Genomic DNA, 54225 nt, shown 5'->3' on the forward strand with positions numbered 1-54225 from the left:
GCCACGGAGATCGTCGCCGTCTCGATCGGCCCGCAGCAGGCGCAGGAGACGCTGCGCACCGCGCTCGCCATGGGCGCCGACCGCGCGATCCTGATCAAGACCGACGAGACGGTGGAGCCGCTGGCCGTTGCCAAGCTGCTGAAGGGCGTCGCGGAGGCCGAGGAGCCCGGCCTCGTGATCCTCGGCAAGCAGGCGATCGACGACGACGCCAACCAGACCGGCCAGATGCTCGCGGCGCTGCTCGGCTGGCCGCAGGGCACTTTTGCCTTCAAGCTCGCCGCGGGCGAGACCGCGCTGACGGTGACGCGCGAGGTCGACGGCGGCCTGCAGACCGTCGAGCTGACGCTGCCGGCGATCGTCACGACGGACCTTCGCCTGAACGAGCCGCGCTACGCGACGCTGCCCAACATCATGAAGGCGAAGAAGAAGCCGATCGAGGAGAAGACGCCGGCCGACTACGGCGTCGACACGACGCCTCGGCTGACCGTGGTGAAGACCGTCGAGCCGCAGAAGCGCGGCGGCGGCATCGTCGTCGCCTCGGTCGACGAACTGATCGACCGCCTGAAGAACGAAGCCGGCGTGCTCTGAGCGCGGGAAGGAGAGACCGATGACCACGCTTCTGATCGCCGAGCACCATGACACCGGCCTGTCGGACGCGACGGCCAAGGCGCTGAGCGCAGCCACGCAGCTCGGGGGCGAGGTGCATGTGCTCGTCGCCGGCGAAGGCGCCCGGGCGGCTGCCGATGCGGCCGCACAGCTGAACGGCGTCGCCAAGGTGCTGCTCGCCGAGGCGCCGGCCTATGCACATCGGCTGGCCGAGCCGCTGGCTGACCTGATCGTCGGCCTTGCCGGCGCCTACGACGCGATCGTCGCCCCGGCGACGACGACCGGCAAGAACGTCCTGCCGCGCGTCGCCGCGCTTCTCGACGTGATGCAGGTCTCCGACGTCACCGCCGTCGTCGCGCCGGACAGCTTCGAGCGGCCGATTTACGCCGGCAACGCGATCCAGACGGTGCGGTCCTCGGATGCGAAGAAGCTGCTGACGGTGCGTGTCTCGGCCTTCGCCGCGGCGGCGGGCGGCGGCTTGGCCCCGGTCGAGCCCGTCGCGGCGAGTGCCGATCCCGGCGTTTCTCGCTTCGTCGAGGAGAGTCTGGCGGTCAGCGAGCGGCCGGAACTCGGCGGCGCCAAGATCGTCGTCTCGGGCGGGCGGGCGCTCGGCTCGAAGGAGAAGTTCGACGAGGTGGTCCTGCCGCTCGCCGACAAGCTCGGCGCCGCGGTCGGCGCGAGCCGGGCCGCAGTGGACGCCGGCTACGCGCCGAACGACTGGCAGGTCGGCCAGACCGGCAAGGTCGTCGCGCCCGAGCTCTACGTCGCGGCCGGCATCTCCGGGGCGATCCAGCACCTCGCCGGTATGAAGGACTCGCGCGTGATCGTGGCGATCAACAAGGACGCCGAGGCGCCGATCTTCCAGATCGCCGACTACGGCCTCGTCGGCGACATCTTCGAAATCTTGCCGGAACTGACCGGCAAGCTCTAGCTTCAGGTTGCGCGCCGCGCGCCGAGGCGCCGGCAGGGTGGAACAGTACAGTCGGGGAGCTTGTTCGTGGAGATCCGCAAGGTCGGCGTCGTCGGGGCCGGACAGATGGGCGCAGGCATCGCTCATGTCGCCGCGCTCGCCGGGTATGACGTCACGATGTTCGACGTCTCGGCCGAACGCGCCGAGGCCGGGATCGCCAAGGTCGCTGCCAATCTCGACCGGCAGCTCCAGTCGGGCAAGATCGAGGCAGAGGCGAAGGCCGCTGCGCTCGACAGGCTGACGGCGACCGCGGACGCCGCCGCCTACGGCGACCTCGACCTCGTCATCGAGGCGGCGACCGAGGACGAGGCGGTCAAGCGCAAGATCTTCGCGGGCATCTGCCCGGCGCTGAGGAGCGACGCGATCCTCGCCACCAACACCTCGTCCATCTCGATCACCCGTCTTGCGGCGGCCACCGACCGGCCCGAGCGATTCATCGGCATTCACTTCATGAACCCGGTGCCGGTGATGAAGCTCGTCGAGCTGGTGCGCGGCATCGCCACCGAGGACGAGACCTTCGAAGCGGCCAAGCGCTTCGTCTCGGCGGCCGGCAAGACCTTCATCGTCTCGGAGGACTTTCCGGCCTTCATCGTCAACCGGATCCTCCTGCCGATGATCAACGAGGCGATCTACACGCTCTATGAGGGCGTCGGGTCGGTCGAGAGCATCGACACGTCCATGCGGCTCGGCGCCAATCATCCGATGGGCCCGCTGCAGCTCGCCGACTTCATCGGCCTCGACACCTGCCTGTCGATCATGCAGGTGCTGCATGACGGGCTGGCGGACTCCAAGTACCGGCCGTGCCCGCTGCTGGTGAAGTATGTCGAGGCCGGATGGCTCGGCCGCAAGACCAAGCGCGGCTTCTACGACTATCGCGGCGAGACGCCGGTGCCGACGCGGTGAGCGCGGGCGCGACACCAGTCTTCCCGGCGGGTCAGCATGACGGCTTCCTCGATGCCGGCGACATTGCCGGACTGACCGCGTGGCGGCGGTCTCTCCACGCCCGCCCGGATCTGTCCGGTGCCGAAGGGGCGACGGCCGCCGCTGTCGTGGAGCGTCTGTCGGCCACGACGCCGGATCGCATTCTCACCGGTCTCGGCGGGCACGGCGTCGCGGCGGTCTACGACGGCGACGAACCCGGTCCGACGGTGATGATCCGCGCCGAACTCGACGGCCTGCCGATCGAGGAGACGGGCCGCGCCGCGCACCGCTCCGTGATCCCCGGCCACGGCCATCTCTGCGGCCACGACGGTCACATGGCGATCCTGGCCGGGCTCGGTCTCGGCTTCGGCCGGCAACGCCCGGTGCGCGGCCGGGCGATCCTCCTGTTCCAGCCGGCGGAGGAGACCGGGGCCGGCGCCGCGGCGGTGCTCGCCGATCCGCGCTTTGCCGAGCTTCGCCCGGACTTCGCCTTCGCGCTCCACAACAATCCAGGCTCGCCGCTCGGGGCCGTCGAGCTGAGGACGGGGCCGGTGAACTGTGCCTCGCGGGGCCTGCGCATCGTGCTCGAAGGCAAGACGGCACACGCTTCGCAGCCCGAGACCGGTGTCTCGCCGATGGCCGCGGTCGCCGCGCTGATGCCGGCGCTGACCGCGCTCGGCCGGGGCGGCGCCCTCGACGAGAGCTTTTCGCTCGTCACCGTCACCCATGCCGCAATGGGCGAACCCGCCTTCGGCATCGCGCCCGGACGGGCGGAGGTCTGGGCGACCCTGCGCACGATGGTCGACGATCGCATGGCCGCGATGGTCGCCGCGGCGGAAGGGCTCGTGCGCGACACGGCAGCGCGGACCGGGCTGACCGCACGGATGGATTATCACGACGTCTTTGCACATTGCGAGAATCATCCGGAGGCGGTGGCGCTGCTGCGCGCGGCGCTCGATGCCGAGGGGGTCTCGCATCGGGAGGGCCGACCGTTCCGCGCGTCGGAGGATTTCGGTCGCTTCGCCACCGTCGCCCGGTCGGCGATGTTCTATCTCGGCGCCGGCGAGCATTGCCCGGCCTTGCACAACCCGGACTACGACTTCCCGGACGCGTTGATCCCGATCGGCGCGGCGGTCTTCATGCGGGCGGCGCGCAACCTCCTCGGGTGAGGACCAGGTTGCCGTTTTTCCGGCCGCCTCCGATGATTACGAGATGACCAGGCGGACCTGAGCGCGTCCCTGTGCGCTTGTCGGATCCCCTCCTGGAGGATAGGTATGCGTGATCGACCCGCGCTTCTCCTTCGGCACGGGAAAGATCGGCGACCTCGCGGCCTTCTCCAGCGCTATCATCCTCGGCCTCGTCGCACTCGGCATTGGCTGGGAGTCGCTGACCCGCCTTTATTCGCCTCAGCCGATCGGCTTCATCGAGTCGATCTGGGTGGCCGTGATCGGGCTGCTCGTGAACATCGCGAGCGCCGTCCTCCTGCATCAGGGCGGCCACGATCACACGCATGGCCAGGGCCATGGCCATCCCCATACGCACGGGACCACCCGCACGAGTCCGTCCACGGCCACGCGCGGCACGCGCATGCCGGCGCCGAGACAGGTTCCGCGCTCCACGGCGACCGGAACCTGCGTGCCGCCTACCTGCACGTTCTGGCTGACGCGTTGACATCGGTGCTCGCGATCGTCGGGCTTCTCGCGGGCTGGGTCTACGGCTGGCTCTGGATGGATGCGGCGGTCGGGATCCTCGGGGCGGTGGTGATCGCCCGCTGGTCGATCGACCTTCTGCGCGACAGCGGCGCCGTGCTCCTCGACATCGTGCCGAGCGCCGCGATGACGCAGGCCATCCGACGCATCATCGAGACTGGCGGCGACGAGGTCTGCGACCTGCATCTGTGGCGGGTCGGCCCGGGACACATGGCAGCGGTCGTCTGAGTGGTCTCGCGCGCGAAGTTGGACAGCCAGACCTACAAGCAGCGTCTCGCGACGATCGCCGGCCTAAGTCACGTAAATGTCGAGGTGATTCCGGCGGCCTGACGTCGAGATCCCGGGTGAGTCCCACAGGGAACTTGCCGATCCCGCCATCCGCGCGGCAGCAGAGCCCAGACAGGCCGTCGGCGGATCAGGCGCCGTGCTCCGAGCTTTCGTTCGCCGCAGCCCCACCTTCGACGCCGCCTGGCGGTCAGGCGCCGGCCGGCTTGCCCTTCAGCACATCGACCAGCCCGATGGCATCCGGGCTTGCCCAGGCCGCCGGGCCGTTGATCGCGGCACGGGCGCAGCCCTGCGCGTCGACGAGCAGCGAGGTCGGCAGGCCGAGCGCGATGCCGGCGCTCTTCAGCCGGTTGAACGAGCCAAGCGACGGATCGAGGAGAAGCGGCAGGGCCGAGATGGCGTTGTCGGCATAGAACGCCTTCGGCTTGGTGCCATCGCCGAGGTCGATCGAGATCGGCACGACCTGGAAGCCGTCGCCGCCCTCCTGGCGCTCCAGCGCGTCGAGCGCCGGCATCTCCTCGCGGCAGGGCACGCACCAGGTCGCCCAGAGGTTGACGAGGAGCGCCTTACCCTTGAAGGCGGCGAGGCTCTTCGGCTTGCCGTCCTCGTCGGTGAAGGACAGGTCGGAGACGTCGAGCGGCGCGTCGAGCGGCCGCACCGCCGCGACCTCGCCGCTGGCGCGCGCGTCGAGCGCCTGCTTCAGCGCGTCGTCCGCCGGGCAGCCGGCGGAGCGGAGCGATTCGTTGCCAGACCGGCTTTCGATCACGTATACCCCGACCGCCCCCGCGACGAGACCGGCGAGCACCGCCAGCACCGCGATCGTCCTGAGGCTGAAGCGCGTATCCGCCTGCCGTTCCGCCATAGCTAGAGACCTTTCGAGCCGAGATGAGCCAGAAGACGAGCAACGAGATGTGGGGCGGACGCTTCGCCTCCGGTCCCGCCGCGATCATGGAGGAGATCAACGCCTCCATCGGGTTCGACAAGCGTCTGTATGCCGAAGACATCGACGGATCAAAGGCGCATGCCGAGATGCTGGCCGCGCAGGGCATCATTTCGGCGGACGATGCCGCCGCGATCGCCGCTGGGCTGGAGCAGGTGCGGGCCGAGATCGCCGAAGGGCGCTTCGAGTTCTCGCGCGCGCTCGAGGACATCCACATGAACGTCGAGTCCCGCCTCGCCGAGCTGATCGGCGATCCGGCCAAGCGGCTGCACACCGCGCGCTCGCGCAACGACCAGGTGGCGCTCGACTTCCGCCTGCACGTCAAGCGCGCCTTCGCCGCGCTGGCGGACGGGCTGACCGGCTTCATGCAGGCGCTGCTGGAGCGCGCCGAGGAGCATGCCGACACGATCATGCCGGGCTTCACGCATCTGCAGAGCGCCCAGCCCGTGACCTTCGGCCACCACTGCCTCGCCTATGTCGAGATGGCGGCGCGCGACCGCTCCCGCTGCCGCGACGCACTGGTGCGTCTCGATGAATCGCCGCTCGGCGCCGCGGCGCTCGCCGGAACGGGCTTTCCCATCGACCGGCACCGCACGGCCGCCGCGCTCGGCTTCCGCGAGCCGAGCCGCAATTCGCTCGACGCCGTTTCCGACCGCGACTTCGCGCTGGAATATCTCTCGGTGGCGGCGATCGCGGCGACGCACCTGTCCCGGCTTGCCGAGGAGCTGGTGATCTGGTCGACGCCGCAGTTCCGCTTCGTGCGGCTGTCGGATGCCTTCTCCACCGGCTCCTCGATCATGCCGCAGAAGCGCAATCCCGACGCGGCCGAGCTGATGCGTGCCAAGCCGGGCCGCATCAACGGTGCGCTGATCTCGCTGCTGACGGTGATGAAGGGCCTGCCGCTGACCTATTCGAAGGACATGCAGGAGGACAAGGAGCAGGTCTTCGACGCGATCGATTCGATGACGCTGTCGCTTGCGGCGGCGACCGGCATGGTGCGCGACGTGACCGTCAACGTCGAGGCGATGCGTGCGGCCGCCGGCAACGGCTTCTCCACCGCGACCGATCTCGCCGACTGGCTGGTGCGCACGCTGAACCTGCCGTTCCGCGAGGCGCATCACGTGACGGGGCGCGTCGTGGCGCTCGCCGAAAGCGCCGGGGTCGGGCTGGAGGACCTGCCGCTCGACGCGCTGCAGTCGGTGGAGCCGCGCATCACGCCGGCGGTCTACGGCGTCCTGTCGGTCGAGGCCTCGGTGCGCAGCCGCACCAGCTTCGGCGGAACGGCGCCCGACAACGTCCGGGCGCAGATCGGCTACTGGCGGGCGCGCCTCGAGGCGTGATTTCCAGAAGCAAAGCAGGTAGAAGAACCGTGAGGCGAGGGGCGTTCGCGTGAGAGGGGCAGGGGCATGATCGAAACAGGCGGCAGGCTACTGCTCGGTCTCGTCCTCTTGTCGGGGCTCGCCGGATGCGGGGTCAAGAACGATCCGGTTCCCCCTTCGCTGTCGAGCACGGCGACCGAGGAGCAGAAGGCGCATCCGGGCCGCAGGCTGTTCGGCACCTATGGCGGCGCGACGGCGCAGTCGGGATCGAGCGTGTCGCCCGCCAATTCCACGCGCAATCCGGACGCGCCGCAGCGGCCCTTCGTGCTGGACGGGCTCCTGAACTGAGCCGGCCCGAAGCGCACATCCCGAGAAAGGCCGCCAGCCGGCGAGGTCGATGAATCACTTCCAGTATCGCGACGGCGAGCTTTTCGCCGAGGATGTCGCCGTGCGGCGGATCGCCGAAAGCGTCGGGACCCCCTTCTACTGCTATTCGACCGCCACGCTGACGCGGCACTACCGCGTCTTCGCCGACGCCTTCGCCGATATCGACGCGCTGGTCTGCTATGCCATGAAGGCGAACTCCAACCAGGCCGTGCTGGCGACGCTGGCCGGGCTCGGCGCGGGCGCCGACGTGGTGTCGGGCGGCGAACTGACACGTGCGATCCGGGCGGGGATCGCGCCGGAGAAGATCATGTTCTCCGGCGTCGGCAAGACCGCGGAGGAGATCGATCTCGCCCTCGGCCACGACATCTTCTGCTTCAACATCGAGTCGGAGCCTGAGCTCGAGGCAGTGTCGGCCCGGGCGGTCGCACTCGGGCGGCAGGCGCACGTCTCGGTTCGGATCAACCCGGACGTCGATGCCAGGACGCACGCGAAGATCTCCACCGGCAAGAAGGCCGACAAGTTCGGCATCGCCTTCGAACGCACCGATGCGGTCTACGAGCGGGCGCAGCAGCTGCCGGGCCTGGTGGTGTCCGGCATCGACATGCATATCGGCAGCCAGATCACCGAGCTCGCGCCCTTCGACGAGGCCTTCGCGCGGCTGGCCGAACTCGTGCGCGCGCTGCGCGCCAAGGGCCACGCGATCAGCCATGTGGATGTCGGCGGCGGGCTCGGCGTGCCCTACCGGCATCGCGAGGCGCCGCCGCCCGAGCCCTTTGCCTATGCCGAGATCGTCAAGCGCCACGTGCGCGACCTCGACTGCAAGGTGGTCTTCGAGCCCGGCCGGCTGATCGCGGCAAATGCCGGCATCCTCGTCACGCGGGTCGTCTACGTGAAGGAGGCGCAGGCCAAGACCTTCGTCATCGTCGATGCGGCGATGAACGATCTCGTGCGCCCGACGCTCTACGGCGCCTGGCACGACATCGCGCCGGTGACCGAGCCGTCGCCGGACGCTGCGACGCTCGTCGCCGACGTCGTCGGTCCGGTCTGCGAGAGCGGCGATTTCCTGGCACAGGAGCGCGCGCTTGACCCCGTCGCTCCCGGCGATCTCCTCTTCGTGTCGACGGCCGGCGCCTACGGCGCGGTGCAGGCCGGGACGTACAACTCGCGGCCGCTCGTCCCGGAGGTCATGGTGAAGGGCGATGCCTTCGCCGTCGTCCGGCCCCGCCAGACGGTCGAGGACCTGATCGCACTCGACCGCCTGCCGCCCTGGCTCACCGCGGCGGGCTGACCGACTCGCGGCCGGCCGATGGAGAGCCGGCACTTCAAATGCGCGTCATGAGGCCTCGCCATCGCCCAAAAGCGGGGTAAGCTGCGCTGCAACCACAGGAAAGACGGTTCGCGCATGCCCATCGACGCCGACGACTCGAAGCTGCGCCATGGGCGGCGCATCGGTTGGGTGCGCGCCCGCGCCCGCGCAGCCCTCCTGATCGAAGCGCTCTGGCCGACGATCCTCGGTCTCGCCTGCGTCGCTTCGCTGTTCCTGACGCTGTCCTGGTTTGGTCTCGTCTCCCTCCTGCCGTTCGCCGGACGGCTCGTGCTCGGGGTCCTCGCCGCCGTCTGCGTGCTCTTCGTGCTCTGGCGGATGCGTGGCATCGTCTGGCCAAGCCATGGCGCGGTGGAGGCCCGCATCGAGGCAGCGAGCCGGCTCGAGCATCAGCCGCTCCGAGCCCAGTCCGACACCGTCACCGGTGCGGACCCGGTGGCGCAGGCACTGTGGCGCGAGCATCAGCGGCGGATGGCGGCGCGGCTGGCGCATCTGTCGGGCGGCGGGCCGAACACCCGCAGCGAGCGGCTCGACCCCCTGGCCCTGCGCGCCGGTCTGGCGCTCGCCCTCGTCGCCGCCTTCGCCTTTTCCTTCGGCTCGCATGGCGGGCGCATCGCCGACGCCTTCGACACCGCGGACGCCGCACCGATGGTGCCGGCGCGCGTCGATGCCTGGGTGACCCCCCCGAACTACACCGGGCGCGCGCCCGTCTTCCTCGACGCAGCCGGGCAAGCGCCGGTCGACGTGCCGGAAGGCAGCGTCCTGTCGGTGCGGATCTCCGACGGAAGCGCAGCATCGCTCGCCTTCGCGCCTGCCGACGGCAGCGCGAGCGTCGACGTGCTGCCGGTCGGCGCGGAGGAGGCGAAGGAGGCCGACACCGGCGTGCGTCCCGTCACCGAGGCGCCGCGCCAGGGCAACGCGCCGCTGCCGCGCGAATACCGCTACACCCTCGCCGCCAGCGGCACGGCGACCCTCGCCACCGGCCTCACCGGTGGAACCCGCTGGCGCTTCGACGTCGCGCCGGACAGCGACCCGACCATCGCCTATGATGGCGAGCCGGCGCAGGCGCGCAACGGCGCCCTCGAGCTCGCCTACACGGTTTCGGACGACTATGGCGTGCGCAAGGGGCGGGCCGAGATCAAGCCGGTTGCCAGCGGGACGACGGCAGAGGACGCCCGCCCGCTCGTGGAGCCCCCGGAGATCGGGCTCGCGATGCCACGCCGGACGAAGGGAGAGGCCAAGGCCAAGACTAGCGCCGACCTCAAGGACAGCCCCTATGCCGGAGCGAAGGTCGAGATGACGCTCGTCGCCGAGGACGACGCCGGCCAGGTCGGTCGCTCGGAGACCAAGACGCTGACGCTGCCCGAGAAGCGCTTCACCAATCCGCTGGCCCGCGCCGTGGTCGAGGAGCGCCGGATGCTGGCCCTCGACGCCAATGCCGCGCCGCGAGTGGTCGAGATGCTCGACGCGATCACAACGCGCGGCGCCGAGTTCATCCCCAACCCCTCCGACTACCTCGCCCTGCGGGCGGCGCGCTCGCGCATCGCACATGCGCCCGACGACGACACGCTGCGCTCGGCGGTCGACTTCCTGTGGCAGATCGCGCTCGGCATCGAGGACGGCGACCTGTCGCTTGCCGAGCGCCAGTTGCGCGATGCGCGCGAGCGCCTGTCGGAGGCGCTGGAAAAGGGGGCCAGCGACGAGGAGATCGACAAGCTGATGAAGGAGCTGCGGCAGGCCATGCAGGAGTATCTGCAGGCGATGGCCGAAGCGATGAAGACCATGCCGCCGATGTCGCAGGACCAGATGCAGATGGGCAACCTGCAGGAGATCCGGCCGCAGGACCTCGACCGCATGCTCGACCAGATCGAGAACCTCGCCAAGTCCGGCTCCAAGGATGCGGCCCAGCAGCTTCTCTCTCAGCTGCAGTCGATGATGGACAACATGCAGGCCATGCGGCAGCCGCCGCAGCAGGGCCAGCAGGGCCAGAATCCGATGCAGGAGCAGATGAACCAGCTCGGCGAGCTGCTCCGCAAGCAGCAGCAGCTGATGGACCAGACCTTCGAGTATGGGCGCCAGCAGATGCAGCGCCAGCAGGATGGCGGCGCCCGCGATCAGCAGCAGGGTCAGCAGGGGCAGCAGGGGCAGCAGGGGCAGCAGGGGCAGCCGCAGGACGGTCAGCAACCGGGGCAGGGTGACCAGCCGATGACGGCCGAGCAGCTGCAGAAGCTGCTCGATCAGCTGCAGGCCCAGCAGGGCCAGCTGCAGCAGGATCTCGACGGCCTGCAGAAGAAGATGCAGGAGAACGGCATGAAGCCCGGCGAGGGCTTCGGCGAGGCCGGACAGGCGATGGGCGAGGCCAAGGGCGCGCTCGGCCAGGGCGACGACGGCGAGGCCGTCGGCCAGCAGGGCCGGGCGATGGAAGCGCTGCGCCGCGGCGCCCGCGACATGATGCAGCAGATGCAGCAGGCGATGCAGCAAGGCCAGCCGGGGCAGCAGGGCCAGCCCGGACAGCCGGGCCAGATGGGCGAGGGCTACGGTCCGAACCAGCAGTCGGGGCGCGACCCCCTCGGCCGCCCGCGCGCCACCAACGGGCCGGACTTCGGCGGCGACGTGCGCGTGCCGGACGAGATCGACACCCAGCGGGCTCGTGAGATTCTCGACGCGATCCGCAACCGGCTCGGCGACGCCCTGTCGCCGCAGCTCGAGCGCGAGTATCTGGAGCGGCTGCTGCAAACGCCGTAAGAGGAGGCTCGAGGCGGCTCGCAGCGCGCGGCTCGCCCGGGGAGCATCCGCGATGGCCGACTGGCAGCCCGATCTCTATCTGCGCTTCGAGCGCGAGCGCACCCGTCCGGCGCGCGACCTTCTCGCCGCGGTCGATCTCGACGCGCCGCGGCACGTCGTCGATCTGGGTTGCGGACCGGGCAACTCCACCGAGCTCCTCGCCGCGCAGTGGCCGCAGGCGGAGATCCTCGGCATCGACACCTCTCCGGCCATGTTGCGTGCCGCAGCCGAGCGCCTGCCGCGGTCGCGCTTCGAGGCCGGGGACGCAGCGACCTGGACGCCGAGCGAGGCGCCGGAACTCATCTTCGCCAATGCCGTGCTGCAATGGGTACCGGATCATGCGGCGTTGATGCCGCGGCTGTTCTCGCTGCTGGCGCCCGGCGGCGTCCTCGCCATCCAGATGCCGGACAATCTCGACGAGCCGAGCCACCGGCTGATGCGCGAGGTGGCCGCCGAACCGCCCTTCGCAGGCATTCTCGGCGATGCCGCGGCGCTGCGCACGCGGCTTCTCGACCTTCAGGGCTACTACGACCTTCTGGCGCCCGGCGCGGCGGAGGTGGAGGTGTGGCGCACGGTCTATCACCATCCGATGACGACGCCGGCGGCGATCGTCGAATGGCTGAGCTCGACCGGGCTGAAGCCCTTCGTCGAGCCGCTGCCGGAGGCGGAGCGAACGGCGTTTCTGGAGCGCTATCAGGCCGCCCTGGACGCGGCGTATCCCCCGCGGGCCGACGGACGACGCCTTCTGGCGTTCCCGCGGAGCTTCATCGCGGCGCGCCGGCTGCGCTGAGCAGCGGTCGGGCAGCCAATCGTCAGGCGTAGAGCCGCAATGGCTCCTCGCCGGAGGCCTGCAGGGACCGGGCGACCGCGCTGCGGATCTCGGCGAGGGTGAAAGGCTTGTCGACGACGCCGACGATGATCGCCCGGAGCTCCTCGGCGCTTTCCTTCTGCTCGGCATAACCGGTCATCAGCAGGATGGTCAGATCAGGCCACGTCTCGGCGGTGCGATGCGCGAGCGCGATCCCGTCCATTGCCGGCATCCGGATGTCGGACAAGAGCAGGTCGTAGGCACCGTCCTCGGCAATCAGCTGGTCGAGCGCCATCTCGCCGTCCTCGGCGAGGTCGACCTCGTGTCCTTCGAGCCTGAGTGCACGTGCGACGAGCTGGCGGACGCCGGCGTCGTCTTCGGCGACCAGGATTCGCGCCATTGTCGTCTACCTCCAGTCCTGGGATCTTACGCGATACATCACGAGGCTTGAGCGAGGCTCACTCGACCACCCGGCCGACGAAGGGCAATTCGCGATAGGCGTGGCCGACATCCATGCCGTAGCCGACGACGAAGTGATCGGGGCAGGCAAAACCGACATAGTCGGCCTCGATCTCGGTCTTGCGCCGCATCGCCTTGTCGAGCAGCACCGCGATCTCGACGCGGGCGGCGCCGCGCTGCTGCATGAGGTCGCGGGCGTAGCGGGTCGTGCGGCCCGACTCCAGGATGTCGTCGATCAGGAGGACGTGGCGACCGGCGACGGACGTCTCGACGTCCCGCAGGACGCGCACCTCGCCCCCTTGCGTCCCCGCCCCGTAGCTCGCCAGCGAGATGAACTCGACCTCCGGGGCCAGACCCGCCCGATGCATGGCGCGGATGAGGTCGGCGGCGAAGACGAAGGAGCCTTTCAGGACGGACACGACGAGCATGTCGCCCGTCGCCCGCGCCCGGATCTCGGCGGCGAGGCGATCGACCTGCGCGGCGATCTCCGCCTCATCGAACAGGGTCTCGATCTGCCGGCCGCGCACGGTGATCATCGGAAGGCTCCGGCATAGGGCCGAGGGCGCGACGCTGCGGCCGGTCGGCGGGGAGTGGCTGCGGTCCTGTGTCTCGTCATCGCGTCCCGCTCGTCTTCAGGAACTGGTAAGGAAGCTTGGTTAACGGAGGGTGAAGGCCGAGGGCAGCACGCGACCTGGGCGCGGCCGTGTCCGCCCGCGGCGACGCGAAAACACCACGCCTCGGCCATAATGACGTGATTCGGCGGAAGCGAAAGCGCGAAAGAGGTGACGGCTTGATCCGTTTCGAGAATGTCGGTCTGCGCTACGACATGGGGCCGGAGGTGTTGCGCGATCTCTCCTTCGAGATCCGCCCCCAGTCCTTCCAGTTCCTCACCGGACCGTCCGGTGCCGGCAAGACCAGCCTTCTGCGCATGCTGTTCCTGGCGCTGAAGCCGACGCGCGGCCTGATCACCGTACTCGGCCGCGACGTGTCGACGCTGTCGCGCGGCGATCTTCCGGCGATCCGCCGGCGCATCGGCGTCGTGTTTCAGGACTTCCGCCTGCTCGACCACCTGACAACCTACGAGAACGTCTCGCTGCCGCTGCGGGTGCGCGGCAAGGAGGAGGCGAGCTATCGGCAGGACGTGGTCGACCTGATCAAGTGGGTCGGGCTCGGCGAACGGATGAAGGCGCTCCCGGTCGTCCTGTCCGGCGGCGAGAAGCAGCGTGCGGCGATCGCCCGGGCGCTGATCGACCAGCCCGACATCCTCCTCGCCGACGAGCCGACCGGCAACGTCGACCCGCCGCTCGCCCGTCGGCTGCTTCGCCTGTTCCTCGAGCTCAACCGCACCGGCACGGCGGTGGTCATCGCGACCCATGATTTCGGCCTGATGGATCAGGTCGAGGCGCGCCGGCTGGTGCTCGCGGACGGGAGGCTGCAGATCTATGACTGATGCCGCCGCGCCCCCCGCCGCCGGCCGCTTCGCCGCGCTGCGCCGCCGCCTCGCCCGCCGCGCCCGCGAGGAGCGCCAGACGCCGATCGTGCCACCCGGCAACGTCGCGGGCCGGGCGCTGATGACGGTCATCGGCATCATGACCTTCCTGGCCTCGCTGACGGTCGGCGCGGTGACGCTCGTCGCCGACACGGCCTCGGCCTGGCAGAGCCAGATCTCGCGCGAAATCACCGTGCAGGTGCGACCGGACGACGGCCTCGACATGGCCGCCGCGCTCGCCAAGGTACGTGCGACGGCGCTCGCCACGCCCGGCGTGCGCAGCGCCGAGATCATGGGGGACGAGGCGACGGAGCGGCTGCTCGAGCCCTGGCTCGGCGACGACCTCGACCTCAACGACCTGCCGGTTCCCCGCCTCGTGGTCATCGCCATCGACGAGGCGGCGCCGCCCGACTTCGCCGGCCTGCGCGACACCCTGCGCATCGCCGTACCGCAGGCGAGCCTCGACGATCACCGGGCGTGGGTGTCGCGGCTCGTGACGATGGCCCACGCGACGGTCGTCATCGGCATTGCCATCCTCACGCTGGTGCTGGTGGCGACGACCCTGACCGTGGTCTTTGCCACCCGCGGCGCGATGTCGGGCAACCGGCACATCATCGAGGTGCTGCACTTCGTCGGCGCCCGGTCGGGCTTCATCGCCGCCGAATTCGAGCGGCATTTCCTCAAGCTCGGCCTGCTCGGGGCCGTGGCGGGCGGCTCCACCGCGCTCGTCCTGTTCTATGCCATGGGCCGCTGGACGGCACTGAACGAGGCGACGCCGGAGGCCGACCAGATCAGCGCGCTGTTCGGTTCCTTCGCCATCGGCTGGACCGGATATGCCGGCGTCGTCCTCCTCGTCGCAACCGTGGGCGGTCTCACCGCATTGACCTCACGCCTGACGGTGACGCGACAGCTGGCGGCGATCGACATGATCTCGCCGGTCGAGCGGTAGGATCTCGTTAACCCTTTGATCTCAGACTCCTTCAACCGACTGCCAAAGAACGCCTCGCCGATGCCACTCTCGTCCCCTACAGTTCCACAGATGACGAGCGTGGCGTCCATCGGCGAGGGCGATTCGAGGCTGGTGCGGCGGCCCCGCCTGCGGGCGCTCGCGGCCCGGCACCCCTGGTCGACGCGCCTGGCTCTGGCCTGCGCCGTCGGCACGCTCCTCGGTGGCGGCTACCTCGCCGGCGGCTTCCTCGGCTTCGCGCAGGAGGTGGCGAGTTTCGCCGCCCGCCCGCACGACCAGCGGGCCGACGGCATCGTGGTTCTCACCGGCGGTGCGCAGCGGCTCGACCAGGCGATCGATCTCCTCAAGGACGGGCGGGCGCGGCGCCTCCTGATCAGCGGCGTCAACCCTGCGACCAGCGCCCACACCCTCTCCAAGCTGACCGAGACGGATCAGGCGCTGTTCGACTGCTGCGTCGACATCGACTATGCCGCGCTCAACACGGTCGGGAACGCAGAAATGACGGCACGCTGGGCACAGGCGCGAGGCTTCGGCAGCCTGATCCTCGTCACCAGCGACTACCACATGCCGCGTTCGCTGCTGGAGTTCGACCGGCTGCCGGCCTCGCCGGTGATCACGCCTTATCCCGTGGTCCGCGACGACCTTTGGGCGACGCGCAGCATGCCGAGCCTGGCCGGGTTCAGGGTGCTCCTGACCGAGTACGCCAAGCTTCTGGCGGCGCGGCTGCGCTATGCCGCCGGCATCGAGCCGACCGCGTCCGTCAACGACCGCATCGCCCATCTCGCCGCCAACTGAGCGCTGGCGCAATGCCTTCCGCCGCGTGGACGGGTTGTCCCTCCCGCCGCCCTGTGGCATCGGGAATCGCCCGCGCGCCGGGCGGTCACAAGTCTGAGGTCGCCGCCCGATGCTGCTCGCCCGCTCGATCGCCTTCACCGTCCTGTTCTATCTCAATCTGGCGGCCCGGCTGATCCTGTCCCTGCCGGTGTTTCTGCTCGGCTCCGAGCGAGCCTGCTGGGGGATCGTCAAGGGCTGGGGGCGCTCGAACATGTCGCTCCTGCGCATCGTCACCGGCACGCGCTCGGCGGTCACCGGAAGCGAGCACCTGCCGCATGGACCGGCCATCGTCGCCGCCAAGCATCAATCGTTCTGGGAGGTCTTCGCGCTCCTGCCGGCGATCGTCCGGCCGAGCTTCGTCCTGAAGAAGGAGCTGATGCACGTCCCGCTCTTCGGCCTCTATGCGCGGCGAATGGGGATGATTCCGGTCGACCGCAGGAAGCGGGGTGCCGCGATCGCCTCCATGGTCGCGGGGGCGCGGGCCGCCATCAGGGACGGGCGGCAGATCGTGATCTTCCCGGAGGGCACGCGGACCCGACCGGGCGCCGAGCCCGCCTATCGCTCCGGCATCTACCATCTCTATGCCGAACTCGGGCTGCCGGTGGTGCCCGTGGCGGTCAACTCCGGGCTGTTCTGGCCGAGCCGGGGCATCCGGCGCCCGCCGGGCACGATCCGGGCCGAGTTTCTGCCGCCGATCGAACCCGGGCTGGATCGCGCGACCTTCATCGCGCGGCTCGAGGCGGTGATCGAAGGCCGGACCGCCGAACTCGTGCGCGAGGCCTTCGCCGAGAACCCGCGTCTGCCGAAGACCCCGCAGGTGGAGCGGATCCTGGAGGAGGCGCCGCCGCCGCGATCAGCCGCTCCGCAGGGCGCTGCCCGCATGGCTTGAGCCGACGGGCGCCAGCCGGTCGACCACCTGCTCGAGCCAGGCGTCCTTCAGACCCAGCCCGTGGATTTCGGCGAGGGCGTTGGTGACGTACTCGCGGTTGGCGCCCGACCGGCCATGCGCGCGGGTGACGATCGTCGCCGCCGTCTCGACGCTCACGCGGCCGGCATATTGCGGGTGGCCCCGGTCGACGATGAAGGTCAGGGCCCGCGCCGCACGCCCGTCTGCCAGGCGGACGGGGAGTGTGGTCTCGCGATAGACATTGGTGACGAGCTCCCGGCTGCGCAGGTATTCGGTAACGCCCCGGCGCTTGTCGGACGCGACCCTGAAGGCCATGCCCACACAGGAGCCGCCGCGGTCGAGCCCGAAGACGAGGCCCGGCCGCTCCGGCGTGCCACGGTGAACGAAGGAGTGGACGCACAGCGCGCGATGGTAGCCGCCAAGCCGAGCCTTCACGCGTTCTTCATAGTCGAAATCCGGACGCCAGATCAGCGAGCCGTAGCCAAACACCCAAAACTCGTTCATCGCCTACGCCATCAGCCCGCTGCGCCGGGCGCTTAGAAAGGTTCCGCAGATGGCCGTGTCAAGGTCGCGCGACCGGCGGCGCACCCGCCGCGCCTATGTCGGCATCGTGGTCGTCGCGCTCCTCCTGTTCGCCGCCCTCTCCGCCGCCTGGCTCTATCTGGCGGGACGGCTGGAGAACGAGGTGGCGCGGCAGATCGATCGTGCGCGGGAGGAGGGGCTGTCGATCGGGTGCGCCAACCGCGACGTCTTCGGCTACCCGTTCCGGCTCGGGATCCGCTGCGACGCGGTGACGGTGGACGGCGCCAACGGCATGCTGCGCATCGCCGGCGGCGCGATCCGTACGGCGGCCCAGCTCTACCGGCCGAACCGCATCGTCGCGGAGATCGACGGGCCGCTGCTCGTCGACACGCCGCAGGCGCCGCCGGTGGACCTACGCTGGACGTTGACCCAGGCGAGCGCGACCTTCTGGCGCGAGGGCCTCGACCACTTCGCGCTCGTGTCGGACGCTCCGGTGCTGTCGCTCGCCCAGCCCGCGGCCGACCGTCAGCCGCTCGCCGAGGCGGCCCACACCGAGACGCATGTGCGCCGGCGCGAGGGCGACCTCGACGCCGCGTTCTCGGCGACGCAGGCAAGGCTGGTGATGCCCGGTGCACCGGACCTGCCGCCGGCCGACCTCTCCCTCGACCTCACCGTCGGCGGTGCGGCCGACTGGCTGTCCGGGCGGATGAACGGGACGGCGCGCGAGCGTCTTGCCGGCCGGCCGATCACGTTGCGCTCGGCGCGGGTCGATCTCGGCGCGTCGGAGGCAGACCTCTCCGGCACCGTGCAGTTCGATGCGGACGGCCGGATGTCGGGCACCCTGCATCTGTCGCTGCTCGGCGCCAACGAGATCGCGATGCTGGTGGGCCAGGCAGCCCCCGACCTCGCGAGCCTCGCCAACACGATCGCCGCGGTCCTGCCGCTCGCCGGCCGGCAGGAGAACGGCCACACGGTGATCGACATCACCGCCCGCAACGGCCAACTCGCCGCCGGCATCGTGCCGCTCGGAACGGTGCCTCGGCTGGACTGAAGGCCGGCGACGGCCGGTCGATCCTGCGGTGGAGGGACGTGGAGCGCTGCACGACGGCGGCGCGGAGTCTTGAACGGGCCGTGCTGCGGGGACGGTCGGGCGAGACAGCTTTTTCTATAAAGCAGCCAGACTATAAACGCGTCAGGCTGTCGCGTCGTGATCGTGTCGCAGATGATATCGTCCAGACGTCATCCTGTTTTCTCAGGAGGAGCGAACATGAAAAGACCGGGAACGAGACTGCTCGCCGCGATTGTGCTCTCGCTGGGCCTTGGCGGGCCGGTGCTGGCGGCGGATCAAACCATCCTCAACGTGTCCTATGATCCGACCCGCGAGTTCTACAAGGCGTTCAACCAGGCCTTCGCGAAGCATTGGAAAGAGGAAACCGGCGACAGCGTCACCATCCGCCAGTCGCACGGCGGCTCCGGGTCGCAGGCCCGCGCCGTGATCGAGGGGCTGGACGCGGACGTCGTGACCCTGGCGCTGCAGGCCGACATCGACGCCATCGCCAAAAGCGGCGCGATCAAGCCGGATTGGCGCAGCCGCCTGCCGAACGACGCCGCGCCCTACACGTCCACGATCGTGTTCCTGGTGCGCAAGGGCAATCCGAAGGGCATCCACGACTGGGGCGATCTGGTGAAGGACGGCGTCGAGGTGATCACGCCGAACCCGAAGACCTCCGGCGGCGCCCGCTGGAATTATCTCGCAGCCTGGGCCTGGGCGTCGCGGCAGAACGGTGGCGACGAGGCGAAGACGACAGCCTACATGGCCGAGCTCTTCCGCCACGTGCCGGTGCTGGATTCGGGGGCCCGCGGCGCCACCACCACCTTCGCCGAGCGCGGCATCGGCGACGTGCTTCTGGCTTGGGAGAACGAGGCGCTGCTGACGCAGCAGGAACTCGGCGACGACGAATTCGACATCGTCGCTCCCTCGCTGTCCATCGTGGCTGAACCGCCGGTGGCGGTGGTCGACCGGACCGTCGAGGCGAAGGGCACGCGGCAGGTGGCGGAGGCCTATCTGCAGTATCTCTACGCGCCGGAAGGGCAGAAGCTCGCGGCGAAGAACTTCTACCGCCCGACGAAGCCCGAGAACGCCGACCCCGAGGACCTCGCGCGCTTCGCCAAGCTCGACCTCGTGACCATCCGCGATCCGCTGTTCGGCGGCTGGGAGACGGCGCAGCCGAAGCACTTCGGCGACGGCGGCGTCTTCGATCAGATCTTCAAGCCATCGCATTGAGCAGCGCTGCGAACGGTGGCCGCGCGAGGCGATCGCGCGGTCCGCACCCACCGTCGGCGGGGGCTTCGGGCCAACGCGCCTGGTTCCACAAGCCGAGCGTCGTCCCGGGTTTCGGACTGACGTTCGGGTTCGCCGTCACCTATCTCGCGCTCGTGGTGCTCGTCCCGCTGGGCGTTCTCCTGCTGCGCGCCACAGGCGTCGGCTGGTCGGGCTTCGTGCAGACGGCACTCGACCCGCGTACGCTCGCCGCGCTGCGCCTGACCTTCGGCGCGTCCTTCGCGGCCGCCACGATCAACGCCGTGTTCGGCGTTCTCCTCGCCTGGATCCTCGTCCGGTACCGGTTTCCAGGCCGGCGCCTCTTGGACGCCGCGATCGACCTGCCCTTCGCGCTGCCGACGGCGGTCGCGGGCCTGACGCTGGCGGCGCTCTACAGCCGCAACGGCTGGATCGGCCAGCTCTTCGCGCCGCTCGGCATCCGCATCGCCTACACGCCGCTCGGAGTCGGCGTGGCGCTGCTGTTCGTCTCGCTGCCTTTCATGGTGCGCACCGTCCAGCCGGTGATCGAGGAGATCGACCGCGAGGTCGAGGAGGCCGCGGCCACGCTCGGCGCGACGCGTCTCCAGACGGTGGTGCGCGTCGTGCTGCCGTCGCTCGTCCCGGCGATGCTGACCGGCTATGCGCTGGCGTTCGCGCGGGCGATCGGCGAATACGGCTCGGTGATCTTCGTCGCCGGCAACCAGCCCTACGTGTCGGAGATCGTGCCGCTTCTGATCGTCTTCCGGCTCGAGGAGTTCAACTACCCGGCTGCGACGGCGATCGCGACGCTGATGCTTCTGATCTCGTTCGCGATGCTCCTGTTCGTCAATCTCGTCCAGGCCTGGAGCCGGCGGAGGTTCGGTTATGGCAGCTGAGACGGACACCACCGCCGTTGCCGACAGGGGCGCGGCCGCTCCCGCGGCGCGGCGACCCCGTCCGGTCACGACGGAGACGCCGCTGACGCGGGCGCTGCTCCTCGCGGTCGGCCTCGCGTATCTCGCGCTGTTTCTCTTCCTGCCCCTGGCGGCGGTCTTCACGGAGGCCCTGCGCGACGGCCTCGACGGCTATCTGGCATCGATTCTCGAACCGGATACGCTTGCCGCCATCCGCATGACCCTCCTCGTCGCGGCGCTCGCGGTCCCGTGCAACGTCGTCTTCGGGATCGCTGCGGCCTGGGCGGTCGCCAAGCACGAGTTCCGCGGCAGGAGTCTCTTCGTCACGCTGATCGACCTGCCGTTCTCCGTCTCGCCGGTGATCGCCGGGCTCGTCTACGTGCTCCTCTTCGGCTCGAGCGGCGTGCTCGGCGCCTGGCTCCAGAGCCATGGAATCACCGTCATCTTCGCGCTGCCCGGCATCGTGCTCGCGACCATCTTCGTGACCTTTCCCTTCGTGGCGCGCGAGCTGATCCCGCTGATGCAGGAGCAGGGCACTGGCGACGAGGAGGCCGCGGTCTCGCTGGGTGCCTCCGGCTGGCAGACGTTCCGCCGCGTGACGCTGCCGAACGTGAAGTGGGGTCTGCTCTACGGCGTGCTGCTCTGCAACGCCCGCGCGATGGGAGAGTTCGGGGCGGTCGCCGTCGTCTCGGGCCGCATCCGGGGCGAGACCAACACGATGCCGCTGCAGGTCGAGATCCTGTCCAACGAGTTCCCGCTGTCGGCCGCCTTCGCGGTCGCCTCGCTGCTCGCGCTGCTGGCGCTGCTGACGCTCGCGCTCAAGACCTTCCTCGAATGGCGCTACGGCGACGAGATGTCGTCTTCGCAGCCCGGACACTGACATCTCATGGAAATCTCCGTCCGCAACGTGCGCAAGGACTTCGATCGCTTTCCGGCGCTTCACGACGTCTCGCTCGACATCCGCTCGGGAGAGCTGATCGCACTCCTCGGCCCTTCCGGCTCCGGCAAGACGACGCTGCTGCGGCTGATTGCCGGTCTGGAGTTTCCGAGCGAGGGACAGATCTTCTTCGGCGCCGAGGACGCTTCGGCGCGCAGCGTGCGCGAGCGGAACGTCGGGTTCGTGTTCCAGCACTACGCCCTGTTCCGGCACATGACGGTCGCCGACAATATCGGCTTCGGGCTGACGGTGCGCCCGAAAGCGACGCGCCCGTCGCCAAAGGAGGTCCGGCGCAGGGTGCTCGAGCTCCTCGACCTCGTCCAGCTCCCGGGGCTGGAGAACCGCTTTCCGCGCCAGCTGTCGGGCGGCCAACGCCAGCGCGTCGCCCTCGCCCGCGCGCTCGCCATCGAACCGGCGGTGCTGCTGCTGGACGAACCCTTCGGCGCGCTCGACGCCAAGGTGCGCAAGGATCTTCGCCGCTGGCTTCGCGACCTGCATGACCAGACGGGTCACACCACGGTCTTCGTGACGCACGATCAGGAGGAGGCGCTGGAGCTCGCCGACCGTGTCGTGGTGATGAGCCAGGGACGGATCGAGCAGGTCGGGACTGCGGATGACGTCTATGACCGGCCGGCGAGTCCGTTCGTGTTCTCGTTCATCGGGCAGTCGAACGTCCTGCCGGTCGAGATCCGCGGCGGATCCGCGCTGTTCGGCGGCACGGTGCTGGGAGCGGCTGCGGAGCCGGACGGGCCACGGCGCATGTACGTGCGCCCGCACGACTTCGACATGTTGCCCGAGGGGGAGGGGGGCCTCGCCGGGCGGATCGTCGTGGCTCGCCGGACGGGCGGTTCGCGGTTCTGTACGGTCGACCTCGACGGCGTTCCGATCGAGATCGAACTGCCGCACGACGGCAGTGCCGTCCGCCCGGGCGATCGCATCGCCGTCAGGCCACGCCGCTGGACGCTGTTCGACAACGCCTGACGTGCGCCGCCGCCTTGCCTGCAGCCGGCTCATCGGAGCAGCACCCGCCGGAGACCGGGTCGCGGGCGGTGCGTCGCCTCGCGCCGGGCGCCCCGGCACTACTCCGACCTTACGGCCGACCGCCTCAGTTCTTGCCCTCGGCGCTTCCGAGTTCGCGTCCGAAATTCGGCTTGGCCGTGTCCTGACCAGCCTCGACGATGCCGCGGCGGATGGCGCGGGTGCGGGTGAAGAGGTCGAACAGCGCGTCGCCGTCGCCCCAGCGGATCGCCCGCTGCAGCGAGGCGAGATCCTCCGAGAAGCGGGCAAGCATTTCGAGCACGGCATCGCGATTGTTGAGGAACACGTCGCGCCACATCGTCGGGTCGGAGGCGGCGATGCGGGTGAAGTCGCGAAAGCCCGAGGCCGAGAACTTGATCACCTCGGACTGCGTGACAGTCTCCAGGTCGGCGGCGGTGCCGACGATGTTGTAGGCGATGAGGTGCGGCACGTGGCTGACGATGGCGAGCACGAGATCGTGGTGCTCGGCGGTCATCACCTCGACCATCGCGCCGCAGCCTTCCCAGAAGCGCTGCAGGCGGGCGACCGCCTCGGGATCGCTGCCCTCGACCGGCGTCAGGATGGTCCAGCGGTTCTGGAAGAGCTCGACGAAACCCGCGTCCGGGCCGGAGTTCTCGGTGCCCGCGATCGGGTGCGCCGGCACGAAGTGGACGTGCTCGGGCATGTGCGGCTGCATCTGGGCGATGACCGAACCCTTGGTCGAGCCGACGTCGGAGACGATGGTGCCGGCCTTGAGCGCCGGGGCGATGGCCTCGGCGACGGCGCCCGAGGCGCCGACCGGCACCGAGAGGATCACGAGATCGGCGTCCCGCACGGCGTCGTGCGGGTCCAGGTGATAGCTGTCGCCGAGCTTCAGCTCTTGCGCCCTTGCGAGCGTTTCGGCGCGGCGGGTCGAGACCGCGACGTGGCCGGCAAGCCCATGCCGACGGATGTTGTGGGCAATGGACGAGCCGATGAGGCCGATGCCGATCAGCGCGACGCGCTGGAACAGGGGCTCTACGGTCATGTCGGGCCGCCGAGGAAGGTGGCGAGCGCGGCGACGACGCCGCGGTTGGCCTCCTCGCTGCCGACCGTTATGCGCAGGGCGTTCGGGAATCCGTAGCCGGAGACGCGTCGCAGCACGTAGCCGCGTTCTGCGAGATACGTATCGGCGTCGGCAGCCGTCCTGCCGGCAGTGTCCGGGAAGTGGATCAGCACGAAGTTGCCGACGCTCGGCGTGACGCCCAAGCCAAGGGCTTCGAACTCGGCGGTCAGCCACTCGCGCCACTGGAGATTGTGCGCGACCGCCCGGTCGACATGCGCCCGGTCGCGGATCGCGGCGGCGCCGGCCGCAATGGCGATGGCGTTGAGGTTGAACGGCCCGCGCACCCGGTCGAGCGCCTGCACCACCGCCTCCGGCGCATACATCCAGCCGATGCGCAGCGCCGCGAGCCCGTGCACCTTGGAGAAGGTGCGGGTCATCACGACGTTCTCGGCCGAGCCGACGAGTTCGATGCCGGACTCGTAGTCGTTGCGCCGGACATATTCGGCATAGGCCGCGTCGAGCACCAGCAGCACGCGCTTCGGCAGGCCGGCCTGCAGCCGGCGCACCTCGTCGAAGGGGAGGTACGTGCCGGTCGGGTTGTTCGGGTTGGCGAGGAAGACGAGCCTCGTCTTCGCCGTCACGGCGGCGAGGATCGCGTCGACGTCGGCGCGTGCGTCGCGCTCCTTCACCACCACAGGAGTCGCGCCGCGCGCCTTGATCTGAATGTTGTAGACGAGAAAGCCGTGCTCGGTGTGGATCGCCTCATCGCCAGGCTGCAGGTAGACCGCGGTCACGAGGCCGAGCAGCTCGTCCGAGCCGTTGCCGCACAGGATGTTCTTCGGGTTCAGCGCGTAGGTCTCGGCGATCGCCTGCCTCAGCGCGTTGGCCTGGCCGTCCGGATAGAGCTCGAGGCTGGCGGTCGCGGCCTCGACGGCGGCGCGGACGTCGGGCGAGGGGCCGAGCGGCGTCTCGTTGGAGGAAAGCTTGTGCAGCTTCACGCCGGGCGCGGCCTTGTCGCGGCCGGGCACGTAGGCCTCGATGTCCATCACGCCGGGATTGGGGACGGGGCGCTCGGTCTCGCGCGACATGACGGAGGATCCTTGCCGAAGACAGGACGAACTGTGGAGTCGAGGGCCCGGGGGGTCAGGCCGGGATCTGCAACGGAGCCGCATAGCCGCCCACAGGGCGGATGTCGAGGGCGGCGGGGAAGGCGGCCTCCACCGCCGCACGCGCCCCGGTGCAGGCGACGAGCCGGCTGGTGATGCCGTCGCGTTCGGCGGAGGCCAGAACCTCGACAGCATCGCCGGTCGACGCGCTCCCATCGCGCGTCCGCACGACGAAGCAGGACACCTCGTTCGCGCCGGGATCGGCAAGCGGCGGCGAGAGCACCACCGCATCGAGCCCGGCCGCGCGGTTGTCGGCGCGGAAGAACGGCAGGCGGGCCATGATCTGAACCGTGTCGAGCGCGTCCCACCACGAAGCTTCGGCATCGCCGAGCGGCACCAGCCCGAGCCGGTCCTGCGCGCCGCCGCCGAGCGCGTCGACGACCGCCGACGCATCGGCGCAGACGCGCATCGGCACGCTGTAGCCGAAGTAGAAGCGCGCCGACTCCACCGCGGCGACGACGTCCGCGCCGGGCGCGACGACGACGTCGAAGGGCGCCTGCAGGGCGGTGAAGGTGGAGATGATCTCGCGCCACAGATGCTCGATCGCCGTCAGCGGCAGGTGGCCCTGATGGCGCTTCACCATCCGGCGCATCATGTCGGCCTCGCGCCCGGGGCGGAATGCGGCGCCGTTGCGTGCCGTGCCCTTCACCTCGATCAGTTCGTCGATCACGGTGGCGCGCTGCATCAACAGGCGATGCATCGATTCGTCGATCGCGTCGATCTGGGCCCGGAGTTCGGCAAGCCGCGCGGCGGCGTCCCTCGGTGCGGCTGTCATGTTCTCGGCCTTGTACGCATGATCGGAAGGCGGTGTTAGCGCCGGTGCCGCGAAGTTGCAAAAACGCGGCGGGTAACGGTCTTGCAAGGCGAGGCGGGATCATGTTCATCGCCGGGACGAATGCAACGGGAAGCTCCCTCGCGTCCGGCGGCCGCCGCTCCGGAGCGGGGAGATCGGCACGCTCATGACCATCAAAGCCGCCGGCCAGCTCCGCAAAGCCGAAACCGCCCGCAACGAGGCGGTCGAGCCCTCGGGGCCGGTCGCGCATTTCGGACCGGACGAGCCGCTGCGGCTCGATGCAGGTCGCGAGCTGTCGCCGTTCCAGATCGCCTACAACACCTACGGCACGCTGAATGCCGACAGGTCGAACGCGATCTATGTCTGCCATGCACTGACCGGTGACCACCACGTCGCCAGCACCAACCCGGTGACCGGGCGCGACGGCTGGTGGTCGTCCATCATCGGGCCGGGCAAGCCGATCGATACCGATCGCTACTTCGTCATCTGCTCCAACGTCATCGGCGGCTGCATGGGCTCGACCGGGCCGGCCTCGATCGACCCCGCGACGGGCGAGCCCTACGGCCTCGACCTGCCGGTCCTCACGATCCGCGACATGGTGCGGGCGCAGGCGATGCTCGTCGACCGGCTCGGGATCGACACGCTGTTCGCGGTGATCGGCGGCTCGATGGGCGGGATGCAGTGCCTGCAATGGGCGGTGAGCTACCCAGAGCGCGTCTTCGCGGCGCTGCCGATCGCCACCGGCGCCCGTCATTCGTCGCAGAACATCGCCTTCCACGAGGTCGGCCGGCAGGCGGTGATGGCCGATCCGGACTGGCGGGCCGGTCGCTACATCCTCGAGGGGACGCGCCCGCACAAGGGACTCGCGGTGGCCCGCATGGCCGCGCACATCACCTACCTGTCGGAGGCGGCGCTGCAGCGCAAGTTCGGCCGCAACCTGCAGGACCGGGAGGTGCTCGGCTTCGGCTTCGACGCGGACTTCCAGATCGAGAGCTACCTGCGGCACCAGGGCATGACCTTCGTCGACCGCTTCGACGCCAACAGCTACCTCTACATGACCCGGGCGATGGACTATTTCGACATCGCCGGCGACTTCGGCGGGCGGCTCGGCGACGCCTTCAAGAACACCCGCACCCGCTTCTGCCTCGTCTCCTTCTCGTCCGACTGGCTGTTCCCGACCGAGGAGAGCCGCGCCGTCGTCCACGCGCTCAACGCGGCCGCCGCCTCGGTGTCCTTCGTCGAGATCGAGACCGACCGCGGCCACGACGCCTTCCTGCTCGAGGAGCCGGAATTCTTCGGCGCGATCCGCGGCTTCCTCTCCTCGGCGGCCCGGGCGCGGGGGATCGGCTGATGGACGCGCCGCTCGCCACATCCGAGGCGGTCGTCACTGCCGCCCCGGCCTCGCGCATCGACTTCGAGGTCATCGCGAGCCTCGTTCGACCCGGCAGCCGCGTCCTCGACGTTGGCTGCGGCGACGGATCGCTGCTGCAGATCCTGCAGACGCGCCGGCAGGTGGACGGGCGCGGCATCGAGCTCAGCCAGGCCGGCGTCAACGAGTGCGTGGCCAAGGGCCTGTCGGTGATCCAGGGCGACGCCGACCGCGACCTCGTGCATTACCCCGACGACGCCTTCGACTACGTGATTCTGTCGCAAACCATCCAGGCGACGCGCAACCCGAAGCTCGTCCTGCAGGATCTCCTGCGCATCGGGCGGCGCGCGATCGTTTCCTTCCCGAATTTCGGCCACTGGTCGATCCGCCTGTCGCTCGGCCTCTACGGCCGCATGCCGGTGACGCGCAACCTGTCGCAGAGCTGGTACGAGACGCCCAACATCCACTTCTGCACCATCCGCGACTTCGACGGACTGGTGAAGGAGATCGGCGCGAAGGTGGAAACGGCGACGGCGCTCGACGCCACCGGCCAGCAGATGGGCATGCGCATGCCATGGGCCTTCTGGAACCTCTTCGGCGAGCAGGCGGTCTTCGTTCTCAGCCGTTCGTGAGTGGCCGGGGCCGCACCGCGCGGCTAAGCTCGACTTACGATCGAGGAGGGGAGTCGCGCATGCTGACGGTCTGGGGACGCAGAACCTCGTCCAACGTCCAGGTGGTGATGTGGGCGATCGGCGAGCTCGGGCTCGCCTATGAGCGCCACGACGTCGGCCACCGCTATGGCGGCAACGACACGCCCGAGTTCCTGGCGATGAACCCGAACGGGCTGGTGCCGGTGGTCAGGGACGGCGACGGCCCGCCGCTCTTTGAGTCCTGCGCGATCCTGCGCTACCTCGCCGGCCGCTACGGCGAGCCGCCCTTCTGGCCGACCGATCCCGCCGAGCGCGCCCCGATCGACATGTGGGCGGAGTGGGCCAAGCTCAACGTCCTCGCCAACTTCGCCGGGCCAATCTTCTGGCGCGTCGCACGCACCGCGCCGAAGGACCGGGACACGGCGGCGATCGCGACTGCGGTCGAGACGCTCGCCCGCTTCCTGCGCATGGCGGAGGACCGCTTGGCGCGCCACGCTTTTCTCGTCGGCGAAAGCCTGACGGAAGCCGACATCGTCTTCGGCTCGATGCTCTTTCGCTATCACGACCTGCCGATCGACAGGCCGGACCTGCCGGCGCTGAAGGCGTACTACGGGCGGCTGACCGCCCGGCCGGCCTACCGGGAGCACGTCATGGTCAACTACGACGAGCTGAAGGTCGGCTGACGCCGTCCGTCGCGCCGGCCGGCGCTTCGGCCGCCGGGCGTGACGGCCAATAGCGCCGCGGCGAGCAGCCGTGGATGCGGCGGAACGCATTGCCGAAGGCGCTCTCGGAGGCGTAGCCGAGACTGGCCGCGAGGTCGGCGAGGGACGTGCTCGCATCGCGCAGGGCGTGCCGCGCCCGCATCATCCGCCAGCGCGTGAGATACTCGAGCGGCGCCACGCCGACGCTGCGCCGGAACCGGAGGGCGAAGGCCGAGCGCGACATGCCGCTCGCGCGCGCCAAGGCCGCCACGGTCCAGGCCGTCGCCGGCGCGCGGTGCATCAGCCCCAGGGGCCGTGCCGATCTGCCGGTCGGCGAGCGCCCCGAGCCAGCCGGCCGCCTCAGCGCCCCCGCGATCGACGTGAGCGCGAAGCGCCTGCACCAGCAGGATGTCGCCGAGCCGGCGCGTCATCAGTCCGGAGCCGATCGCTCCGGCGGCCAGTTCACGGTCGAGAAGGGCGAGCGTCGCGCGCAGGACCGGCGCGGCGAGGTCGCCGGCGGGGACGTGGACGACCGTCGGCAGCGCGCCGAGCACGCTCGCATCCCGAATGTCGTCGTACTCGAAGATCCCGCCGAGGAGGATGGTGTCGTCGCCGTCATGGCGTGCGACGTCCGACCGTGCCCAGTCGAAGGCCGTCATCCCGTCGACCGCCGCCAGCTCCGGGTCGTTCGCCACCACGTAAGACGGGGCGTTGGTGAGGAGGATCGTGTCGCCGGCCGCAAGCTCCCGCTGGCCGTCGCCGTCGACGGCGAGGGTGCAGGCGCCCCGCAGCACCGCGACGAACTTCAGGCGCGAGCGGGCTGGAAACCGGAAGCTCCAGCGCCCGGCCGCCTCGAGCCGGGTGACACGCGCCGCCCTGATCGACAGGAGCGCGAAGACGTCCGACAGCGGATCATGCATCGGGTTTGGACGATCTCGACGAAAACATGGCGCTTCCAGCATGGCGCGTCCCCGCGTCCAGCGCAACAACCGCGGACGCAACACGGGAGGTCTAACCATGCAGGGTATCGGAGGAAAGGTGATCGCCATCACCGGCGCGAGCAGCGGCATCGGCCGCGCGACGGCGACGCTGCTGGCTGAGCACGGCGCGCGGCTGGTGCTCGGCGCACGGCGGGCCGAAGGCCTCGAGACGCTTGCGGACGACATCGCGGGGGCGGCCGAGCGGCCGCTCGTCGTCGCGATGGACGTCACGCGGCGGGAGGACGTCGCCCGGCTGGTGACGGGGGCCTGCGAGCGCTTCGGCCGGCTCGACGTCTTCGTCAGCAATGCCGGGATCGGCCCGATCTCGCCGCTCGACGACCTGCGCGTGGAGGACTGGGAGGCGATGATCGACGTCAACCTGAAGGGGCCGCTCTACGGGATCGCGGCAGCGCTGCCGGTCTTCCGCCGGCAGGCCAGTGGCCAGTTCGTCAACATCCTGTCCACCGCCGGGCTGACCATCCGTCCGACGATGGCCGTCTATGCCGGCACCAAGCAGGCGATGCGGGCCGTCGCGGAGGGACTGCGCCAGGAGGCCGGTCCGAACCTGCGCGTGACCAACGTCTCGCCAGGCTATGTCCGGACCGACTTTGCGCGCTCGATGACGGACCAGGCCCTGCGCGCCGACATCGAGGCGCGCATGGGCGACATCGCCATCGGTCCCGATGCCATCGCCCGGGCAGTGGCCTTCGCCATCGCCCAGCCGGCCGATGTCGATGTCGGCGACATCGTCGTCCGGCCGACCGCGCAGGGCTGAGACCGCTTCCAGCGGAGCGGCCGTGTCAGCCGCTCCGCAGCTCCGCCCCAAGCCAGCCGGCCAGCACCGCCTTGTCCCGCGCCTTGTCACTCTCGATGAAAGCGTGGGTGCGCTTGAGGGTGGCGAGAGCGGCAACGTCGTCGTGCGCGCCTTGATCAGTCGAGCCACATCGGCAGGATCGACGCGGCGAGCAGGGCAGCCAGTGCGCCGTTGACGAGCCGCCACTGCCAATCGCGGCGCAACAGCCGGGACAGCATCTGCCCGGCGAGGCACCAGAGGGACAGCGACAGAGCCGAGGCGCTGGCGAAGACGAGGCCGAGAATGAGGGCGAGACGTCCGGGCGTGTCGGCGAGCGTCGCGAACGAGGCCGCCGCGCCGAGCGTCATGGCCCAGCCCTTGGGATTGTTGAAGAGCAGCCACAGGCCGCCGACGAAGCTCGTCGGCTGGGCTGCCGCACCGCGCGCGTGCGGTGAACCGCTGCGCGCCAGCCGTACGGCCAGCCACAGAAGGTAGGCCGTTCCGATGGCCCTGATGGCGATCGCCAGCCCGGGGATCGCCAGCAGAAGTCCCGCCAGACCCGCCGCCGATGCCGCCGCAAGGATGCCGAGCCCGAGCGCGATGCCGGTCATCAAAGGCAGCGACCGGCGGTAGCCGAAATGCGCGCCCGAAGCGGTGGCAAGCGTTGTCGCACCTCCGGGCGAGAGGGTGGCGATGGCGGCGAAGAGGAGGAGCGGCAGAAGCGGCTGGATGGACAAGGGAGGCCTCTCGAGCGTCAAGCCATCGTCTCTACAAAGCCGACCCGGTTTAGCATAACGAATGTTGCTTCACCTCAGTATTAGCATTCATAATGAAGCCATGGCTCGGAACCTTGACCTCGATCTGCTCCGCACCTTCGTCGCGTCGGCCGACTGCGCCAGCATGACGCGAGCCGCCCAGCAGCGGAATCTGACGCAGGGGGCCGTCAGTCAGCAGATGAAGCGGCTGGAGGTGATCGTCGGTGCGCCGCTCGTCAACCGGGATCGGCGGGGACTGCAGTTGACGGCGTCCGGTGCGCAACTTCTGCCGCGGGCGCGCCGGATGATCGAGCTCAACGACGAGACGGTCGACGTGCTGTCTGGGCAGATGCTGGCGGGGCATCTCACTCTCGGCGTGCCGCCGGACCTCGTCGGGAGCCTCGTCGGCCCTTTGCTCCGGCGCTATGCCGAACTGCATCCATCGGTTCAGGTGTCGCTGCTGTCGGCCGCCTCGCCGGCGTTGAGCCGGATGGGCGAGCGCGGAGAGGTGGACCTCGCGCTCGTCGAGGAGCCGGCGAGCGCGGTGACTGGCGAGTGCCTGCGGGTGGAGCGGCTGCAATGGGCCGGAGCGAAGGGCGGTGGCGCCCATCGCCGGACGCCGCTGCCGGTGTCGCTGGTGGCCGAAAACTGCGCCTTCCGGCCCGTACTGGCGGATGCGCTCGATGCGGCGGGCCTGTCCTGGCGGAGCGTATTCGAGGGCGGCGGCATCGAAGCGACGACGGCAACGGTGCGCATGGATCTTGCCGTAGCCGCCTGGCTCGCCTCGACGCTTCCGCCCGACCTCGAGGTCCTTGGGGTCGAGGCGGGATTGCCGGCGCTCCCGAGCTTTGCCATCGTCATGCATCTGCCGCGCCGCCCAAGCCGGGCGGCGCAGGAGATGGCGCGGTTGCTGCGGGACGACAGCGCCCGCCGCCCCGACAGCGCCTGAGCGGGTCCGCAGACGCCGCCTTGGGCCGGCTCCGGCTGCGGCTCAGCCCTTCGGCCAGCCGGCCAGCACCACCTTGCCGCGCGCCTTGCCGCTCTCGATGAAGGCATGGGCGCGCTTGAGGTTGGCGGCGGTGATCGCGCCGAAGCCATCGGCCATCGTCGTGCGGATCGCGCCCTTGTCGACCATCTCGGACAGGTGGTTGAGGATCTGGTGCTGGGCGTCCATGTCCGCCGTCTCGAACAGCGAGCGGGTGAACATCAGCTCCCAGTGCAGCGACAGGCTCTTGGTCTTCAGGGCGTTGACGTCGAGGCCGGTCGGGTCGTCGATCAGGCCGAGCCGGCCCTGCGGCGCGATCAGCTCGACGATCTCCTGCTGGTGCGCCACCGTGTGGGTGGTGGCGAAGACGCAGGCCGGAGCGCCGACGCCCAAAGCGGCGTATTCGGCCGCGATCGGCCTGGAGTGGTCGATCACGTGATGGGCGCCGAGCTCCTTCGCCCACTCCATCGTCTCCGGCCGCGAGGCGGTCGCGACGACGGTGAGGTCGGTGAGCTTGCGAGCGAGCTGGATCGCGATCGACCCGACTCCGCCGGCGCCGCCGACGATCAGGAGGGCGTTGGCCGCGTCCGGCACCCTGCGCTTCACGTCGAGCCGGTCGAACATCATCTCCCAGGCGGTCAGCGACGTCAGCGGCAGCGCCGCAGCCGCCGCCATGTCGAGCGACTTCGGCTTGCGCCCGACGATCCGCTCGTCGACGAGGTGGAACTGTGCATTGGTGCCCGACCGGTTGATGGTGCCCGCATAGAACACCTCGTCGCCGGGCTTGAAGTAGGTCGCGTCCGGCCCGACGGCGGCGACCACGCCGGCCGCATCGTAGCCGAGCACCTTGACCTCGCCGGGCTCGGCGCCCTGGCGCTTGCGCACCTTGGTGTCGACGGGGTTCACCGAGACGGCCTGAACCTCGACCAGGATGTCGCGGCCCTTCGGCTCGGGCCTCGGCAACTCGACATCGAGGAGGGCTTCGTCGTGATCGATCGGCAGGGACTCTCTGTAGGCGACGGCGCGCATGGCGGCTTCTCCGTGTTGCGTTCTGGGGCGGAGATGCGCCATGGACGCGATACGTGCAAGAATGCACATCAACCGCACATAGTATCGAAACGGATACCACCATGGCCCGCGTCCGCCACAAGCGCCTCGACTGTTCTCCCGGCTGCGCGGTCGAGGGCGTGCTGCAGCTGGTGGACGGCAAGTGGAAGGGGGTGATCCTCTACCATCTGCTGGAACAGGACGTCCTGCGCTTCAACGCGTTCCGGCGGCTGATGCCGAACGTCACGGCGCGCATGCTGACCAACCAGCTGCGCGAGCTGGAGGCGGATGGGCTGGTGACCCGTACGGTCTACGCGCAGGTGCCGCCGAAGGTGGAGTACGGCCTGTCGGAGCGCGGCCGCAGCCTCGAGCCGGTGATCACCGCGCTGAAGCGCTGGGGCGACGCCCATCTGGAGCTGTCGCCGGGGGAGGACAGCCTCTCGGACGCGGCATGACCCTCGGCGGACGCCGCAACTGCGCGAGCCGGCGCGCCCGCCGCTCGTCTCAGGATGGCACGCCCTGCGGCACCAGCACCGGCTTCGGCACCTTGAGGCGGCGACGGGTGCTGGCGGCCGGGATGCCGCGATAGATCTGCTTGGTCGCCTCGACGATCACGACTCCGGAGAAGACCGGCCAGAGCGAGCGCCCGAGGCGCTCCATCGCCGGCGCGAGGCCGAGGAGCGAGCGGCGGCGGAACGGCGGGAACAGGAGCGCGTCGGTCCAGGCGGTCGGGGTGAAGGTGGCGTCGCGCATCAGGCCGAGCAGCTGCCGCCTCGACCATGGACGACCGGAACCGAAGGGCGTGTGTTCGAACCGGGTCCAGACGCCGCGCCGGTTGGGCACCACGACCACCAGTCGGCCGCCCGGCGCCAGCACCCGCCAGGCCTCGAGGAGCATGTCCTGCGGCTTCTCGGCGAACTCCAGCGCATGCACCATCAGGATGCGGTCGACCGATGAATCGCCGAGCGGCAGCTCGTCGTCCTGCACCAGCGCGGTCGCCGTCAGGCGCCCCGGGGGCCAGGCCAGTGCGCCCTGTGCCGCGGGCATCAGCGCCAGCGTGCGCTCGGCATCGGCGCCGAAGCGCTCGAGATAGGGCAGGGCATAGCCGAGGCCGACCAGCCGCTCCTCCGCCACCGGCCGCCACACCGGCGAGAGCGCCAGCGTCACCGCGCGCTGCGCGGCGATCCCCAGCGGCGAGGCATAGAACTCCCGCAGGTCGAGGATGTCGGCATTCATCGTCGAAATGGCGAGGCTCCCCGGGCGGTCCTTCGGACGCCGACCCTATAGCGTGCTTTGCCGGCGATCATAAGCGGGAGGATTGACCAGGGCTGGACCGGCGCGCACGCCGATGGCGCCTTGCACGCTCCGCGAGCGATGGGCCGACCGCAGCCCCGCCACGACCTTGGCCGGCGCCGCGATCTCGAACCGGCTGCCCACCGGCAGATGGGTTCGATATTTGCCTTAAATACTCTAGATGCGGCTGCAACGGTCGAAGGAGCTGTCCACCATGTCCAGCATCGAGATCCACCAGTTCACGTGCCGTAAGGACAATTTCGGCGTCCTCGTGCACGACCGGGAGCACGGCACCACCCTGTCGATCGACGCGCCGGAGGAGGCGCCGATCCTTTCGGCGCTGCAGGAGAAGGGGTGGGGGCTCGACTACATCCTGACGACCCACCATCACGGCGATCACGTGGAGGCCAACGAAGCCCTGAAGGCGCGCTTCGGCGCCGAGATCATCGGACCGGGCCGCGAGCAGGACCGGATCCCGGGCCTCGACCGGCCCGTCGTCGGCGACGAGCATCTGATCCTGGGGGAGGTGCTGGTCGAGACGATCGACACGCCCGGCCACACTATCGGAGAGATTTCCTATCATATGCCGCTGGCCCAGGCGGTGTTCACTGCCGACGCCCTGTTCTCGCTCGGCTGCGGCCGCCTCTTCGAGGGGACGCCGCAGATGCTGTGGGACTCGCTCAAGCGGTTGCGCGAGCTGCCGGACGAGACCATGCTCTATTGCGGCCACGAGTACACCGCGACCAACGCGCGCTGCGCGCTGACCATCGACCCGGACAACCTGCTCCTGCGCGAGCGGGCGACCGAGGTCGAGCACCTGCGCGCCGCCGGCAAGCCGACGCTGCCGGTGCGGCTTGGGCAGGAGAAGAAGACGAACCCGTTCCTGCGTGCGGACGATCCTGACATCGCCAAGGCCATGGGGATGGAGGGGGCCGATCCGGTCGAGGTCTTCGCTGCCATGCGCAAGCGGCGCGACTCGTTTTGATCCCGAGAAGCGCCCTTGCCGTCATCGAGCGGCTGCAACTGCAGGCCCATCCGGAAGGCGGCTGGTACCGCGAAACGTTCCGCGACGCGGCGACCGAGGCGAGCGGCCGGGCACGGTCAACGGCGATCTACTACCTGCTGGAGGCCGGCGCGACATCCGAATGGCATCGGGTCACGGACGCGGTCGAGGTCTGGCACTGGTATGGCGGCGCGCCGCTGATGCTGACCGTCTCGCCGAACGGCCACGACGCGACGGCGCGGCGGCTCGGCCCGAACGTCCTGATGGGCGAGCTGCCGCAGATCGTGGTGCCGGCGAACCACTGGCAGACCGCGACGAGCCTCGGCGAGTACACGCTCGTCGGCTGCACCGTCGCGCCGGGCTTCGTGTTCGAGAGCTTCGAGATGGCGCCGCCCGACTGGCGCCCGTCGCCGCGTCCGCCGCGCAGTGGTTGAGCGGCTCGAACAGGTCGACTTGCGGACGATGGCTTAATCGTTCGTTCGCCAACATTCTACTTAGCGATGATCTCACGTCTCGATGGAGGAACATCCCGCTCCGGCTCGATTTGACTTCTGCATCGGAAGTAGATCGGCAGGAGATTTTAGCATGCTGCATGTTCACTCGAAATGTATGCCGCTGTTGCTCTCGGTGGCCCTCTCGATCGGTGTCTCGTCTGCTGCGGTGGCGCAGGCGGGTGTCGGTGCCGGAGCCTCCGCCGGTGACGGCGTATCGGCCGGCGCTGGAGTCGGTCTCGGCGGAGGCGATGGCGTCGAGGCCGGCGTCGGCGCTTCGCTCGGCGGCGGGAGCGGCATTGGCGTCGGGGCGGGCGGATCACTCGGTGGCTCCAGCGCCGCGAATGCCGGCGCGGGCGCCTCGGCCGGCGGCGGCTCGGGCGTTGGCGCCGGAGCCGGAGCCTCGCTCGGCGGTGGAAGCGGGGCGGACGCGGGCGCGACGGCATCGCTCGGCGGCGCGGATGGAGCGAGCGCCGGGCTCGGTGCGTCCGCCGGAGGCCGCCGTGGCATCGGCGCCAATGCCGCTGCCTCGCTCGGGGGTGCCGGTGGCACGACCGCCGGCGTCGACGCCGCCCTCGGAGACGCGAACGGCATCGCGGGCGCGACGCGGAACGGCATCAACCGCGCGGCGCCGAACACGGCGGTCGGAGTGGTCAGCCCCAACGCGACGGCGAGCTTTGCCGCGTACGAGTCGATGAGCGCGCCGGAGCGGCGCAAGCTGCAGATCCGGTGCAAGAGCGTGACGAACAACGCCGCCACCTATGACAGCGCCCTCGTCGAGCTCTGCCGGATGGTCGCCAGCCGCTGATCGGCAGCGGCGCGAGGTCGGGCCTCGCCGCCTCCCTCACACCGGTCCCCGGGCGCCGGCCGACGCCGACGCCCAGCCCCTGGCGCCCCGATCGCGCCCGCCCGGAAAAGCTTCGGTCCCCCGTCGCCCTCCGCGTTGCATCCTGCTATGTGTTGACTGAGACAACATAAGGGATGTGGCGATGTCGCTGGTTGACGAAGTCCGCAGCTTCAACCGCTTCTACACCCGTGCGATCGGGCTTCTGGAGCGCCACCTTCCGGCGAGCGACCTGTCGCTGCCGGAGGCCCGCGTCATCTACGAGATCGCCCAGCGTCGGTGCACCGCCGCGGAGATCGGCCGCCTGCTCGACATGGACAAGGCGCATCTCAGCCGCATCGTCGGCCGCCTGCGCGCGCGCGGACTGGTGGCGAGCAAGGTCAGCCCCGAGCATGGCCGGCACCTCCTGCTTTCGCTCACGCCAACGGGGACGGCCGCGTTCGCCGCGATGGAGGATGGCACCCGGGAGGCGATCGCGGCGCTGCTGCGCGATGTCGACGCGGGCTCGCGCCAGCGTCTCGGCGCCGCCCTGCGCGACATCCGCGCCGCCTTCGGCGAGGCGGGGAACAGCGCTCCGCCGGTGCTCCGGCCGCTCGGCGTCGGCGACGTCGGCTGGATCATCCACCGCCAGGCCCGGCTCTACCACGAGGACTACGGCTGGGACTGGACCTATGAGGCGCTGGTTGCGCGCATCCTTGCCGATTACGTCGCGGGGTTCGATCCGGCACGCGAGGACGGCTGGATCGCCGAACGCGACGGGCGCATCCTCGGCTCGGTCTTCCTGATGAAGAGCGAGGAGCCGCAGACCGGCAGGCTCCGGCTGCTCTATGTCGAGCCCGAGGCGCGCGGCCTCGGCCTCGGGCACCGGCTGGTCGAGACCTGCATCGACCGGGCGCGGGCGCTCGGCTATCGCCGGCTGACGCTGTGGACCAACGACATCCTCCTCGCCGCGCGCCGGATCTACCAGGCCAAAGGCTTCAGGCTCGTCGACGAGGCGCCGCACCACTCCTTCGGCCACGACCTCGTCGGGCAGACCTGGATCCTCGACCTCTGACGGCGGCGCCCGGCAGCCTCGCACGCGCGCCCGAGATGCGCCGTCCGGGATGAGCCTCCGGGACGGCTGGCGCCCTGACTGTAGCGCCGTCAGCCGGGTTCGAGGCGGCCGGACAGCATGGCTGCGACGATCGCCTCCGGTGCATCTTCCTGAACGAGGTGGCCGGCGTCCGGCACCCGGATCAAGGGCCGGCGGGAGAGCCGCGCGGCCAGTCGCTCGCCCTGCGCGATCGGGATCCAGCCGTCCTCTTCGCCCCAGAGGATCGTGACCGGGCAGGCCAGCGGCGCATAGTGCGGCTCGATCTCGTCCGTGAAGCGCTGATCCATCTGGGCGATCTGCCGGTAGAAGGCGGCCTGTCCCACCGCGCTCTCCCACGGCGCGCAATGGACCGCCAGCGCCTCCGCGGTCAGCGGCCGATGCGCCGCGCCTTGCAGATAGGCTCGCAGCAGCGCCTGGTGGGCATAGGGTGGGAGTCCGGAGAAGGCCGCCTCGTGCGTGCGAACATGCTGGACGAAGGGCGAGCCCCAGGGCGCGAGGGCTACGGCGTCGAACAGCGTCAACCTGCTGTAGCGCAGCCCGTCGAGGAACCAGCCGCGCAGCGCCGTCCCACCGCCGAAGTCGTGGCAGAGGATCTCGGGGAAGGTGAGGTTCCAGTGCGCCAGAAGCGAGGCGAGAACGCGGTTCTGAACGCCGAGCGAAACGTCCTGGCCGCCTCGCATCTCCGACTGCCCGTAGCCGAGGAGGTCGAAGTAGTAGACCGTCCAGTGCGGCGCCAGGAGGGGGGCGATCCTCCGCCAAATCTGGGAGGAGAACGGCGTGCCGTGGATCAGCACCAGGGGCGGCCCTTCGCCGATCGTGCCCCAGGCGATGCGCTGGCCGTCGAAGAGGTGGGTGCGATCGAGCGTCAGCATCGGCATCCTTTCGCGCTCTCGGACCGGAGCGCCAGAGTAGCGGGAGGAGCGCCGACCGCAATGGTTCGGTTCAGGCCTTGGCAGGGCGGCGTGACGCGAGCTTGCGGAAGACCGGCTGAGCGGCGAGCGCGGCGCCGGTCGTGATCAGGGCGGCTGCCGCCAGGATGCCTCCGGTGAGGCGGGCCTCGCCGGCAAGGCACAGCACCAGCGTCGAGAGCAGCGGCGCGGCATAGCTCGACGCGCCGATCAGCTGGATGTCGCCGTGCTTCACGCCGTGGTCCCAGACGTAGAAGGCCGCACCGACAGGCAGCAGGCCGAGGCCGAGGATCGCCAGCCACTGGCCCACATCACTTGGCCAGACGGTCGGCTCGAAGACGAGATGGGCGAGCAGCGAGAGCAGTGCCGTCGCGAGGCAGAAGCCGGCGACCGTCTCGCTCGGCACCGCGGCGAGCCGGCGCGACAGCAGCGAGTACGCGGACCAGAACAGCGCACAGCCGAGGGCGAGCAGATAGCCGGTGGCATGGGCGGGCGAGAAGTCGATCGTGCCGCGCCCGCCGATGATCAGCGCGGCGCCCGACAGGCCGAGGAGGGCGCCGAGCCCATGGAACCAGCGCAGCCGCTCGCCCGGCAGCATGGCCGAGCCGAGCACGATGAGGAGCGGCCAGAGATAGGCGATCAGGCTGGCTTCCGCCGCGGGGGCGTGGCGGAGAGCGGCGAAGTAGAGCGCGTGATAGCCGAACAGGCCGACGACGCCGGTGAGCCAGACCCGCGGTGGCTGGCGGAAGACGCCGAGCGGTGTGCGCCGCGCGATCAGCCAGGCAAGGCCGACGAGGCTGCCGATCGCGAAGGTCATGGCGTTCATCTGGAACGGCGGCACCTGGCCGCTGCGCGCCGTGAACAGGGCGAGCAGCGCCCACATCAGCACCGCCGAGAAGCCGAAGAGCGTCGCCATGCAGAAACTCCGCCAGAGGTCACCGGTCCGGCCGCGGACCGACCACACCCTCTGCCTTGCCGGGCGCCTCCCCACAAGGGCAGGCACAGCAGGCGGGGGGAGTGCCGGCGGAGGGGGTGAGGCGGCTTGTCGCCGGCCGCGTTGTGCCGGCGCACGCCTCTCCGCACGGCGAGGCGTCCTATCCCTTGGCGAACTGCGTCGCGGTGAAGGTGAGCGGGCCGATCTGCGTCGGGATGACGGCATGCACCGGCGCGTAGATGTCGGTGTCGGCGATCGGTGCGAACCAGAGCTGGATGGTCTGCCGGGTGATGAACTTCACGCCCTTGGAGGATGGCCGGAAGCCGCTGACGAGATCGACCCTGACGTCGCAGACGAAGGCGTCGCCCTTGAAGCCGTTGGTCGAGAACGGCTTGCGGCCGGCGGGCGAGAGCTTCAGGTCCATGCGCGACCAGCCATCGTAGAAGGGGAGGGACCGGTCGCACAGCGAGGCCGGGTCCTTGCCGGCCCGCAGCATCAGCCCGCTCAGCGGGTCGACCACCCGCTTCAGCTGTTCCGGCGTGACGGGCACGAAGTCCTTCTTCGGTGCCGGACGGTCGGGTGCGACGCTGCGGGAGGCGACGGCGCCGCCCTTCAGCGCCACGTCGCTCGACCAGTTCTTGCGGTCGCTGCGATAGGCGAGGGAGTAGCGGTCGGCCGTCAGCCGGTCGGGACCGATCGTGCCGGACACCGAGCTCTTGCCCTTGATGGTCGAAAAGATGTCGGCGAGACCCGACGAGGCGAGCGTGCCGTCGACCGAGTAGCTGCGCGTGTCGAGCGTCGTCTCGAAGGAGGCCTTGGCGACCGGCAGGCCGATCAGCGAGACGTTGTAGCTCGTGTGATAGACGCGCGGCTCGGCGTGGAGCGGACCGGCGAGAGCAAAGGCGGCGAGAAGACTGACGAGAATCGGCAGGCGCGGCATGCGGGTGGGGGCTCCGGAGAACGGCAGACTGCGATATAGGTGGTGCCAATGCGGCCGAATTGGAGCGAGGCCGCCCCGCCGGCCGGCGCCGATCCTTCGCCGCTTCGCCGGCAGCGCACCGCGCGCGCTTCTTGACGGGCGCGAGCGTGACGATTATAGCAGCCCGGATTTTCCGATCATGTCTCGTGGAGATGATCGCGCCACTTTCGTGGCGGCGCCACCCCGAGGCTTTGGCAGTTCTGAAAGGTTAGACCCATGCCGCGCGCTTGCGAACTGACGGGCAAGGCCGTCATGTCCGGCAACAATGTGAGCCACGCGAACAACAAGACGCGTCGCCGCTTCCTGCCGAATCTCGTCCAGGTCACGCTCCTCTCGGATGCGCTCGGCCAGAAGGTGCGCCTGCGCATCAGCGCCGCGGCGCTGCGCTCGGTCGAGCACCGCGGCGGCCTCGACGCCTTCCTCGTCAAGGCCGACGAGAAGGAGCTGTCGCAGCGTGCCCGTCTCCTGAAGCGCCAGATCGCCAAGAAGGTCGCCGGCGCGACCGAGGCGACCGCCGCCGCCTGATCTCCGTTCGGGCCGAGCCCTTCGGCCCGAGCACTTTAGTCGGACACGGCCGCCGCCGCGTCCCGCTGGTGCCATACCCCAGGATAAAAAAATGGGCTTCCTGTCGAAATATGCGCTGCCGGTGGCGGCGATGACGCTGATCGTCGTCGTCTCGAACGTCCTCGTGCAGTTCCCGATGGCCGGTCATGTCGGAAGCCTCGCGCTCGCCGACATCCTGACCTGGGGCGCCTTCACCTATCCCTTCGCCTTTCTGGTCAACGACCTGACCAACCGGATCCACGGGCCGCGCATCGCGCGCCGGGTGGTGTTCGTGGGCTTTGCCTGCGCGGTCGCCGCCTCGATCGCCGCCCCGCCGCTGCTCTACGATCTCGGGCTGATGGAGTTCGCGACGGCCGCCGACCGGCTGGCGCGCATCGCCATCGCCTCCGGCACCGCCTTCCTCCTCGCCCAGCTCCTCGACATCGCCATGTTCAACCGGCTGCGCCGGCAGAGCTGGTGGCGGGCGCCGGCAATCGGATCGCTCTCCGGCTCGGTGCTCGACACGCTGACCTTCTTCACGGTCGCCTTCGCGCCGCTCTTCGCCTTCGTCGGCCCATCCGACGACTTCTCGCTGCAGGGCGCGCCGCTTCTCGGCCTGTTCGCGGTCGAGGCGCCGCACTGGCTCTCCTGGGCGCTCGGCGATCTCGTGGTGAAGCTCCTGATCGCGGCCTTCGCGCTGGTGCCCTACCGGGTGATCATGCAGGCGGTGATGCCCTATCCGGCAGCGCCGGCGAGAGGCTGACGATACGGTCGGCGCGCCGCGGATCAGCCACAATCGGCGAGCCGAGATGATCCGCCACGTTCGGCAGTCATCGTGAGTTGGGTTCCCGTGTCGAAGATACTTCTCGCTTGTGTTCTCGTTTCGGCTTCTGCCGTGAGCCCTGCCCTTGCCCAAGCCGATCACGCCGCGGGCCACGCGGACGCGGCAGCCTTGCCGGCAGCCTGCGAGGCCGCCGCCGCGACCTCCTCGACGCCGAAGGGCGACGCTCACATGATGACGGGAGGCGCCATGAACGGCGCCCCCTCCGTGGGGCCGATGGCAGACTGGGAGACGTCGATGATGCGTGCAGCCACCATCATGGACCCTGACCTGGCCTTCAACTGCGGTATGATCGCCCATCACATGGGTGCCATCGCCATGGCCGAAGCCGAGTTGCACGCCGGCAAGGACCATGCTTCGCGAGCCATGGCCGCCGAGATCATCTCGACGCAGCGCAAGGAGATCGACGAGATGACAAAGCGTATCACGGCGCTGACGAAGAAATAGCCGCGCGCCGCCGGCGCGTATCGGCACACCGCACCGCCCGGTGGCCGCCCGGCAGGCACCTCCATCCTGAGGTGCCCGGCAAGGCCCTGGAAGAGGGAGGTGTCCTTTGTGTTGGTACGGCGTCCTTCACCCTCGCCCTTCGAGGCTCTCTGCGCTCGCACCTCAGGATGAGGGTGAAGAGGGCGCATGCCGCCGGAAGCCGGCACATGTGGGTCAGGCCAGGCCGTGCCTGGAAACGCGTGGGGCGGCCCGGTGCTATTGCGGTCCGGCCCGATCCTCCACCAGCCGGAACTCCAGGATCAGGTTGCGCTGGAACATCGAGCCATTGTCGTCGGAGATCATGGTCAGGCGGGTCGAGCCGTCCGGCGCCGTCCAGGCCTCCAGCCCCTCCATGTTGTCAATCTCCTCGCCGAGGTCGGCCTCGAAGATCACCGGTCCGTCGACGAGCGCGCCAGTCCGGACGGTCGCCCCGGCGATGCGGCGGATGCGGATGCCGAGGCGCCCGAGCCCGGTGTAGCGCCGCTCGAGCAGCAGGAGGTCGCCGCCCGGCAGGAACGTGCCGTCCGAGACGTCCCAGGGATCGTCGCGCTTCACCTTGAAGACGCCGTTCCGCCGGCCGCCCTGGAAGATCGCCGCGAAGATGTTGCCGTCGGGGTCGAGCGAGCGCTCGGCGATCGCGACGGCGGCACCGCCGAGGGATGACCCCTTCGGCGAGAGGGCGAGCGTCTCCAGCCCGCGATTGCGCCGCAGCTCGGCGCGCGGGACGGGGAGGGGCAGTGTCTCCGGCCGGCGGTCGAAGGGCGAGTCGGGATCGGTGTAGGCGAGGATGCGGTGGTCGCGCTCGAAGCCGACGAGCACGCGCTCGCCGTCGATGGCGAGCGACTCGGCGTCCGCTTCGGTCTTGCCGTCGAACGGTTCGCCCGTCGCGTCGAGCAGCGGGCCGGTGCGCGCGTCGAAAATGCCGGTCGGCCGGCCGCGCCCGTCGCGCTCGATCCGCCCGGCGAACCAGAGCCCGTCGTCGCTGACGGCGAGGAAGTGACCGTTGCGGGTGAAGCGCAGCGCCGACAAGCCGTGCAGACCCGTGCCCCAGAACTGGATGCCGCCGACGAAATCGAGCTGGCCGAAGCGGGTCGTCTCCGATCCCGGCTGGAAGCGCTCGATGCGCTGCGAGCCGACGGTCACCGGCGTGCCGCCGCCGGCCTGCGCCAGCGTCGGCAGGCCGAGCACGACCGCCAGCGCCAGCGCCGCGCCCCGGCGTCGAAGCGGCCGCGTCAACGCCGGGCGCCTGCCCTCAGCCGGCTGCGCGTGCGGGTCTGCCCTTGCGGCCGCTCCTCGAAGAGATCGGCAAGCTGCTCGGTCATCGCGCCGGCCAGCTCCTCGGCGTCGACGATGGTCACCGCGCGGCGGTAGTAGCGCGTCACGTCGTGGCCGATGCCGATGGCCAGGAGCTCGACCGGCGAGCGCGTCTCGATCTCCTCGATCACCGCGCGCAGGTGGCGCTCGAGATAGTTGCCTGGGTTGACTGAGAGGGTCGAATCGTCGACCGGCGCGCCGTCCGAGATCATCATCAGGATACGCCGCTGCTCCGACCGTCCGAGCAGGCGGTTGTGCGCCCAGATCAGCGCCTCGCCGTCGATGTTCTCCTTGAGCAGCCCCTCGCGCATCATCAGGCCGAGATTGTTGCGCGCCCGCCGCCACGGTGCGTCGGCGGACTTGTAGATGATGTGGCGCAGGTCGTTGAGCCGGCCCGGCTTCTGCGGCTTGCCGGCCTTCAGCCAGGCCTCGCGCGCCTGCCCGCCCTTCCATGCGCGGGTGGTGAAGCCGAGCACCTCGACCTTGACGCCGCAGCGCTCCAGCGTGCGGGCGAGGATGTCGGCGCAGGTCGCCGCCACGGTGATCGGCCGGCCCCGCATCGAGCCCGAATTGTCGATGAGGAGCGTCACCACCGTGTCGCGGAACTCGGTGTCGCGCTCCATCTTGTAGGTCAGCGGCTGCATCGGGTCGATGACCAGCCGGGTGAGGCGGGCGGTGTCGAGATAGCCCTCCTCGAGGTCGAAGTCCCAGGAGCGGTTCTGCTGGGCCATCAGCCGGCGCTGCAGCCGGTTGGCGAGCCGCCCGACGACGCCCTGCAGCGAGGCGAGCTGCTTGTCGAGAAAGGCCCGCAGCCGGTCGAGTTCGGCCGCGTCGCAGAGCTCCTCGGCGGTGATCACCTCGTCGAAGGCGGCGCTGAAGACGGCATAGTCGGTGTCGCCGATCTGGTTCGACAGCGGCTCGTTCGGGCGGCGCGACTCGCCCGGGGTCTCGGTCTGCTGGTCGTCGTCGACCGGGTCCTCGGCGGTGACCTCGGAGCTCTCGGCCTCGGCGGTCTCCTGGCTTTCGGTCTCGGCCTCGCTCTCCTGCGGCTGGGCCTGGTCGTCGCCGGCGTTTTCCTCCGAGCCGCCCTCGTCCTCGCCGCGCTCCTGCTTGTCGCCCTGCTCCTCTTCGTCGGCATCCTCGTCCGGGTTCTCCTGGGCGAGGTCCTCTGCCATGTCCATCGACACGAGCAGATCGCGGATGGCGCGGGCGAAGGCGCGCTGGTCCTCCACCGTCTCGGTCAGCCGCTCGAAGCGATCGCCGGCCTTGTCCTCGATCCAGTCGCGCCAGACGTCGACGAGCGCCTGCGCGCTCGGCGGCACCGGACGGCCGGTGAGGCGCTCTCGCACCATCAGCGCAATGGCGTCCTCCAGCGGCGCCTCGGCGCGGTCGGTGACGTCGGTGAGGTTGGAGCGAAAGTACTTGTCCTCGAGCATCGTCGCGAGGTTCTCGGCGACACCCGGCATGGCGTTGGCACCGATCGCCTCGACCCGCGCCTGCTCCACCGCGTCGAAGACGGCGCGCGCCGCCTTGCCGTCGGGGCACAGCGCAGCATGCGTCTTGGCGTCGTGGCGGGCGCGGCGCAGCGCCATCGCGTCGGCAAGGCCGCGGGTGACGGCGACGTCGTTCTTCGTCACCCGCTTCGGCAGGTCGGGCAGGCGCGCGCGCGTGCCGGCGAGGCCGGGCCGCTCGTTGGCGTAGACGACCTCGATCTCGCCCTCGCCGGCGATCGCCCGCAGGCAGCCGGCGACGGCGCGCCGGAACGGCTCGCGGTCGGTGACCTGGGATTGGGCGGGGCGCTTGTTGTCGCCGATGGTGGCCATGGGTTACTCGGCAGCCTCTTTGGCGCTGTGACGTGGCGCCGGGACGGTCTCGCCCGCCGCTAGGGCGGCATCAGCCCACTCCGCAGCGGCCGAGCGAACGTCTGCAACGGCGTCCAGTTCGGTCTCGCCGTCGCCCATGCAACCCGGGAGAGCGGGGATGGTCGCAAACCATCCGCCCCCCTCCTCGACCGCGAGCGGGCGCAGGTGGACTTCGTAGAGGGACGGATCAAAGGAAAGGCCGTCAATCTTGGAGATCGTTCGGTCGGAAGTCATGGCTTCCCTATCTCGTCCAGGAACCTCAGAAATTCCCGAATATATATTGCCTTTTATAGGACGGTGCGCCGGTATGGTATAGCGGCTGCCCCCTCCGGGAGCTCCGACCTTATAGTGTGATCCGCGAGATGGCTTGATGCAGTCGAGCCCGACCTCTCGGCATGCCGCCTCGATGTCCTCAATGCGCCAATCCCCCTTCGGATTGGCGCGCATCCGTTCGCGGACCTTGCCCAAGCCGCTCTCAATCCAGCACGACGTTCGCCGCGCTCTCCGGCAGCTCCTGGCCGAAGGCGCGCTGGTAGAGCTCGGCCACCAGCGGCCGCTCCAGATCGTCGCACTTGTTGAGGAAGGTGACGCGGAAGGCAAAGCCGATGTCGCCGAAGATCTCGGCGTTCTCGGCCCAGGTGATCACCGTGCGCGGGCTCATCACCGTCGACAGGTCGCCGTTCATGAAGGCCGAGCGGGTCATGTCGGCGACGCGCACCATCTTGGAGACGTCCTGGCGCCCGTCCTTGGTGTCGAAGTGCCGCGCCTTGGCGAGCACGATCCCGACCTCCTGGTCGTGCGGCAGGTAGTTCAGCGTCGTGACGATCGACCAGCGGTCCATCTGCGCCTGGTTGATCTGCTGCGTGCCGTGATAGAGCCCGGTGGTATCGCCGAGGCCGACGGTATTGGCCGTCGCGAACAGACGGAAGGCCGGGTGCGGGCGAACCACGCGGCTCTGGTCGAGCAGCGTCAGGCGGCCGGAGGATTCGAGCACCCGCTGGATCACGAACATCACGTCCGGGCGGCCGGCGTCATACTCGTCGAACACCAGCGCGACGTTGTTCTGATAGGCCCAGGGCAGGATGCCGTCCCGGAATTCGGTGACCTGCATGCCCTCGCGCACCGTGATCGCGTCCTTGCCGACGAGGTCGATGCGGCTGACGTGGCTGTCGAGATTGACGCGCACGCACGGCCAGTTGAGCCGCGCGGCCACCTGCTCGATGTGGGTCGACTTGCCGGTGCCGTGGAAACCCGAGACCATCACGCGGCGATTGCGCGCGAAGCCGGCGAGAATGGCGAGCGTCGTCTGCCGGTCGAACAGGTAGTCCGGATCGATCTCCGGCACATGGGGATCGGACTCGCTGAAGGCCGGGACGGTCAGATTGCTGTCGAAACCAAAGGTCTCGCGGACGGAGATCGTGGTGTCCGGGAGCCCGGCCACATCCTGCACCGCTGCGTTCATCATACCTCCAAGTACGACGCGACGAAGCCGGCGCCGAACATCTCACATAAAGTCGGAGCCCGCGACGGCGGGTTCCTGGCGCATTCGATCCCTCGGATGACGAGTTCGACGGCGGCAGGCGCCGAACCGTCCGGACGGAAGGCTCAGCAGAAACCGGACTGCTTCAGGAGCTTGTAGGCCTGGATGACCTCGCGCAGCCGGTCCTCGGATCCGCGATCGCCGCCGTTGACGTCGGGATGGTATTGCTTGACGAGACTCTTATACCGCGCCCGGATCGTCTCGCCAGTCGATTCCTGCGGCAGGTCGAGGGTTTCGAGAGCTTTTGCCTCCAGCGAGCGGACCTTCCGCCGCACGGGGGCGGGCGCCGGCTCGGTTCCCTCGAAGAGTTCGAACGGGTCGCGGGCCCGGCCGGTGAAGCGACGACCGCTGCGCGCTTCGCTCTTCAGCGGCTCGCTCGAGGCCGAGCCCATCTTCCAGGTCGGGCGATGGCCGGTGAGCGAATCCTTCAGATAGGCCTGGATGTCCCGGTCGTTCAGGCCGGAGAAGTAGTTGTAGCTCTTGTTGTAGAGCCGCACGTGGTCGACGCAGAAGTGGTAGTACTCGCCCTCATGGTCGCGCCCGCGCGGCGCCTTGTGAAGGCCGGGCTCCTCGCATCCCTCCCAGCCGCAGCTCGGCGCCCGCGACTTTTCGGCCGCCTGCGGGTCGGGGCGCAACCGGATGCGGTCGAAATATTTGGAGTCCAGTTTCATTGGCGGGATTATGGGGTTGCGTCGGAAGGCGAACAAGAATTGACAGGCGCGAAAAGATCGCTTCGCACCAGCCTCGCTGACGGGCCGACGGTGCGTCGCGCAAGAGGGTCAGATACGCGGAAGATGGAGAGATCATGACGGTCCAGCAGTCGATCGAGACGAAGCTGCGCGAAGCGCTGTCGCCCGAGAGCCTCGATGTGATCAACGAGAGCCATCTGCATGCCGGCCACCACCACGCCGGCAGCGACCACCATGGCGGCTTCGACGGCACCGGCGAGACCCATTTCAGGGTGCGGCTGGTGGCGGCCTCGCTGGCCGGCAAGAGCCGGCTCGACCGGCACCGGCTGATCAACGGGCTGCTCGGCGAGGAACTGGCGGGCGGGGTGCATGCGCTGGCGATCGAAGCGGCCGCGCCCGGCGAAGCGCGCCGGCGTTGAGGCCGCGGTCGTTGCGATGAACGACGCTCGCAACGGCGCCGACGACGCGAGACCGGCTGCCGCTCACGATCGGTGGCCCCGTCGGCGGCGCGTGGCCGGCCTCGGCTTCGTGGTGCTCCTCTCGTTCCTGGCGGGCATGACCGACGCCATCGGGTTCCTGCGCGCCGGCGACTTCCTGTCCTTCATGAGCGGCAACACGACGCGCCTCGCCATCGCGCTCGCCCAGGGGCGGAGCGACGCCATGCTGCGGCTCGGCGGCATCCTTCTGACCTTCGTCGCCGGCAACGCCCTCGGCGTGGTGGTCATGCGAGCCGGAGGCGGGCGGCACGGGCTGCTGCTCGGCGCCGTCACGGCGATCATGGGCATCAGCGCCTTGCTCGTGCCGCCGCTGTCGAATGCTGCGGCCTACCTGCCGCTGGTGCTCGCGATGGGGATGCTGAACGCTGCGGTCGATCGCGTCGGCGGTCAGCCGCTCGGCCTCACTTACGTCACCGGGGCGCTGTCGCGTCTCGGGAAGGGACTCGGCCGCGTCCTCTGCGGCGAGCGAGACGCTGGCTTTCTGGTCCAGGCCGTACCCTGGCTCGGGATGATCGCCGGCGGCCTCGCGGGCGCCAGTCTGTCGGCGCTGGCCGAGCCGGTGGCGCTGTGGACCGCCTGTGCCTTCGGCCTGGCGCTGACCATCGTCTCGGCCGCGGTTCCCCGCACCTGGCTCGGCGAGGCCTCCGGCCTGCGGTAGACAGAAAGGCGCCCGTTGGCCTCAGCCGGCCGGTCGCTCCGACTGCTGCGGGGCCTGCGTATCGGCAGGTTCGCTCGTCGCAGGCGCTTCCTCGTGCGGCATCGGTCCGACGGTCTTTCGGCCGTCGTCGGCGGACGCGTCCGCGACGCCCGGCTCGTCCGTGCCAAAACGCCCCTCGGCGAGATCGGGCTCGCGATCTGGATCCTCCAGAGGCGAAACCTCGGCCGCCGGCCCGTTGCCGGGCCGTGCAGCGCCCGGCGCGGCATGGCCGAGCTTCTTCGGCGGCACCAGCACCGTCGACGGCCGGATGCGCAACCGCGCGACGCGGTTCTTCTCGCGCTTCAGGACGACGAAGCGCTTGCCGAAAAAGGTGAAGGATTGGCGCTCCTCGGGGATCGTCTGGGTCTCGTGGATGACGAGCCCGGCGATCGTCACCGCCTCGTCGTCCGGCAGCGACCAGCCGAGCGCCCGGTTGAGGTCGCGGATCGGCACGGCGCCGTCGACGACGACCGAGCCGTCGGCCTCGGTCTTGACGCCCTCGATCTCCACGTCGTGCTCGTCGGCGATGTTGCCGACGATCTCCTCCAGGATGTCCTCGAGGGTGATCAGCCCCCGCACCTCGCCATACTCGTCGACGACGAGGGCGAAGTGGGTGCGCCGGCGCAGGAAGGCGTTCAGCTGGTCCTGCAGCGTCGTCGTCTCCGGCACGAACCAGGGGCGCGTCGCGATCTTCAGGATGTCGAGGCGCGTGAAGTCGTTGCCGAGCTCGTTGAGGGCGCGCAGGAGATCCTTGGCGTGGACGACGCCGACGATGTTGTCGGCCTCGCCCTTCCAGACCGGCATGCGGGTGTGCGGGCTCTCCAGGATCTGGCGGACGATCGCCTCGGGCGGATCGTCGGCATTGACCTGACGCATGGTGGTGCGGTGGACCATCACGTCCGACACCTCCAGTTCGTGCAGGTCGAGAAGGCCGCCGAGCCGGTTGCGGTCGACGTCGACGAGCGCGCCCTCGCGATGCAGCACCTCAACCGTTCCGCGCAGCTCCTGATGGGCGCTCAGCATCGTGCCGGACTCGAGGTCGACGCCGAAGAGAGCGAGGATGCGGCGCACGGTCCAGTTCACCGCAGCGGTCGCCGGCGACAGGGCCATCACCGCCACCTCCACGGCACGGGCGAGCCGCAGCGCCCAGTTCTCCGGATGGGCGATCGCCAGCGACTTCGGCAGCACTTCGCCGAAGATCACGACGAGGATCGTCATGGCGATCGTCGCATAGGCGACGCCCGACTGACCGAAGAGACCGAGAAACGCGGTCGTCGCCAGCGACGAGGCGAGGATGTTGACGAGGTTGTTGCCGATCAGCAGCGAGCCGATCAGCCGGTCCTTCCGCTCGGTCAGCCGGGTGACGACGCCGGCGCGCGCATCGCCGCTCTTCTCGAAGGACAGGATGCGCCCGCGCGAGGCGGCGGTGAGGGCGGTCTCCGAGCAAGCGAAGAAGGCCGAGACGCAGAGCAGCAGGACGACGATCCCGACGAGGATCCAGAGCGAGGCGGTCATCGCGCGAGCTCCTGTTGGAGGAAGCTCTCCACGGCCACCGGGTCGACGTCGTTCGCGACGAAGGCCCGGCCGATGCCGCGGGTGAGGATGAAGGTGAGGCTGCCGCGCCGGACCTTCTTGTCCTGCGCGATGCGCGGCATCAGCATGGCCGTCGTCAACCGCTCGCCCGGGATGGCGGCGATGCGCGTCGGCAGGCCGACATCCGACAGATGCCGCTCCACGCGTGCCGCGTCCTCCTGCGGGCAGAGGCCGAGAGTTGCCGAGAAGCGGTGCGCGAGTACCATGCCGATCGCCACCGCCTCGCCGTGGACGAGGCGGTCGGTGGCATAGCCGGTCGCCCCTTCGAGCGCGTGGCCGAAGGTGTGGCCGAGATTGAGGAGCGCGCGGGCGCCGTCCTCGCGCTCGTCGGCGGCCACCACCGCGGCCTTGGCACGACAGCTGACGGCGATCGCTTCGGTCCGCGCCGGGCCGCCGGCGAAGACCTCGGCATGGTTCGCTTCCAGCCAGGCGAAGAAGTCCGGCCGGTCGATCAGGCCGTACTTGGCGAGTTCGGCATAACCGGCGGCGAACTCGCGGGACGACAGGGTGTCGAGCACCGTCGTGTCGGCCAGCACCAGCGCCGGCTGGTGGAAGACGCCGACGAGGTTCTTGCCGTGCGCCGTGTTGATGCCGGTCTTGCCGCCGACGGAGGAATCGACCTGGGCGAGGAGGCTGGTCGGCACCTGCACGAAGCGCATCCCGCGACGCACGATACCGGCGGCGAATCCGGCAAGATCGCCGATCACGCCACCGCCGAGGGCGAGCACCGCGTCGCCGCGCTCGAGCCGCGCTGCGAGGATGGCGTCGACGACGTGCTCCAGCTGCTCGAAGCGTTTGGTCGCCTCGCCGGCCGGCAGGACGATCGGCGTCGCGTCGATACCGGCGGCCGCGAGCGCGGCGAGGAGGCGCGGCAGGTGCCGGTCGGCGAGATTTGCGTCGCTCACCACGGCCACGCGGATGTCCGGCAGCCGGCGCGCGAGGAGTTTACCGGCCCGTTCGATCAGCCCGGCGCCGATGAGGATGTCGTAGGACCGTTCGCCGAGGTCGACGGCGACCGTCGTCGGCTCCGCCGGATCGCGCGGGGCCGGTGCGGTGGAGGAGGGGCTCACGCGGTGGTCTCCTTGCCGAGGAACTGGTCGAGTGCGGTGATGATCTCCTGGGCGATCACCTCGCGCTTCACCGCGCGCGACGTCACCGTGATGTTCGCCTCGCCGTAGATCGGATAGCGCTTCTCGATCAGGTCCTGCATGACGGCGCGCGGATCGCGTGCCTTGAGTAAAGGTCGGTGCGAGCGCCGTGCGACGCGCTCCATGAGCACGTCGAGGTCGGCCTTCAGCCAGACGGTGACGGCGCGCTCGCGCAGCTTGCGCCGCGTGCTCTCGGTCATGAAGGCGCCGCCGCCGGTCGCCAGCACCTGCGCGCCCTCGCCGACCAGACGCGCCACGACGCGGGCCTCGAGCTGGCGGAACTCCGGCTCGCCATAGGCCTCGAAGAGATCGGCGATCGTCATCTGCGCCGCCGTCTCAATCTCCTCGTCGGTGTCCCGGAACGGCAGGTCGAGCAGCCGGGCCAGCTTGCGCCCGACCGTGCTCTTGCCGGCGCCCATGAGGCCGATCAGGGTGACCGCGCGCCCGCCGAGCTTCGCCTGGATCCGGGCAAGCTCGTCCGGTGTCGCGGCGTGCGTGAGGGCGGTTTCGATCGCTTCTCTCCCGGATTGATCGTTTTCGTTTTCAGCATCAGGATTCCCCGCCTTCGTCAAGCAGCGCCGGATCTCCTCCCCATGGTGGATGCGGCCCGATGGCGCTTGCGTCGGCCGCTGCGATGCTCCAAGGAACGGCATCTCGCTGTTCTGGCCAATGCGGAGTGACCGGCCTTCATGCCGACCCTCGTCCGTCTCCTGACGACGATCGCGATCATCGCAGGGGTAATCCTGGCGATCATGGCGGCGCTGGTGACGTTCGTCGAACCGCATCGGCGTCAAGTCGACATCGAAATTCCGGTGCGCGAGCTGCCGCAGGAGGCTGCGACGGGCGTAGCCCAAGGGTCGGCGCCGGCCGGCGATGCGGCGGTCGCCCAGACCGCCGCGGGTGCGGACGATCCCGCGGCGCCGACCAGCCAGCCCTCGGCGCTGGAGCTGCGGCCGTGAATGCGCCACGGCGGAGCCGCGACGGCGCTGACATCGAAACCTTCCTCGAGATGATGGCGGTGGAACGCGGTGCGGCCGAGAACACCATTGCGGCCTATCGCCGGGATCTCGACGATGCCTCCGAGTTCCTGGGCGGTGGGCTGACGGCCGCCGGCACCGAGGACCTGCGCGGTTATCTCGGCGACCTCGCCGCGCGCGGTTTCGCGCCGACCAGCCGCTCGCGGCGGATGTCGTCGCTGCGCCAGTTCTACAAGTTCCTCTATGCCGAAGGAATGCGCGGCGACGATCCGACGGGGCCGATCGAGGGGGCCCGCAAGGAACGACCGCTGCCCAAGATCATGAGTGCCGAGGAGGTCGAGCGGCTGATCGACCTGGCCGAGGCCGAGGCCGAGGGTGCGGAGGTCGGCAGCGCGGCGCTGATGCGGGCCCGCCGCCTGCATGCGCTGGTGGAGATCCTCTACGCGACCGGGCTGCGCGTCTCCGAACTCGTCAGCCTGCCCCGCTCGGTGCTGCGCTCGCAGAACCGGCTCGTCGTGGTGCGCGGCAAGGGCAACAAGGAGCGCATGGTGCCGATCGGCGAGCGGGCCCGCGACGCGGTCACCGCCTTCGCCGAGGCGCTGCGAGCCAGTCGCCGCACGGCGCCGGACGAGCACTGGCTGTTTCCGGCGCTGTCGGAGAGCGGGCACATCACGCGCCAGGCCTTCGCCCGCGATCTCAAGGGGCTCGCGGCGCGGGCAGGCATTTCGGCGGCGCGCGTGTCGCCGCACGTCCTGCGGCACGCCTTCGCCAGCCATCTCCTGCAGAACGGTGCGGACCTGCGCGCCGTTCAGGAGCTGCTCGGCCATGCCGACATCTCGACGACGCAGATCTACACCCATGTTCTCGAAGAACGGCTGATCCGGCTCGTCGCGGACCATCACCCCCTGTCGGAGGCGAGCCGCGAGTAGAGCCGGCGCCGCGTTTTCTTGACAACAAAGCTTCACATCGTCAGTTTCCGGCCCGACTCCGGCAGCAGCGAGCGAACGCAGGCGCGAACCCGCGCCGGCCGGCGAAGACGAGTGCGCCCGAGCCGCCGGCCCGGGCCGTGGAAGGCAGTCGCGTTTTAGATGCACAACTATCTCGACTTCGAAAAGCCGGTCGCCGATCTCGAAGGGCAGATCCTCGAACTCAAGAAGCTCGACGCGGATGGCGAGAATGCCGTCGACGTGTCCGACGAGATCGAGCGGCTGGAGAAGCGCGTCCAGGATGCGCTTGCCGACCTCTACAAGAAGCTGACGCCTTGGCAGAAGACGCAGGTCGCACGCCATGCCGACCGGCCGCACTGCGTCGACTACATCGCGCGGCTGATCACCGACTTCACGCCGCTCGCCGGTGACCGGAAGTTTGCCGAGGATCATGCCATCATCGCCGGTTTCGGCCGTTTCCGCGGCCAGTCGGTCGCGGTGATCGGGCAGGAGAAGGGCTCCGACACCCAGACCCGCCTCAAGCACAATTTCGGCATGGCCCGCCCGGAGGGCTACCGAAAGGCTGTCCGCATCCTGGAACTCGCCGAGCGCTTCGCGATCCCGGTCGTGACGCTGGTCGACACCTCCGGCGCCTATCCCGGCATCGGCGCCGAGGAGCGCGGCCAGGCCGAGGCGATCGCCCGCTCGACCGAGGCCTGCCTCAATCTCGAGGTGCCGCTGGTCTCGGTGGTGATCGGCGAAGGCGGTTCGGGCGGCGCCATCGCGCTCGCCGCGGCGAGCCGCGTCCTGATGCTGGAGCACGCTATCTACAGCGTCATCTCGCCGGAGGCGGGCGCCTCGATCCTGTGGCGGGATGCCGCCCGG

At 69.7% G+C, this 54225-nt stretch carries 58 protein-coding genes and 1 pseudogene (2 of these 59 cut by a window edge); 38 read left to right on the forward strand and 21 right to left on the reverse strand.

Annotated elements, in window-relative coordinates:
- The 6 genes from NPA30_RS16710 to NPA30_RS16735 all read left to right on the forward strand — a co-directional run.
- On the forward strand, nt 1-588 hold the 3' portion of the coding sequence (locus NPA30_RS16710) for an electron transfer flavoprotein subunit beta/FixA family protein (protein ID WP_256803916.1). Its footprint begins 162 nt before the window's first position; only the last 588 of its 750 coding nucleotides appear in the window; its start codon lies off the left edge, out of view; its stop codon occupies nt 586-588.
- A 19-nt stretch (nt 589-607) separates the two neighbouring features.
- A complete protein-coding gene (locus NPA30_RS16715; protein ID WP_256803917.1) occupies nt 608-1537 on the forward strand; it encodes an electron transfer flavoprotein subunit alpha/FixB family protein in 930 nt (309 codons plus the stop codon).
- Between the two features lie 105 nt (nt 1538-1642).
- Nucleotides 1643-2479: a 3-hydroxybutyryl-CoA dehydrogenase gene (locus NPA30_RS16720; protein ID WP_372338850.1), complete on the forward strand. Its 837-nt coding sequence runs from the start codon at nt 1643-1645 to the stop codon at nt 2477-2479.
- Between the two features lie 62 nt (nt 2480-2541).
- Nucleotides 2542-3666 (forward strand): amidohydrolase, encoded by a 1125-nt coding sequence (locus tag NPA30_RS16725; protein WP_256804008.1) that lies wholly within the window; start codon nt 2542-2544, stop codon nt 3664-3666.
- A gap of 109 nt (nt 3667-3775) precedes the next feature.
- Nucleotides 3776-4168 (forward strand): cation transporter, encoded by a 393-nt coding sequence (locus NPA30_RS16730; protein WP_256803919.1) that lies wholly within the window; start codon nt 3776-3778, stop codon nt 4166-4168.
- A complete protein-coding gene (locus NPA30_RS16735) occupies nt 4144-4434 on the forward strand; it encodes a cation diffusion facilitator family transporter (RefSeq protein ID WP_372338851.1) in 291 nt (96 codons plus the stop codon). The genes NPA30_RS16730 and NPA30_RS16735 overlap by 25 nt, the downstream gene beginning before the upstream one ends.
- 247 nt (nt 4435-4681) lie before the next feature.
- Here NPA30_RS16735 and tlpA read toward each other — a convergent pair whose 3' ends face one another.
- Nucleotides 4682-5353, reverse strand: a complete 672-nt coding sequence (gene tlpA / locus NPA30_RS16740; protein WP_256803920.1) for a thiol:disulfide interchange protein TlpA — start codon at nt 5351-5353, stop codon at nt 4682-4684.
- A 23-nt stretch (nt 5354-5376) separates the two neighbouring features.
- On the opposite strand from tlpA, the gene argH reads away from it, so the two are divergent.
- From argH to tam, 5 genes are all read left to right on the forward strand, one after another.
- Nucleotides 5377-6771 carry an argininosuccinate lyase gene (gene argH, locus NPA30_RS16745; RefSeq protein WP_256803921.1) on the forward strand — a complete coding sequence of 465 codons (1395 nt, stop codon included), beginning with the start codon at nt 5377-5379 and terminating at the stop codon, nt 6769-6771.
- 66 nt (nt 6772-6837) lie between these two features.
- Entirely contained in the window at nt 6838-7098 is a 261-nt protein-coding gene (locus NPA30_RS16750; RefSeq protein ID WP_256803922.1) for a lipoprotein, read from the forward strand.
- Nucleotides 7099-7147: 49 nt separating this feature from the next.
- Nucleotides 7148-8425 carry a diaminopimelate decarboxylase gene (gene lysA / locus NPA30_RS16755; RefSeq protein ID WP_256803923.1) on the forward strand — a complete coding sequence of 426 codons (1278 nt, stop codon included), beginning with the start codon at nt 7148-7150 and terminating at the stop codon, nt 8423-8425.
- A 114-nt stretch (nt 8426-8539) separates the two neighbouring features.
- Entirely contained in the window at nt 8540-11206 is a 2667-nt protein-coding gene (locus NPA30_RS16760; RefSeq protein WP_256803924.1) for a TIGR02302 family protein, read from the forward strand.
- 52 nt (nt 11207-11258) lie between these two features.
- Nucleotides 11259-12035, forward strand: coding sequence for a trans-aconitate 2-methyltransferase (tam, locus tag NPA30_RS16765; RefSeq protein ID WP_256803925.1), 777 nt, complete (start codon nt 11259-11261; stop codon nt 12033-12035).
- Between the two features lie 22 nt (nt 12036-12057).
- Here tam and NPA30_RS16770 read toward each other — a convergent pair whose 3' ends face one another.
- A complete protein-coding gene (locus NPA30_RS16770) occupies nt 12058-12453 on the reverse strand; it encodes a response regulator (RefSeq protein WP_256803926.1) in 396 nt (131 codons plus the stop codon).
- Between the two features lie 58 nt (nt 12454-12511).
- Entirely contained in the window at nt 12512-13048 is a 537-nt protein-coding gene (gene hpt, locus NPA30_RS16775; RefSeq protein WP_256803927.1) for a hypoxanthine phosphoribosyltransferase, read from the reverse strand.
- 254 nt (nt 13049-13302) lie between these two features.
- On the opposite strand from hpt, the gene ftsE reads away from it, so the two are divergent.
- The 4 genes from ftsE to NPA30_RS16795 all read left to right on the forward strand — a co-directional run bounded on the left by ftsE (nt 13303) and on the right by NPA30_RS16795 (nt 16691).
- Nucleotides 13303-13962 carry a cell division ATP-binding protein FtsE gene (gene ftsE / locus NPA30_RS16780; protein WP_256803928.1) on the forward strand — a complete coding sequence of 220 codons (660 nt, stop codon included), beginning with the start codon at nt 13303-13305 and terminating at the stop codon, nt 13960-13962.
- Complete coding sequence (locus NPA30_RS16785; protein WP_256803929.1) at nt 13955-14950, forward strand: cell division protein FtsX; 996 nt, start codon at nt 13955-13957, stop codon at nt 14948-14950. Before ftsE ends, NPA30_RS16785 begins: the two co-directional genes overlap by 8 nt.
- Before the next feature lie 90 nt (nt 14951-15040).
- Nucleotides 15041-15763: a YdcF family protein gene (locus NPA30_RS16790; protein ID WP_256803930.1), complete on the forward strand. Its 723-nt coding sequence runs from the start codon at nt 15041-15043 to the stop codon at nt 15761-15763.
- 109 nt (nt 15764-15872) lie between these two features.
- Complete coding sequence (locus NPA30_RS16795) at nt 15873-16691, forward strand: lysophospholipid acyltransferase family protein (protein ID WP_256803931.1); 819 nt, start codon at nt 15873-15875, stop codon at nt 16689-16691.
- Here the strand turns inward: NPA30_RS16795 and NPA30_RS16800 are convergent.
- Entirely contained in the window at nt 16656-17213 is a 558-nt protein-coding gene (locus tag NPA30_RS16800; RefSeq protein WP_256803932.1) for a gamma-glutamylcyclotransferase, read from the reverse strand. The genes NPA30_RS16795 and NPA30_RS16800 overlap by 36 nt on opposite strands.
- 49 nt (nt 17214-17262) lie before the next feature.
- Between NPA30_RS16800 and NPA30_RS16805 the strand changes: the two genes are divergently transcribed.
- The 5 genes from NPA30_RS16805 to NPA30_RS16825 all read left to right on the forward strand — a co-directional run bounded on the left by NPA30_RS16805 (nt 17263) and on the right by NPA30_RS16825 (nt 22362).
- Entirely contained in the window at nt 17263-18282 is a 1020-nt protein-coding gene (locus NPA30_RS16805) for a DUF2125 domain-containing protein (RefSeq protein ID WP_256803933.1), read from the forward strand.
- Between the two features lie 216 nt (nt 18283-18498).
- Nucleotides 18499-19515, forward strand: coding sequence for a sulfate ABC transporter substrate-binding protein (locus NPA30_RS16810; RefSeq protein WP_256803934.1), 1017 nt, complete (start codon nt 18499-18501; stop codon nt 19513-19515).
- Nucleotides 19512-20426, forward strand: coding sequence for a sulfate ABC transporter permease subunit CysT (gene cysT, locus NPA30_RS16815; RefSeq protein ID WP_256803935.1), 915 nt, complete (start codon nt 19512-19514; stop codon nt 20424-20426). Before NPA30_RS16810 ends, cysT begins: the two co-directional genes overlap by 4 nt.
- Complete coding sequence (gene cysW, locus NPA30_RS16820; protein ID WP_256803936.1) at nt 20416-21324, forward strand: sulfate ABC transporter permease subunit CysW; 909 nt, start codon at nt 20416-20418, stop codon at nt 21322-21324. Before cysT ends, cysW begins: the two co-directional genes overlap by 11 nt.
- Before the next feature lie 6 nt (nt 21325-21330).
- Nucleotides 21331-22362, forward strand: coding sequence for a sulfate/molybdate ABC transporter ATP-binding protein (locus tag NPA30_RS16825; RefSeq protein WP_256803937.1), 1032 nt, complete (start codon nt 21331-21333; stop codon nt 22360-22362).
- A 124-nt stretch (nt 22363-22486) separates the two neighbouring features.
- Here NPA30_RS16825 and NPA30_RS16830 read toward each other — a convergent pair whose 3' ends face one another.
- From NPA30_RS16830 to pheA, 3 genes are read right to left on the reverse strand one after another with little or no spacing between them, the layout of a single operon-like run.
- A complete protein-coding gene (locus NPA30_RS16830) occupies nt 22487-23425 on the reverse strand; it encodes a prephenate/arogenate dehydrogenase family protein (protein ID WP_256803938.1) in 939 nt (312 codons plus the stop codon).
- Nucleotides 23422-24531, reverse strand: coding sequence for a histidinol-phosphate transaminase (gene hisC, locus NPA30_RS16835; RefSeq protein WP_256803939.1), 1110 nt, complete (start codon nt 24529-24531; stop codon nt 23422-23424). Before hisC ends, NPA30_RS16830 begins: the two co-directional genes overlap by 4 nt.
- A gap of 55 nt (nt 24532-24586) precedes the next feature.
- On the reverse strand, nt 24587-25384 hold the full coding sequence (gene pheA, locus NPA30_RS16840; RefSeq protein ID WP_256803940.1) for a chorismate mutase: 798 nt from the start codon (nt 25382-25384) through the stop codon (nt 24587-24589).
- A gap of 184 nt (nt 25385-25568) precedes the next feature.
- Here pheA and metX point away from each other — a divergent pair, with 184 nt between their 5' ends.
- The 3 genes from metX to NPA30_RS16855 are packed head-to-tail and all read left to right on the forward strand — an operon-like array spanning nt 25569 to nt 28104.
- Entirely contained in the window at nt 25569-26753 is a 1185-nt protein-coding gene (metX, locus tag NPA30_RS16845) for a homoserine O-acetyltransferase MetX (RefSeq protein ID WP_256803941.1), read from the forward strand.
- Entirely contained in the window at nt 26753-27403 is a 651-nt protein-coding gene (gene metW, locus NPA30_RS16850) for a methionine biosynthesis protein MetW (protein WP_256803942.1), read from the forward strand. Before metX ends, metW begins: the two co-directional genes overlap by 1 nt.
- 59 nt (nt 27404-27462) lie before the next feature.
- Nucleotides 27463-28104 carry a glutathione S-transferase family protein gene (locus NPA30_RS16855; RefSeq protein WP_256803943.1) on the forward strand — a complete coding sequence of 214 codons (642 nt, stop codon included), beginning with the start codon at nt 27463-27465 and terminating at the stop codon, nt 28102-28104.
- Here the strand turns inward: NPA30_RS16855 and NPA30_RS19690 are convergent.
- Nucleotides 28076-29042, reverse strand: a pseudogene (locus NPA30_RS19690) (AraC family transcriptional regulator). The gene NPA30_RS16855 and the pseudogene NPA30_RS19690 overlap by 29 nt on opposite strands.
- Nucleotides 29043-29139: 97 nt before the next feature.
- On the opposite strand from NPA30_RS19690, the gene NPA30_RS16870 reads away from it, so the two are divergent.
- Nucleotides 29140-29877: an SDR family oxidoreductase gene (locus tag NPA30_RS16870; RefSeq protein ID WP_256803944.1), complete on the forward strand. Its 738-nt coding sequence runs from the start codon at nt 29140-29142 to the stop codon at nt 29875-29877.
- Nucleotides 29878-30032: 155 nt separating this feature from the next.
- On the opposite strand, the gene NPA30_RS16875 is transcribed toward NPA30_RS16870, so the two are convergent.
- A complete protein-coding gene (locus NPA30_RS16875; RefSeq protein WP_256803945.1) occupies nt 30033-30632 on the reverse strand; it encodes a LysE family translocator in 600 nt (199 codons plus the stop codon).
- Nucleotides 30633-30732: 100 nt separating this feature from the next.
- Here NPA30_RS16875 and NPA30_RS16880 point away from each other — a divergent pair, with 100 nt between their 5' ends.
- Nucleotides 30733-31599, forward strand: a complete 867-nt coding sequence (locus NPA30_RS16880; protein ID WP_256803946.1) for a LysR family transcriptional regulator — start codon at nt 30733-30735, stop codon at nt 31597-31599.
- 42 nt (nt 31600-31641) lie between these two features.
- Here the strand turns inward: NPA30_RS16880 and NPA30_RS16885 are convergent, their stop codons facing one another.
- A complete protein-coding gene (locus NPA30_RS16885; RefSeq protein ID WP_256803947.1) occupies nt 31642-32664 on the reverse strand; it encodes a zinc-binding alcohol dehydrogenase family protein in 1023 nt (340 codons plus the stop codon).
- Between the two features lie 101 nt (nt 32665-32765).
- On the opposite strand from NPA30_RS16885, the gene NPA30_RS16890 reads away from it, so the two are divergent.
- Nucleotides 32766-33137, forward strand: a complete 372-nt coding sequence (locus NPA30_RS16890; protein WP_256803948.1) for a winged helix-turn-helix transcriptional regulator — start codon at nt 32766-32768, stop codon at nt 33135-33137.
- Between the two features lie 49 nt (nt 33138-33186).
- On the opposite strand, the gene NPA30_RS16895 is transcribed toward NPA30_RS16890, so the two are convergent.
- Nucleotides 33187-33918 (reverse strand): class I SAM-dependent methyltransferase, encoded by a 732-nt coding sequence (locus tag NPA30_RS16895; protein ID WP_256803949.1) that lies wholly within the window; start codon nt 33916-33918, stop codon nt 33187-33189.
- A gap of 271 nt (nt 33919-34189) precedes the next feature.
- Between NPA30_RS16895 and gloB the strand changes: the two genes are divergently transcribed.
- From gloB to NPA30_RS16915, 4 genes are all read left to right on the forward strand, one after another.
- On the forward strand, nt 34190-34960 hold the full coding sequence (gloB, locus tag NPA30_RS16900) for a hydroxyacylglutathione hydrolase (protein ID WP_256803950.1): 771 nt from the start codon (nt 34190-34192) through the stop codon (nt 34958-34960).
- Complete coding sequence (locus NPA30_RS16905) at nt 34957-35412, forward strand: cupin domain-containing protein (RefSeq protein WP_306228969.1); 456 nt, start codon at nt 34957-34959, stop codon at nt 35410-35412. Before gloB ends, NPA30_RS16905 begins: the two co-directional genes overlap by 4 nt.
- Nucleotides 35413-35563: 151 nt before the next feature.
- Nucleotides 35564-36277: a hypothetical protein gene (locus NPA30_RS16910; protein ID WP_256803951.1), complete on the forward strand. Its 714-nt coding sequence runs from the start codon at nt 35564-35566 to the stop codon at nt 36275-36277.
- A 181-nt stretch (nt 36278-36458) separates the two neighbouring features.
- The gene (locus tag NPA30_RS16915; RefSeq protein WP_256803952.1) at nt 36459-37367 is read left to right on the forward strand and encodes a bifunctional helix-turn-helix transcriptional regulator/GNAT family N-acetyltransferase; all 909 of its coding nucleotides are present in this window, start codon (nt 36459-36461) and stop codon (nt 37365-37367) included.
- A gap of 89 nt (nt 37368-37456) precedes the next feature.
- Here the strand turns inward: NPA30_RS16915 and NPA30_RS16920 are convergent, their stop codons facing one another.
- From NPA30_RS16920 to NPA30_RS16930, 3 genes are all read right to left on the reverse strand, one after another.
- Nucleotides 37457-38278, reverse strand: a complete 822-nt coding sequence (locus tag NPA30_RS16920; protein ID WP_256803953.1) for an alpha/beta fold hydrolase — start codon at nt 38276-38278, stop codon at nt 37457-37459.
- A gap of 70 nt (nt 38279-38348) precedes the next feature.
- Complete coding sequence (gene yddG / locus NPA30_RS16925) at nt 38349-39230, reverse strand: aromatic amino acid exporter YddG (RefSeq protein WP_256803954.1); 882 nt, start codon at nt 39228-39230, stop codon at nt 38349-38351.
- A 178-nt stretch (nt 39231-39408) separates the two neighbouring features.
- Nucleotides 39409-40188 carry a DUF3108 domain-containing protein gene (locus tag NPA30_RS16930; protein WP_256803955.1) on the reverse strand — a complete coding sequence of 260 codons (780 nt, stop codon included), beginning with the start codon at nt 40186-40188 and terminating at the stop codon, nt 39409-39411.
- A gap of 255 nt (nt 40189-40443) precedes the next feature.
- Here NPA30_RS16930 and rpmB point away from each other — a divergent pair, with 255 nt between their 5' ends.
- The 3 genes from rpmB to NPA30_RS16945 all read left to right on the forward strand — a co-directional run bounded on the left by rpmB (nt 40444) and on the right by NPA30_RS16945 (nt 42058).
- The gene (gene rpmB / locus NPA30_RS16935) at nt 40444-40752 is read left to right on the forward strand and encodes a 50S ribosomal protein L28 (RefSeq protein WP_256803956.1); all 309 of its coding nucleotides are present in this window, start codon (nt 40444-40446) and stop codon (nt 40750-40752) included.
- A gap of 91 nt (nt 40753-40843) precedes the next feature.
- Nucleotides 40844-41533, forward strand: coding sequence for a queuosine precursor transporter (locus tag NPA30_RS16940; protein ID WP_256803957.1), 690 nt, complete (start codon nt 40844-40846; stop codon nt 41531-41533).
- Nucleotides 41534-41665: 132 nt separating this feature from the next.
- Nucleotides 41666-42058: a DUF305 domain-containing protein gene (locus tag NPA30_RS16945; protein ID WP_256803958.1), complete on the forward strand. Its 393-nt coding sequence runs from the start codon at nt 41666-41668 to the stop codon at nt 42056-42058.
- A 255-nt stretch (nt 42059-42313) separates the two neighbouring features.
- On the opposite strand, the gene NPA30_RS16950 is transcribed toward NPA30_RS16945, so the two are convergent.
- The 4 genes from NPA30_RS16950 to NPA30_RS16965 form a co-directional block, all read right to left on the reverse strand.
- Complete coding sequence (locus NPA30_RS16950) at nt 42314-43333, reverse strand: esterase-like activity of phytase family protein (protein ID WP_256803959.1); 1020 nt, start codon at nt 43331-43333, stop codon at nt 42314-42316.
- Nucleotides 43330-45234: a cobaltochelatase subunit CobT gene (cobT, locus tag NPA30_RS16955; RefSeq protein WP_256803960.1), complete on the reverse strand. Its 1905-nt coding sequence runs from the start codon at nt 45232-45234 to the stop codon at nt 43330-43332. Before cobT ends, NPA30_RS16950 begins: the two co-directional genes overlap by 4 nt.
- Before the next feature lie 514 nt (nt 45235-45748).
- A complete protein-coding gene (gene cobS, locus NPA30_RS16960) occupies nt 45749-46735 on the reverse strand; it encodes a cobaltochelatase subunit CobS (RefSeq protein WP_256803962.1) in 987 nt (328 codons plus the stop codon).
- Nucleotides 46736-46878: 143 nt separating this feature from the next.
- Nucleotides 46879-47484, reverse strand: a complete 606-nt coding sequence (locus NPA30_RS16965; protein WP_256803963.1) for a J domain-containing protein — start codon at nt 47482-47484, stop codon at nt 46879-46881.
- 134 nt (nt 47485-47618) lie between these two features.
- Here NPA30_RS16965 and NPA30_RS16970 point away from each other — a divergent pair, with 134 nt between their 5' ends.
- Both NPA30_RS16970 and NPA30_RS16975 read left to right on the forward strand, forming a co-directional pair.
- On the forward strand, nt 47619-47921 hold the full coding sequence (locus NPA30_RS16970; RefSeq protein ID WP_256803964.1) for a BolA family protein: 303 nt from the start codon (nt 47619-47621) through the stop codon (nt 47919-47921).
- A gap of 91 nt (nt 47922-48012) precedes the next feature.
- Nucleotides 48013-48657: a YoaK family protein gene (locus NPA30_RS16975; protein WP_256803965.1), complete on the forward strand. Its 645-nt coding sequence runs from the start codon at nt 48013-48015 to the stop codon at nt 48655-48657.
- Nucleotides 48658-48678: 21 nt separating this feature from the next.
- Here NPA30_RS16975 and NPA30_RS16980 read toward each other — a convergent pair whose 3' ends face one another.
- From NPA30_RS16980 to NPA30_RS16990, 3 genes are read right to left on the reverse strand one after another with little or no spacing between them, the layout of a single operon-like run.
- Nucleotides 48679-50211, reverse strand: a complete 1533-nt coding sequence (locus NPA30_RS16980) for an HlyC/CorC family transporter (protein WP_306228971.1) — start codon at nt 50209-50211, stop codon at nt 48679-48681.
- Nucleotides 50208-51359 carry a 3-dehydroquinate synthase gene (aroB, locus tag NPA30_RS16985; protein ID WP_256803966.1) on the reverse strand — a complete coding sequence of 384 codons (1152 nt, stop codon included), beginning with the start codon at nt 51357-51359 and terminating at the stop codon, nt 50208-50210. The genes NPA30_RS16980 and aroB overlap by 4 nt, the downstream gene beginning before the upstream one ends.
- Entirely contained in the window at nt 51356-51949 is a 594-nt protein-coding gene (locus tag NPA30_RS16990; protein ID WP_256804012.1) for a shikimate kinase, read from the reverse strand. The genes aroB and NPA30_RS16990 overlap by 4 nt, the downstream gene beginning before the upstream one ends.
- Nucleotides 51950-52126: 177 nt before the next feature.
- On the opposite strand from NPA30_RS16990, the gene NPA30_RS16995 reads away from it, so the two are divergent.
- The 3 genes from NPA30_RS16995 to NPA30_RS17005 all read left to right on the forward strand — a co-directional run.
- A complete protein-coding gene (locus tag NPA30_RS16995; protein ID WP_256803967.1) occupies nt 52127-52396 on the forward strand; it encodes a hypothetical protein in 270 nt (89 codons plus the stop codon).
- Entirely contained in the window at nt 52393-53343 is a 951-nt protein-coding gene (locus NPA30_RS17000) for a site-specific tyrosine recombinase XerD (protein WP_256803968.1), read from the forward strand. Before NPA30_RS16995 ends, NPA30_RS17000 begins: the two co-directional genes overlap by 4 nt.
- A gap of 159 nt (nt 53344-53502) precedes the next feature.
- On the forward strand, nt 53503-54225 hold the 5' portion of the coding sequence (locus tag NPA30_RS17005) for an acetyl-CoA carboxylase carboxyltransferase subunit alpha (RefSeq protein ID WP_256803969.1). 234 nt of this gene lie beyond the right edge of the window; the window shows 723 of its 957 coding nt (coding positions 1-723); the start codon lies at nt 53503-53505; its stop codon lies off the right edge, out of view.

Origin of the sequence: Mangrovibrevibacter kandeliae (assembly GCF_024519155.1) — a bacterium.
GTDB classification, from domain to species: domain Bacteria; phylum Pseudomonadota; class Alphaproteobacteria; order Rhizobiales; family Rhizobiaceae; genus Mangrovibrevibacter; species Mangrovibrevibacter kandeliae.

What these genes read in the sequence shown, in the direction of transcription:
- NPA30_RS16785 (WP_256803929.1), top strand. Translation starts at nt 13,955, where the DNA reads ATGACTGATGCCGCCGCGCCCCCCGCCGCCGGCCGCTTCGCCGCGCTG.
- hisC (WP_256803939.1), bottom strand. Translation starts at nt 24,531, where the DNA reads ATGTCGCGCGAGACCGAGCGCCCCGTCCCCAATCCCGGCGTGATGGAC.
- NPA30_RS16880 (WP_256803946.1), top strand. Translation starts at nt 30,733, where the DNA reads ATGGCTCGGAACCTTGACCTCGATCTGCTCCGCACCTTCGTCGCGTCG.
- cobT (WP_256803960.1), bottom strand. Translation starts at nt 45,234, where the DNA reads ATGGCCACCATCGGCGACAACAAGCGCCCCGCCCAATCCCAGGTCACC.
- hpt (WP_256803927.1), bottom strand. Translation starts at nt 13,048, where the DNA reads ATGATCACCGTGCGCGGCCGGCAGATCGAGACCCTGTTCGATGAGGCG.
- NPA30_RS16790 (WP_256803930.1), top strand. Translation starts at nt 15,041, where the DNA reads ATGACGAGCGTGGCGTCCATCGGCGAGGGCGATTCGAGGCTGGTGCGG.
- NPA30_RS16910 (WP_256803951.1), top strand. Translation starts at nt 35,564, where the DNA reads ATGCTGCATGTTCACTCGAAATGTATGCCGCTGTTGCTCTCGGTGGCC.
- NPA30_RS16895 (WP_256803949.1), bottom strand. Translation starts at nt 33,918, where the DNA reads ATGAATGCCGACATCCTCGACCTGCGGGAGTTCTATGCCTCGCCGCTG.
- NPA30_RS16805 (WP_256803933.1), top strand. Translation starts at nt 17,263, where the DNA reads ATGGCCGTGTCAAGGTCGCGCGACCGGCGGCGCACCCGCCGCGCCTAT.
- NPA30_RS16750 (WP_256803922.1), top strand. Translation starts at nt 6,838, where the DNA reads ATGATCGAAACAGGCGGCAGGCTACTGCTCGGTCTCGTCCTCTTGTCG.
- NPA30_RS16830 (WP_256803938.1), bottom strand. Translation starts at nt 23,425, where the DNA reads ATGACCGTAGAGCCCCTGTTCCAGCGCGTCGCGCTGATCGGCATCGGC.
- argH (WP_256803921.1), top strand. Translation starts at nt 5,377, where the DNA reads ATGAGCCAGAAGACGAGCAACGAGATGTGGGGCGGACGCTTCGCCTCC.
- NPA30_RS16885 (WP_256803947.1), bottom strand. Translation starts at nt 32,664, where the DNA reads ATGCGCGCCGTCGCCTACAGAGAGTCCCTGCCGATCGATCACGACGAA.
- NPA30_RS16890 (WP_256803948.1), top strand. Translation starts at nt 32,766, where the DNA reads ATGGCCCGCGTCCGCCACAAGCGCCTCGACTGTTCTCCCGGCTGCGCG.
- cysW (WP_256803936.1), top strand. Translation starts at nt 20,416, where the DNA reads ATGGCAGCTGAGACGGACACCACCGCCGTTGCCGACAGGGGCGCGGCC.
- NPA30_RS16930 (WP_256803955.1), bottom strand. Translation starts at nt 40,188, where the DNA reads ATGCCGCGCCTGCCGATTCTCGTCAGTCTTCTCGCCGCCTTTGCTCTC.
- NPA30_RS16980 (WP_306228971.1), bottom strand. Translation starts at nt 50,211, where the DNA reads ATGACCGCCTCGCTCTGGATCCTCGTCGGGATCGTCGTCCTGCTGCTC.
- NPA30_RS16970 (WP_256803964.1), top strand. Translation starts at nt 47,619, where the DNA reads ATGACGGTCCAGCAGTCGATCGAGACGAAGCTGCGCGAAGCGCTGTCG.
- NPA30_RS16920 (WP_256803953.1), bottom strand. Translation starts at nt 38,278, where the DNA reads ATGCTGACGCTCGATCGCACCCACCTCTTCGACGGCCAGCGCATCGCC.
- NPA30_RS16825 (WP_256803937.1), top strand. Translation starts at nt 21,331, where the DNA reads ATGGAAATCTCCGTCCGCAACGTGCGCAAGGACTTCGATCGCTTTCCG.
- metW (WP_256803942.1), top strand. Translation starts at nt 26,753, where the DNA reads ATGGACGCGCCGCTCGCCACATCCGAGGCGGTCGTCACTGCCGCCCCG.
- tlpA (WP_256803920.1), bottom strand. Translation starts at nt 5,353, where the DNA reads ATGGCGGAACGGCAGGCGGATACGCGCTTCAGCCTCAGGACGATCGCG.
- NPA30_RS16915 (WP_256803952.1), top strand. Translation starts at nt 36,459, where the DNA reads ATGTCGCTGGTTGACGAAGTCCGCAGCTTCAACCGCTTCTACACCCGT.
- cobS (WP_256803962.1), bottom strand. Translation starts at nt 46,735, where the DNA reads ATGAACGCAGCGGTGCAGGATGTGGCCGGGCTCCCGGACACCACGATC.
- NPA30_RS16995 (WP_256803967.1), top strand. Translation starts at nt 52,127, where the DNA reads ATGCCGACCCTCGTCCGTCTCCTGACGACGATCGCGATCATCGCAGGG.
- yddG (WP_256803954.1), bottom strand. Translation starts at nt 39,230, where the DNA reads ATGGCGACGCTCTTCGGCTTCTCGGCGGTGCTGATGTGGGCGCTGCTC.
- tam (WP_256803925.1), top strand. Translation starts at nt 11,259, where the DNA reads ATGGCCGACTGGCAGCCCGATCTCTATCTGCGCTTCGAGCGCGAGCGC.
- NPA30_RS16940 (WP_256803957.1), top strand. Translation starts at nt 40,844, where the DNA reads ATGGGCTTCCTGTCGAAATATGCGCTGCCGGTGGCGGCGATGACGCTG.
- NPA30_RS16720 (WP_372338850.1), top strand. Translation starts at nt 1,643, where the DNA reads ATGGGCGCAGGCATCGCTCATGTCGCCGCGCTCGCCGGGTATGACGTC.
- NPA30_RS16870 (WP_256803944.1), top strand. Translation starts at nt 29,140, where the DNA reads ATGCAGGGTATCGGAGGAAAGGTGATCGCCATCACCGGCGCGAGCAGC.
- NPA30_RS16800 (WP_256803932.1), bottom strand. Translation starts at nt 17,213, where the DNA reads ATGAACGAGTTTTGGGTGTTTGGCTACGGCTCGCTGATCTGGCGTCCG.
- NPA30_RS16770 (WP_256803926.1), bottom strand. Translation starts at nt 12,453, where the DNA reads ATGGCGCGAATCCTGGTCGCCGAAGACGACGCCGGCGTCCGCCAGCTC.
- pheA (WP_256803940.1), bottom strand. Translation starts at nt 25,384, where the DNA reads ATGACAGCCGCACCGAGGGACGCCGCCGCGCGGCTTGCCGAACTCCGG.
- gloB (WP_256803950.1), top strand. Translation starts at nt 34,190, where the DNA reads ATGTCCAGCATCGAGATCCACCAGTTCACGTGCCGTAAGGACAATTTC.
- NPA30_RS16965 (WP_256803963.1), bottom strand. Translation starts at nt 47,484, where the DNA reads ATGAAACTGGACTCCAAATATTTCGACCGCATCCGGTTGCGCCCCGAC.
- NPA30_RS16715 (WP_256803917.1), top strand. Translation starts at nt 608, where the DNA reads ATGACCACGCTTCTGATCGCCGAGCACCATGACACCGGCCTGTCGGAC.
- metX (WP_256803941.1), top strand. Translation starts at nt 25,569, where the DNA reads ATGACCATCAAAGCCGCCGGCCAGCTCCGCAAAGCCGAAACCGCCCGC.
- rpmB (WP_256803956.1), top strand. Translation starts at nt 40,444, where the DNA reads ATGCCGCGCGCTTGCGAACTGACGGGCAAGGCCGTCATGTCCGGCAAC.
- NPA30_RS16855 (WP_256803943.1), top strand. Translation starts at nt 27,463, where the DNA reads ATGCTGACGGTCTGGGGACGCAGAACCTCGTCCAACGTCCAGGTGGTG.
- NPA30_RS16760 (WP_256803924.1), top strand. Translation starts at nt 8,540, where the DNA reads ATGCCCATCGACGCCGACGACTCGAAGCTGCGCCATGGGCGGCGCATC.
- lysA (WP_256803923.1), top strand. Translation starts at nt 7,148, where the DNA reads ATGAATCACTTCCAGTATCGCGACGGCGAGCTTTTCGCCGAGGATGTC.
- NPA30_RS16810 (WP_256803934.1), top strand. Translation starts at nt 18,499, where the DNA reads ATGAAAAGACCGGGAACGAGACTGCTCGCCGCGATTGTGCTCTCGCTG.
- NPA30_RS16795 (WP_256803931.1), top strand. Translation starts at nt 15,873, where the DNA reads ATGCTGCTCGCCCGCTCGATCGCCTTCACCGTCCTGTTCTATCTCAAT.